Here is a 44,143-nt window from a genome sequence, read left to right as displayed (position 1 = left end):
CACCAACTGCGGCCAGATCAAGACCGGCTCGCTGTCGCGCTCCGACCGTCTGGCCAAGTACAACCAGCTCATCCGCATCGAGGAGATGCTCGGCAGCGCCGCCCGCTTCGCCGGCCGCGGCATCCTCAAGGCGTAACGGCTCCGCGGAAGGCGGCTGCGGCAAAGTGTCCGGTGATGCCGGATTTGCTGCGCCGCACCGCCTTTTCCGCTAATATATCAGTACACAAAAGACGCTCACAGAAGAAGACGGCAAGACGCGCCTCTCCTTTCAGCAAGGCGCGCGCCGGGAGGGATCGGCTGAAACGGGCAGCACCATGCCTTTTTCTCTTATCCGGAGTGTTCTGCAATGACTGCCAATGGTGAACCCAGCGGCGACCTCACGTCGATGCCGACCGAGGCGGCCCCGATCGAGAACGTCACCTTCGACGAGATCGTGATCGGGCAGTCCGCCAGCATCGCGCGGCAACTGACCGTGATGGACGTCGAGCTGTTCGCCACCGTCTCCGGCAACATCGATCCGGTTCATCTGGACGCGAAATTCGCCGCCGACAGCCGCTTTCAAAAGGTGATTGGCCACGGCATGTGGTCCGGCGCGCTGATCTCCGGCGTGCTGGGGACCCGGCTGCCCGGCGCCGGCACCGTCTACGCTGGCCAGGACCTGCGCTTCCGCCGCCCGGTCGGGCTGGGTGACGTGATCACCGCCACCGTCACCGTGCGCGAGAAGCAGGCCGACAAGAACATCGTCGTCTTCGACTGCCTGTGCACCAACCAGGACGGCGAGGTCGTGGTGACCGGTACCGCGGAAGTCGTCGCGCCGACCCGCAAGGTCCGCCGCACGGCCCACGCGCTGCCGCAGATCCAGATGATCCGCCACGACAAGCACGACGCGCTGCTGCGCAAGTGCGACGAGTTGGAGCCGGTCGCCACGGCGGTCGCCCATCCCTGCGACGAAAGCTCGCTGAAGGGCGCGGTGGAGGCGGCGGAAGCCGGCCTGATCGATCCCATCCTGATCGGTCCGGCGGCGAAGATCCGCGCGCTGGCCGCCGCCCATGGGCTGGACATCGCCCGCTACCGTCTGGTCGATGTGGAGCACAGCCACGCCGCTGCCGCTGCCGCCGTCGCGCTGGCCCGCAACGGCGAGGCCGAGGCGGTGATGAAGGGCAGCCTGCACACCGACGAGCTGATGGCCGAGGTCGTCCGCAAGGAGACCGGCCTGCGCACCAGCCGCCGCATCAGCCACGTCTTCGTGATGAACGTGCCGACCTACCCGCGGGCGCTTCTCATCACCGACGCGGCGATCAACATCTACCCGACGCTGGAGGACAAGGTCCACATCGTCCAGAACGCCATCGACCTCGCCAAGGTCCTGGGCGTCGAGACGCCGCGCGTCGCCATCCTGTCGGCGGTGGAAACCCTCAACCCGAAGATCGCCACCACGCTGGAGGCCGCGGCGCTGTGCAAGATGGCCGACCGCGGCCAGATCACAGGCGGCATCCTCGACGGTCCGCTGGCCTTCGACAACGCCATCAGCGCCGAGGCCGCGCGCATCAAGGGCATCAAGTCCCCCGTCTCCGGCCAAGCCGACATCCTGCTGGTCCCCGATCTGGAAGCTGGCAACATGCTGGCCAAGCAGCTCTCCTTCCTCGCCAACGCCGACGCGGCGGGCATCGTTCTGGGCGCGCGTGTTCCGGTCATCCTGACCAGCCGCGCCGACAACGTCCGCACCCGCCTCGCCTCCTGCGCCGTGGCGGCGCTGGTGGCCGCCGCGCGCCGTCCCGCCCTCGCGCTCAACGCCGCTGCCCCCCTGGCTGCGGAGTGAGGATCACACCATGTCGCACCGTGACGCCTGTCTCGTCATCAACGCGGGCTCCTCCAGCCTGAAATTCTCCGTCTTCTGCGGCGCCGGAAAGAGCGATCTGGAGGCGGTCCTGACCGGCCAGATCTCCGGCATCGGCACCGCCCCGCGCTTCGAGGCCAAGGACGCGGCCCGCCACGTCCTGGCCGACGGCATCCTGGACGAGGTCGGCCCCGGCGACCGCGCCGGATTGCTCGGCTTCCTGCTGACCTGGATGCGGCACGAGCTGCGGGACGTGCGGCTGGTCGCCGCCGGCCACCGGGTCGTGCATGGCGGCACCCGCTTCGACGCGCCGGTCCGGCTGACCCCGGCGGTGCTGGCGGAGCTGGAGGCCCTGGTGCCGCTGGCCCCGCTGCACCAGCCGCACAACATCGCGGCGATGACCGCGCTGGCCGAGGTCTATCCGGAGCTGCCGCAGGTCGCCTGCTTCGACACCGCCTTCCACAGCACGCGGCCCTGGCAGGCCCAGATGTTCGCCCTGCCGCGCGAGCTGACCGACGAGGGCGTGCGCCGCTACGGCTTCCACGGCCTGTCCTACGAGTACATCGCCCAGCGCCTGCCGCAGATCGCGCCGGAGCTGGCCGAGGCCCGCGTCGTCGTCTGCCACTTGGGCAGCGGGTCCAGCCTGTGCGGCATGCGCGCGGGCCGCAGCGTCGACACCACCATGGGCTTCACCGCGCTGGACGGCCTGCCGATGGGCACGCGTCCCGGCGTCCTCGATCCCGGCGTGCTGATCTATCTGATGCGCGAGAAGGGCATGGGACCCGACGAGCTGGAGCGGCTGCTCTACCACAAGTCCGGGTTGCTCGGCGTGTCCGGCGTTTCCAACGACATGCGCGCCCTGCTGGACTGCGAGAACCCGCAGGCGGCGGAGGCGGTGGAGCTGTTCTGCTTCCAGGTCGCCAAGCAGGCGGCGGGGTTGGCAGCCTCCATGGGCGGGCTGGACGCGGTGGTCTTCACCGCCGGCGTCGGCGAGAACTCCGCCCCGGTGCGGGCGCGGGTGGCGGAGAAGCTGGGCTGGCTCGGCGTTCACCTCGACGGGGCGGCGAATCGCGCGCGGGCCACGCGCATCTCGGCCGCCGACAGCCGCGTCCCGGTCTTCGTCATCCCCACCGACGAGGAGCGGATGATCGCCAGCCACACGCTGGGCATCCTGGCGCACAGCGCGGTGCTGTCGCCCCTGGCGGCCTGAGCGGACGCCTCAAAGCCCGTTCAGGAAGCTCCGGATCGCGTCGACGACGAGCGTTTCCTGTTCGCGGTGCGGCACATGGCCGGTGTCGGGGAGCAGCCTTGCGGCTCCCCGCCCGGCCGCGATGCGTTCGGGGTGGGCACTGGAACCGTACTCGTCGCGGTCGCCGTGCAGGGCCAGAACCGGGCAGCGCACCGCCGCCAGGGCACGGTCGAGGGTCCAGCCGGCGAAAGCGGGCGACAGCCACGTCTCCGTCCAGGCGTCCAGGACCCAGCGGGCCTTGTCGCCGTGATAGCGCGCCAGACGCGCGACGTTGGCGGGGTCCTGGAAGTCGCGCTTGGCGTCGCGGATGCCGGCGAGGGTCCTCTCTTCCACGAAGGCCTGTGCGGCGATGGTGACGAGGGCGCGGCACCGCTCCGGAAAGCGCGCCGCCGTTTCGACCGCCATGCCGCCCCCGACGCTGTGTCCGCAGGCGACGAACTCGGTCACGTCCAGCCGGTCGCACAGCGGCGGGATGCTGTCCCGCGCCTCCGCGGCGACGAAATCCAGGGCGAGCTGCCCCGGATGGGCGTCCGAACGCCCGAAGCCGAGCCGGTCGTAAGCGATGACGCGGCGGTTCGTCGCGGTGGCCAACCGTTGCGGGAAATTACGCCACACATCCACGCTGCCAAGGGAGTCGTGGAAGAGGATGATCGGCACGGCGCCAGCGGTGTCCGAACTCCAGCTTTTTGCGAAGAGGGTGCCCTCCGCGGTCCGGATCGTCCAGTCAGCTTCGGTCACGGGGGCTTCGTTCGGCGTCGGCATGGCGGGGTCGCTTTGGTCCGGGTGGCATCCGTTATGCCGTGAAGTGCCGAGCAACGCCCGTGGAAACGTATTGGCGTTACCTTTGCCCTCTCCCTAACCCTCCCCCTCTTCGAGGTGGAGGGGACTGCCGCCGCTTCGCAAGAGGCACCCTCTCCCGCGAAGCTCTCGCGCAAACCAAAGGTTTGCGCTGACGCGGCAGGCGGACCTTTGGTCCGCCGAGAGCGGGGGAGGGCCGGGGTGGGGGCAAGGCTGCCCCCGAACCATCACAAAAAAAACCGGGCGCCATCGCTGGCGCCCGGCTTTCGTCACTCAAACGGAACCCTCCGCCTCAGCGGGCGAGCCAGCCGCCGTCGACCGGCAGGATCGTGCCGTGGATGTAGTCCGACGCGTCGGAGGCCAGGAACACCGCCGGGCCGCCCATATCGGCGGGGACGCTCCAGCGGCCCGCCGGGATACGGCCCAGGATCTCCGCGCTGCGCTGCTCGTCGGCGCGGATCGCCGCCGTGTTGTTGGTGGCGACGTAGCCCGGTGCGATGGCGTTCACGTTGATGCCCTTGCCCGCCCATTCGTTGGCGAGCAGGCGGGTGATGCCGGCGACGCCGCTCTTGGAGGCGGTGTAGGAGGGCACCCGGATGCCACCCTGGAAGGACAGCATGGAGGCGATGTTGATGATCTTGCCCTTGCGGCCCTGGCCGATGGCGTAGCGGCCGAAGGCCTGGCAGAGGAAGAAGACCGTCTTGATGTTGATGTTCATCACGAGGTCCCAGTCGGCCTCGGTGAAATCGACGGCGTCGGCGCGGCGGATCATCCCGGCGTTGTTGACGAGGATGTCCAGCCCGCCGAGGGTGCCCACCGCCTCTTCCACCAGACCCTGCACCGGGGCGATGCTGGTCAGGTCGGCCTTCATGGCGTGGAAGCGGCGGCCCTCGGCCTCGATGAGAGCCTTGGTCTCATCCAGGGGAATGACGTCCACCGCGGCGATGTCGGCGCCGGCCTGGGCCAGCGCCAGGGCGATGCCCTGGCCGATGCCGGTGTGGGCGCCGGTCACCAGGGCGACCTTGCCGGTGAGATCGAAAGGATGTGCCTGAGCCATTGTCTTGCTCCTTATTCTTGGCGTCCGGGGATCAGCGCAGGTCTTCCATGGGGATGAAGTCCATGTCGGTGAAGTCCTGGTTGTCGCCGGCCATGGCCCAGATGAAGGTGTAGTTGCGGGTGCCGACGCCGGAGTGGATCGACCAGCTCGGCGAGATCACCGCCTGCTCGTTGGCGACGACGACGTGGCGCGTCTCGGACGGCTCGCCCATGAAGTGGAAGACGCGGGCCGGCTCCGGCAGGTCGAAGTAGAAATAGACCTCGCAGCGCCGGTCGTGCGTGTGGCACGGCATCGTGTTCCACATGTTGTTCGGCTTCAGCACGGTCATGCCGAGCACGAGCTGCGCGGTGCGGCAGACGTCCGGATGGATCATCTGGTAGATGGTGCGCTCGTTCGACTGGGCCGGATCGCCCATGTGAACGGCCTTGGCCTGCGCGATGGAGATCTTCATCGTCTCGAAGCGGGCGTGGGCCGGGGCGCTGTTCAGGTAGAACTTCGCCGGGTTGGCCGGGTCCAGGCTCTCGAAACGGACGTCCAGGCTGCCCATGGTGATGTAGAGGCAGTCGCGCGGGGCCAGCTCGAACACCGCGCCGTCCACCGTGATGCGGCCCGGGCCGCCGACGTTGACGGCGCCAAGCTCGCGCCGGTCGAGGAAGTTGGCCGAGCCGATGGCCTTTGCCGATTCCAGCTTCAGCGGACCGGACACCGGCATGGCGCCGCCGACCACGAAGCGGTCGATGTGGCTGTAGGTGAGGACGATGTCGTCCGCCTCGAAGATGGACGGGACGAGGAAATGGTCGCGCAGCTTGGTGGTGTCGTAGCTGCGGACGTCATCCTGGTGTGACGCGTGGCGGACGGTGATCTTCATGGCGGTATCCTCGTGTGTGTTTTTCGGGGCCGGTGGCGGCCAATTCAGGGGGCCAAATCAGGGACCAGTGAAGAAGAACGGGTTCGCCCCCTGGGCCTGGGGGATCGAGGTCAGCAGGCCGTCGAGGTGGACGGCCATGCGGTCGGCGGCCAGCGCCGGGTCGGCGTCGGCGATGGCGTCCACGATCGCCGCATGCTCGGCCAGCACGTTGGTCAGGCGCCCCGGCTCCGGCAGGGTCAGGCGGCGGTAGCGGTCCACCTGCACCTTCACCTGCTGCGCCATGCTCCACAGGCCGGGATAGCCGGCGATCTCGGCGATCAGGGCGTGGAACCGCTCGTCGGCCTCGTGGAAGGCGTTGAGGTCGCCGTCCTCCACCGTCTCCTGCTGGAGCAGCAGGTTGGCGCGCAGGCCGGCGATCTGGCTGCCGGTGGCGCGCTGCGCCGCGTAGCGGACGGCGGTGCCCTCCAGCGAGGTGCGGATGACGATGGCCTCGGGCAGGGCGTTCACCGGGATGCGGGCGACGAAGGTGCCGACCTGCGGGAAGATCTCGATCAGCCCCTCGTCGGCCAGCCGCTGAAGCGCCTCGCGCACCGGCGTGCGGCTGACGCCGAAGGCTTCGGCGATGTGCTTCTCGACGATGGGCTCGCCCGGATTGCGGCGCATTTCCACGATCTCGGCGCGCAGCGACCGGTGGATCGCCGCCATGGTGGAGGCGCCCCGCGCCGGCCCGCGGGAGGGCTTCACCGCGCTCCGCTGGGGGGCGGGACGGTCGTTGCTGGCGTCTGGTGTCGGGGTGGTCGGCATGTCCATGGCTGCACCTGTTGCGCCGGCTCGGCCGGTCCTAAGGGAGCATATTAGTATATCAGTGCCGGGGTGCAAGCCGGAAATCACGGGGTTCGCAATCTCCGGCTCTTGCCCGGGGTGCCCCTTGGCGGGGCGCCGTCATTCGGCGGGCGCGGGCTGGACCGGAAGGGCCTGCGCTTCGGCGTTCTGTTGGGTAGCGAGGTAGCGCGGGGAGAGGACGCCGAACCGGCGGGCCCACCAAGCGGTCAGGATCGGGGTGAGGAGCGAGGTGACGACGACGCTGGTGGCGACCAGGGCGGTGGCGGCCGGGGCGCTCGGCGCGAAGCTCGGCTCGATGGAGGCGATGATCGGCGGGACCGTGACGGCGGCGCCGGCGGTGGAGGCGGCGCCGATGCCGGCGGTGCCGTTGCCCTTGGCGAGCAGGATGTCGGCGACGACCAGCGTGAAGCCGGTGACGGCGATGACCGAGAGGCCGAGGACGATGCCGAGCAGGCCGGTGTTCAGGATGACCGCGAAGTTCAGGTTGTTGCCGAGCGCGAAGGCGAAGAAGGGCACCATCACCGGCACGGCCTGACCGAAGAACTTGCGGAAGTCCTGGTCGAGGTTGCCGAGCGCGAAGCCGATCAGGAAGGGCAGCAGGGCGCCGACCATGGTCTGCCAGGGGAAGGCGGCCAGTCCGGCCAGACCCAGCGTTGCCATCGTCATGAAGGGGCCGGATTCCAGGCACATCAGGCAGAAGGCGCCGGATTCCTCCTTGGTGCCGTACTGCTGCATCAGCGCCATGTACATGCCGCCGTTGGTGTCGTTCATGGCGGCGATGATCGCCAGCACCGACAGGCCGGTGAAGAAACCCGAACTGACGCCCTCGTGCGGGATGAACCAGGAGGCGATAATGCCCATGGTGGCGGCGGTGAGGATCTTCACGGAGACGAGCACGCCGCTCTTGCGCAGGACCAGCGGGGTGGCCTTCAGGCTGATGCTGGCGCCGATGCAGAAGAACCAGACGGAGAGGATCGGCAGGGTGCCGGTGATCAGGCCGTTGGTGAAGGACCCGAAGAACTTGCCGGTGTTCGGCGCGAAGGTGTTCAGGCAGGCGCCAAGGAACAGGGGCAGGATCATCATGCCGCCGGGAATGCGGTCGATCCGGGATTTGATGTTCATAGTCGGTACTCCTGGGGCGGTCCGACTGGGCCGTCGATGGAAAGTCCGGGGTGGTGGCTGCCGGTTGCGGCGCAGGGAGGGGGAGCGTGCCGCGCATCCCCAGCGGGGGCGGCGCCGGTCCGGTGGCCATGGGGCCTGTCCAAGGATCGCGCCGTCGATGGAGTGGATACTAGTATATCAGCGCTGCGAGGCAAGTCAGGAGAACTGCGTATCCCATCGGATGACACTCTGTCGCACGTCCTGGGGTGGTGGCTCGGCGCTGCCGCTCGCGTGCGTCGGGGCGACCGTTCCCGTGTCGGAAAGCGCAAGCGTGGCAACGGCTTGCAGCGCCTCGTGGACGCGGTGGTAGGCGGCCTCGATGCGCTGGATGGCCTCCTCGGCGGCGGCCAGCCGGGCGGTTTCGCGGAAGAGGGCGAGGGCGGTGCGGCCGAAATCCTCGAAGCGCGCGTGCAAGCCGTGGTCGTCGAGGGCGAAGACCGATGTGGTCAGGAAGGCCCGCCGCAGGGCGTCGGCGTCGCGCTCCAGGGCGGCGATGCGCGCGGTCGGCGGGTCGGAGGTCCGGGGCATGCCGCGGCTCCTTCAAAGGGTGTTTTCAAAAGGCGGGGTTTGAAAACTGGTATTTTAGTTTTTGAGGGGACGGGAGGCGTATTGCCCCCACCCGGGCCCTCCCCCCCGCTAACGCAGGGGAGGGCGATTTCTGCGAAGCGGCGGCAGTCCCCTCCCCTGCGAAGCGGGGGAGGGCTGGGGTGGGGGCGATGCGGCTCCGCCCTTACTTGGCGTTGGCCATGGCGACGGCGGTGTCGCTCATGCGGTTGGAGAAGCCCCACTCGTTGTCGTACCAGGTCATGATGCGGACGAAGGTGCCGTCGATGACCTTGGTCTCGTTCAGCGCGAAGATCGAGCTGTGCGGGTCGTGGTTGAAGTCGGTGGAGACGAGATCCTCGGTGTAGGCGCCCAGGATGCCCTTGAGCGGGCCGTTGGCGGCCTCGCTGATCGCCTTGGTGATCTCCTCCACCGTGGTGGCGCGCTTGGCGGTGAACTTGAAGTCGACGACCGAGACGTTGGGCGTCGGCACGCGCATGGCGGTGCCGTCCAGCTTGCCCTTCAGCTCGGGCAGCACCTTGCCCACCGCCTTGGCGGCGCCGGTCGAGGTCGGGATCATGTTCAGCGCCGCGGCGCGGGCGCGGTGCAGGTCCTTGTGGTTGGTGTCGACGATGCGCTGATCCCCCGTGTAGGAGTGGATCGTCGTCATGAAGCCCTTCTCGATGCCGATCAGCTTGTTCAGCACGAAGGCCACCGGGGCCAGGCAGTTCGTCGTGCACGACGCGTTCGAGACGATGCGGTGATCGGCCTTGAGCTGGTCGTGGTTGACGCCGTAGACCACCGTGATGTCCTCGTCGGTGGCCGGGGCGGAGATCAGCACCTTCTCCGCACCCGCTTCCAGGTGCTTGGCGGCGTCGGCGCGCTTGGTGAAGATGCCCGAGCATTCCATGGCGATCTGGATGCCCAGATCCTTCCACGGCAGCTTGGCCGGATCACGCTCCTGCACGACCTTGATCGAGTGGCCGTTGACGATCAGGGCGCCGTCCTTGACCTCCACGGTGCCGGGGAAACGGCCGTGGACGCTGTCGTACTTCAGCAGGTGGGCGTTGGCCTTGAGGTCGGCCAGGTCGTTAATCGCCACGACCTCCACGTCGTTGCGGCCGCTCTCGTAGATGGCCCGCAGAACCAGACGGCCGATGCGGCCAAAACCGTTGATTGCTACCTTCACGGACATGCTGTTCTCCACTTGGTTCGCGCGGCCCCGGCGGGAATCAGGGGCGGCCCGCCGTGCGACGGCGCGGGAGCATTTGGTGCTCGGTATTTGTATACTAGTATATTAGATGGGCGCGCAAGGGAACCGGCCGATGGGGCCGATCCGCTGGACAAAATGTCGCGTTTTGCTGCGCTGCGGGACAAAACGGGCTGTTTTGCGGTTGCCCATGGGGGGTCAGTCCCCAGATCAAGCCAATCGATTTCGTCGTGAACACAGCTGCCAGAGGACGATGACTTCCGACAAACATGCCCCCCGGCGTGCCCCCCGGATTTCCCCCGCCCGCTGCCGCGCCCCGCGTGGTGTCCTTGCCCTTCTCCTGCTGATCGTCATGCTGGGAAGCGTCGCCGCCCCGGCTTCGGCGCAGATCCCGATGCCCGCGCAGACGGCGCCCGCCGCCGCGGCTCCCAGCCCGGAGGAGATCGCGCGCCTGCGCCAGACGCTGGAGGACCCGGAGCGGCGAGCCACCCTGATCGGCCAGCTTCGCGCGCTGGAACAGGTGGAGACCGCCGCCGAATCCGACGAGCCGGAAGGCATCGGCACCCGCCTGCTCTCCCTCCTGTCGGAGCGGCTGGATGGGCTGGGGCGTGAGGCCGCCCTGGCCGGCGACGTGCTGCTGAACGCGCCGCAGGGGCTGCGCTGGCTGGAGCGGCAGGCCGCCGACCCGGCGCAGCGCGCGGCCTGGGGCTGGCTGGCCGCCGGGCTTGCTCTGGTGGTCGTGGTCGGGCAGGCGGCCCGGCTGGTCGCCATCCGCACGCTGCGGCGCCCGCGCGAGATGCTGGCGGCGCGGCCCGTCCATTCGGCCATCGCCAAGGTGCCGCTGCTCCTGGTGCGGGCCTTGTTCGATCTGGCTCCCATCGTCGCCTTCGCCGCCGCCGGCTTCGGCGTGCTGGCGCTGTTCGACCCGCCGCCGCTGGTGCGGGTTCTCGGCGTGACCTTCCTGAACGCCAGCATCTTCGTCCAGCTCGTCCTGCTGGTCGTGCGAGCGCTGCTGGCTCCGGGCTCGCCCAACCTGCGGCTGCTGCCGATGAGCGACGAGTCGGCCATGCGCCTGCTGCGCTGGTGCCGGGCCATCGCCATCACGACGCTGTACGGCATGTTCCTGGCCGAAGCGGCCCGGCGGCTCGGCCTTCCGGCGCAAAGCCACAGCGCGCTGGTGACCCTGGTCGGGCTTGCCGTCGCGGTCATGCTGGCCGTGCTGGTGCTGCAAAGCCGTGAGGCGGTGGCGGGGTGGCTGCGCGGCGAGATCGCCGCGGCCCAGCCCCTGTCGGAAGCGGTGGCGGAGGGTCCCCCAGGACGGCGGACAGCCGGGGCGGGGCGGATGCTGCGCGCCGCCGGACGCCGCGTGGCCGACGTCTGGCACGCCGTCGCCATCCTCTATATCATCGTCCTGTTCGGCATCTGGGCGCTGGAGATCCGCGGCGGGCTCCTGTTCGTGGTGCGCGCGACGGCGGTGACCCTGGTGGTGGCCGGGGTCGCGCGGCTGGCCGGACGGCTGATCGTCCGGGCGTCGGCGGCGCTGGTCGAGCGGATGAACCGCCGGCATGGCCATGCCGCCTGGGCGGCGGGGCGGGTGCGCCGCTACGTCGTGCCCACCGCCCGGCTGTTGCAGGGCATGGTGGCCCTGGCGGCCGGTCTGGTGGTGCTCGAGGCCTGGGGCCTGGATGTCTGGGGCTGGCTGCAGACCGCCATCGGCCTGCGCATCGTGGCGTCGGGCCTGTCGCTTCTCCTGGTCGGCGCCATGGCGCTCGCCGTATGGGAGGTGACGAACGCGCTGATCGAACGCCATCTGGCGACGACGGACCGCAACGGGCGCGCCATCCAGCGCAGCGCCCGCGTGCGAACGCTCCTGCCGCTGCTGCGCAGCGCGCTGCTGGTGGTGATCCTTACCCTGGTCACCCTCATCACCCTGTCGGAGCTGGGGCTGAACATCGGGCCGCTGCTGGCCGGCGCCGGCGTGGTCGGCCTCGCGGTCGGCTTCGGCGCGCAGACCCTGGTCAAGGACGTCATCACCGGCCTGTTCATCCTGTTCGAGGACACGATCTCGGTCGGTGACGTGGTGAATGTCGGTGGCAAGGGCGGTTTGGTGGAAGGGATGAACATCCGGACCATCCGCCTGCGCGATTTCGACGGAACGGTCCACACCATCCCCTTCAGCGCGGTCACCAGCGTGTCGAACATGACGAAGGACTTCAGCTTCTACGTGTTCGACGTCGCCATCCCCTATCACGAGGACGCCGACCGGGTGGTGTCCGTGCTGCACGAGATCGGGGAGGGGCTGCGCAAGGACCCGCGCTTCGCCCCCCTGATCCTGGCGCCGCTGGAGGTGCTGGGGGTCGATTCCTTCCGGGAGTCCGCGGCGGTCATCAAGGCGCGCATCAAGACCCTGCCCATCCAGCAGTGGACCGTCGGGCGCGAGTTCAACGGGCGCATGAAGGCCCGCTTCATCGAGCTCGGGATCGACTTCCCGCTGCCGCAGCGGACGCTGCACATCGCGCGCGGCGCCATGGAGGCGCTCACCGGAGCCAACACCGACGGAGCGGAGCGCCTGCGCCGCGCCGGGGCGGCCGAATAGGGTGGCATCGGCCATGCGCGGCGCGGCGTTGCCGGGGGCGGCTGATTTGACCTGATGCTCGATCAGGGACCGCCCGCGTCCGCCCTGATTCGCCGCCGCCCCTCCGCCACCCCTCCGCCGGGTCCGGACCGCCTGACGCCTGGAACCAAGCTTTCCGACGCGCTTCACCGGTTCGAGACGGCGGGACGGGCTGCCGGTGTCCGGGGACGATCGGCGGCGGTGGCTAGCGAAACGGCCGCGCCGGAGCCCCGCAAAAAAGTGACGGCCCGATGTCGATTTCGCTTGAGCCCCGTCATCGGCACGGCTATATCAGCGCTCCCGCGTCACCCCAAGAGACGCGGGGTACAAGAGTAGACGACGCGCTTGTGGCGGAATTGGTAGACGCGCTAGGTTCAGGTCCTAGTGGCTGAAAGGCCGTGGGGGTTCGAGTCCCTCCAAGCGCACCAACACTTCTTGTGTTGGTCTGAGGTTATAGTGGGGCCATAGCTCAGCTGGGAGAGCGCTACAATGGCATTGTAGAGGTCAGGAGTTCGATCCTCCTTGGCTCCACCATCATGAAGCCAGCAACCTTGACGGGTTGCTGGCTTTTCCCGTTTTCCGCCCTCATGTTTCCGGGGCGATGGCGATGAGGTTTCTGCGAGCACCGTGGACGATCGGCGGGTCCGAGAGGCTGGCCAGTCCGGAGGCGCTCCCTCACTAGCGACCTGTGGCTCCCATGTGTCGGTGCCCAGGCGCGGCGGCATCATTCGATGAGCGCGGCCATCGTCGTTCGCATCGTCGTCCGGCTGCCGGGCGAAGCGCTGCAACGGCGGAGGCGGTCTCAAAGCCAAGCGTGGGCCAAGCGTGGGCCAAGCGTAGAGGGATCGGGGAATGGGCCACGCCATGCCTCGTGCCTGAGGAGCCGGATTGCTCGGTCGGAGCGCCGTCAGCCCAAAAACGACGCCTGAAACGACGAGAGGCCGCTTGTTGGACAAGCGGCCCCTGAAAGACACTGTCGTGCCCCGAAACTGGAGCGGGCGAAGGGATTCGAACCCTCGACCCCAACCTTGGCAAGGTTGTGCTCTACCCCTGAGCTACGCCCGCAATGTGGCGCGAGTGACGGGACTTGAACCCGCGGCCTCCGGCGTGACAGGCCGGCGCTCTAACCAACTGAGCTACACCCGCAATATGGCTCCGGATGCTGGACTCGAACCAGCGACACGCGGATTAACAGTCCGCTGCTCTACCGACTGAGCTAATCCGGAACGGAGGCCGGCTTATACGGGTCCCGGCGGCGCAGCGCAAGCAGGAACTTCACCGGACGGCGTTTTTTTCCGCTGCCCGGTGACCCGATCAGGCGACCCCGAGCAGGCTCTGCACCGCCCGGACGATGCTGTCCTCGGAGAAGGGCTTATGGACGACGGAAAGCTGGCCCGGCTCCTCCTTGGGCAGGTTGTCGCTGTAGCCGGTGGTGACCAGGATGGGCAGCTCGGGGCGCTGCTCCTGCATGCGGGCGATCAGGCTGGTGCCGTCGAAATGCGGCATGCGCAGGTCGGTGATCAGGATGTCGGCGGGATCGTTCTGGTCGATCTTGAAGGCATCGAACCCGTTGCGCCCGATGGTCACGCGGAAGCCGCGCTCCTCCAGGGTCTCGGCAATGGTGACCGCGACGACCGGGTCGTCCTCGGCGACGATCACATGGAAGGTCTGGGGGAAGGTCTGGGACATGACGGGCGGGCCTCTTGTCTGCACGGTCCCGATTCCTGTAGCCCATCGGGCGGCGGTGGACCAATGCGCAATAGGTCATAAACCGCTGTCTCCGCCATACCGCCCCTGGCCATGCTGCCGGCCGTTCAGCACCGGCCTTTCAGCGAATGATCCGCAGGTTGCTGAGCTGGCCGGCGATGGTGCGGAACACCGCCTGCAGGTCCGCCGGCGTCGGGCTGTCGAAATAGTGGTTCGGGCCGGGCGAGGCGCAGCTTTGGTAGAGGTTGCGGGTGGCGGTGCTGGCGCTGTCGCCGACGGTGATGGTGAACAGGGTGATCCCCGCCGCCTTCATGTTGCTGCACAGCGTCAGCATGCGGTTGTCGATCGCCGTGGTCACCTGGGCGGTGTTGGTGGTGCCCAGCAGCCCGTCGCTGAGGCGCTGGTAGCTGGTGTAGTCGCCCTGCGGCTTGTACTTGTACCATTCGTTGTTGCCGTCGGTCAGCAGGACGACCGCCTTGGACATGTCCGGCGTCCCGTAATCGAGCGGCAGCGTGTTCGGCGTCGTGCCGCCCCACAGGCCACGCCATTTCGGCGACAGGGTGAACCAGCCGGCCTGAAGCCCCTGGTTCGCCATGGTGCCGCCGCGGTTCACCGGCTTCAGCCCGGCGATCTTGGACAAGAGGGCCGCCCGGTCGTTGGTCAGCGGCATGACCGGCGGCGGGCAGCCGAGATTCGGCCCGGCCATGTCGTTGGTCTGCCGGTAGGTACCGTCGTCGGTGATGTTGTTCGGGGTCCAGGGGTTGTCGTTGTTGGTCCCGTTGTACTGGTTGTTCGGGTACCAGAAGGGCTTGAAGGGCGCTGAGGCCGGCGGGGTGTCCGTCTGGTCCTGCGGCTGGGTGCGCGCCAGGACGCAGCCGCGCCAGCCCTGGGAGGCCCATTTGGTGGCGTCGTAGCTGCCCGCCGCCAGCCAGCTCGTCCGGGTCTTGCCGATGTTGACCTCCGCCGCGTAGGGGGCGATGGAGACCCACAGGTTCTTCGGCGGCGTGCTGCCCGGTCCGAACAGGATGTTGACGAGGTCGGTGGCGGCGCTGCGCAGCTCCCCGATGCGATTGTTGGTGGCCATGGAGCCGGTGACGTCGAGCACCAGAGCCAGCTCCAGCCCGGCGTTGGCGCGCTGCACCTGGTTGGTGACGGAGATGGTGAGCTGGTTGACCCGCAGGACACGCAGGAAGGTCGTCGGCAGGGTGGCGGTGACGGAGACGCCGACGCGCTGGTTCGTCTGGTCCAGGGTCACCGCCGGGGTGCCGATGGCCGCGCCGAGGAAGCCCGGCGGCAGGTTGGCCGCGACGAACATGGCGATGTCCTTCTGGGCGTCCGCCGAGGAGTTCAGCATCTTGCCGGCGGCCAGCGCCCCGGCGTCGATGGCGGTCTGGAGCCGCGACTGCACCAGGAAGGCCCGGCCGTAATCCACCGCCAGCCCGACCATGCCCAGAAGCGGCACCGCGGCGGCGGCGAACATCAGCGCGGTGGCCCCCCGGCGGTCGCGCCGCACCCCTCCCAGGGAGGCGAGCAGGCGGGAGGCGGGCAGCAAGGTTGCGGGCAGGAAGGCTGTCCTCATGGCCCGGTCTCCAGCGTGGTGAGCGTGCCGAGCCGGGGCTGGTAGACGGCGCTGGCGTAGAGCGTCGTGGAGGTCCCGGCGTTGCCGAGCCATGGTCCGCTCAGCAGATACGGGGTGAAGCGGTAGAACAGCTCGGTGAAGATGGCGTTGTCGCCGGGCTGCTGGGTGAAGCCGGGCGGCAGTTTGGCGACCCCGCCCGCGGCGCCGAGGTGGCTGGCGGCCGAGCCGATGCCGGCCTGCTGCTGCCACATCACCCGCGACCCCTGGCCCATGTTGGCGACCGAGCTGACGATCACCTGCCCGCCGGCCAACAGGTCCAGCGGCTGGGCGACCTCCGTCGCGGCGAGGAACAGCACACCGACCTCGTTCCCTTTCACAACCGTCATGCCGGCGCGCAGCTTGTCGAACTGGGTGGCGATGTCGCTGACGTTGGCGGCGGTGCGGTTCAGGGTCAAAGTGATGCTGACATAGCGCACCACGTCCACCGTGGCGGTGACCAGAACCAGAAGGACCGGCGCCAGCAGCGCCATTTCCAGGGCCGCGACGCCGCCGCGGTCGCGCAGCGGGTTTCGGCGGCATGGATGATGTCCCGTCATCCCGGTCACTCCCCCACCATGAAAGGCTCGTTGCGCACGGCCAGCCGGGCCTCGTGGATCAGCTCCGCCCGGCCCAGCACGGTGGCGCCGAGCCCGGTCAGCACCGGCTGGGTGTAGCGCAGCGCGTAGACTACGACCTGCCCGCTGCCGCCCAGCGCCGCCCCGGTCTGCTTGGCGTCCCAGTTGGTGGAGCCGCAATTCAGGTCGGTCAGCGTGGTGGCGGGCGGAACCCCGCCGTTGATCTGGCCCAGCGTGGTGAAGGAAGCGTAGCTGTGGCTGCGCACCGACAGGCGGCTCTGGTCGAGCACCCGGCTGGTCAACCGGCGCACCGTGTCGCAGACCTGGGCGCGGCGGTCGGTAAAGCCGCTTGCCAGTTCCCCGGTGAAGCCGCTGCGGGCGGCGGCGCGGGCGGCGTGGTTGAGCAGGCCGTCCACGGTCAGCGAGTAGGACACCTCGGCCAGGGCGATCATCCCCGCGATCAGCGCCGGGGACACGATCGCCAGTTCCAGCGTGGTCAGGCCGCGGCGGTCACGCTGGAGGCGGAGGAAGGGACGGGGGCGGCTGTTGCGGTCGCTGCGCATGGGGCCGCCTCACGGTTTGAAGGCGACGAACTGGCGCGCCGTCTCGTAGAAGGCCAGGTTGGAACGCACGTTGGCGTCGTCGAGGTCGAGCCGGGCCACGCGGGCCGCCGCCTCCAGATCGCCCTTCAGCCCGTAGGCCAGCGCAAGGTTCTGGCGCACGCGGGGGGAATCAACCCCGCCTTGGACGAGGCCCTCCAGGATCGCCACGCCCTCCGCGCTGCCGTTCAGCGCCAGCGACAGGCCGAGGTTGGCCATGGCCGCCGCGTTGTTCGGCTCGGCCTTCAGGACATGGCGGTATTCGCCCTGGGCCTCCGTATGCCGCCCGGCGAGGTCGAGGGCGACGCCGCGGTTCAGACGGGCGCGCAGGTCGTCGTCGTTGCGGCGCAGCAGGGCGTCGAAGCGGTTCAGCGCGTCGGCGGGCCGGTTGGCGCGGACCAGCGCGCGGCCCAGCGCCGTCTGCACCTCCACATTGTCGGGCACCGCGGCGGCCGCCTTCTGGAGCTCGACCACCGCGTCGGCGGCGGACCCGCTCTCCGACAGGGTCTCGCCCAGCCCGAGCAAGGCGCCGACATGGCCCGGCGCCTGATCCAGCACCGCGCGGTAGAAACGCACGGCGGAGCCGGTGTTGCCCGCCTCCTGCGCGGCGCGGGCGAGGCGGAGCTGCACGCGCGCCTTGTCGTCCAGCGTGGCGTTGGCCGTCGGGCCGCTCTTCGACCCCACCGGTCCGCCGCCCGGCGCGGAGGCGCAGGCGCTGACCGACAGCAGCAGGAGGGCAGCGGCCGCGGCGCGGCCCAGACCGGAAAGGCGCTTCTTCGGCCACGATCCCCTCTCCCGCCCCGGGAGAGGGTGGCGCCACAGGCGCCGGGTGAGGGTCGTGCGAGGATCAACGAACCCATCCTCGGCGGTACCCTCACCCTTCCCGCGCGTTGCGCGGGCCCCTTCCCTCTCCCGGGACGGGAGAGGGGATGTCGCATGCGATGACGCTGGAATGGCGATCATGGCTGACCTCCCTTGGTCTGGCTGTGGGGCGGGTTCGAATGGGTTTGGCTGGAATGGGCTTGCTGGCTGGTGCCGGCGCTGTCGAAGCTGCGCGAGACGTCGAGCATGGCGGGGCCGCCGACGACGATGAAGACGCAGGGCAGGATGAAGACCACCATGGGCAGGGTCAGCAGCACCGGCAGGCGGGCCGCCTTTTCCTCGAACCGGGCGAGGCGCTGGGCGCGCATCTCCCCGGCCAGGACGCGCAGCGCCTGGGCCAGCGGCGTGCCGTAGCGCATGGCCTGGATCAGCGTCGTCGCCATGCCGCGCACGCCCTCCATGTCCAGCCGGGCGGCCAGATTGTTGAGCGCGCCGCCGCGGTCGGACAGCACGCGCATCTCCGCCGCGGTGGCTGACAGCTCGGCGCTCAACGCCGGGTAGGCGGTCGCCACCTCACGGGCCACGCGGTCCACCGCCGCTTCCAGGCCGAGGCCAGCCTCGCCGCAGATCACCAAGAGGTCGAGCGCGTCGGGCAGGCCGTTGCGCACCTCCTCCAGCCGGCGGTCGCGCATCCGGCCCAGCGCCAGATCGGGCAGCCGCCAGCCGAGCAGGGCGCCGGCCACCACCTGCGCCGCTGCACCCGGCGCGCCGATCAGCGACGGCAGCAGGTCGCCCGCCGCCGCCGGGACCAGCGCCATTCCGGCGCCGATGCACAGCAGCTTGATGCCGAGCAGGGAATAGAGGTGGCCGGGCTGGTTGTAGCCGGCGGCGATCAGGCTCCGGCGCATCCGCTCGCGGTCGGCGGACCCGATCAGCGGTGTGCGGGCCAGCCAGGCGCCGACCCGGCTCAGCAGGCTCTGGCGCTCCGCCTCCGGCAGGGCGGAGGGCGCGGTCCCGGCGCGCAGCCGCTCCAGCCGGGCCAACAGCCGCTCACGCAGAACGCAGGAGCGCAGCCCGGCCACCCCGGTCAGGATCATCAGCACGCCGAAGCCGAGAAGGACCGGCGGCGGGATCAGGCCGCCCATCACGCCGCCGCTCATGACAGGGTCCTCCGGATGAGGAGCTGCATGGAGCCGACGCCGACCAGCAGCAGCCCGCCGGCCACCGCCAGCATCGTCTGGCCGCTCGGCTCGTCGATCAGCCGCATCGCGTAGTCGGGGTTCAGCATCGCCATGCCGCCGCCGGCCAGGAAGGGCAGGGCGGCCAGCACGGCGGCGGAGCTGCGCGCCTCCGACGTCAGTGCGCGGGTGCGCATCTGCACGCGGCGGCGCTGGCGGATCATGTCGGCCAGATTCTCCAGCGGCTCCGTCAGGTTGCCGCCGGTCTCCCGCTGCAGCAGCAGGGTGACGACGAAGAAGCGGAACTCCGGCAGGCGGACGTTGGCGGCGGCGCGGGACAGCACGGTCTCCAGGTCGATGCCCATGGCCGTCTCGTCGACGATGCGGCGGAACAGCGGGGCGATCGGCTCGGACAGCTCGGTGCCGACCATGCGCAGGCTTTCCGAGACCGGGATGCCGGCGCGGGTGGCGCGCACGACGAGGCTGATCGCGTCGGGAAGCTGGTTCATCAGCGCCTCCAGCGTCTTGCGGCGGCTGGTGGCGAAGACGATGCGCGGGGTGACCAGCAGGGCTGCCGCGGCGGCGGTCGTGGCCCCCGCGTCGCCCATCACCGGCCCGCCCAGCCACCAGCACAGGCCGGCGGCGACCACGGCGGCGAGCAGCGCCCGCCACAGCCGGACGCCCGGCGGCAGATAGACGGTCTGGCGCCGCGCGTAAAAGCGCGACATGCGCCGCTTCACCCGGTCGGCGAAGGTCAGGGACCCGGCGCCGGTGATGTCGGGGCTGCCGTCCTCCACCACCGCCCGCGCCTCGGCCGACAGGGCGGCCAGCCGGCGGCGCAGCGCCGTGTGGCGGCGGAACGCGCGCAGGGTGGAGAGGGCGAACAGCAGCGTCCCGACGCCGAGGAGGAGGGTGGCGAGCTGGAGGGCCTGGATGCGGTCCATCGCGTGTCCCTCCTCCGCTACAGGCCGGTGGTGGCGGCGTTCCAGGCCGCCTCCTGCCCGAAATAGGCCAGCCGCTCGGCGAAGCGCGGGCGCAGGCCGGTGGCGGCGTAGCGCCCCTCCAGGATGCCGTCGCGGTTCTCGCCGCGGAACTCGAAGGTGAAGAGGTCCTGGGTCAGGATCACGTCACCCTCCATGCCGACCAGTTCGGTGACGTGGGTGATGCGGCGCACGCCGTCGCGCATGCGCTGGACCTGGACGATGACGTTGACCGCCCCGGCGATCTGCTGGCGGATGGCCCGGCTGGGCAGGTTCATGCCGGCCATCAGCACCATGTTCTCGACGCGGCTCAGCGCGTCGCGCGGGTTGTTGGCGTGGATGGTCGACATCGACCCGTCATGGCCGGTGTTCATGGCCTGGAGCATGTCGAAGGCCTCCGCCCCGCGCACCTCGCCGATGATGATGCGGTCGGGGCGCATGCGCAGCGCGTTGCGGACGAGGTCGCGCTGCGTCACCTGCCCCTGGCCCTCCAGGTTGGGCGGGCGCGTCTCCAGCCGGACGACGTGGGGCTGCTGGAGCTGGAGTTCGGCCGCGTCCTCGATGGTGATGACGCGCTCGGTCGCCTCGATGGGGCGGGACATGGCGTTGAGCAGGGTCGTCTTGCCCGAGCCGGTGCCGCCGGAGATGATGACGTTCAGCCGGCAGCGCCCGATGATCTCCAGCGCGCGGGCCATCGGCTCGGACATGCTGCGGAACTCCACCAGCTCGCGGAAGCCGATGGTGCGGCGGGCGAATTTGCGGATGGAGATGCAGGCGCCGTCGAGCGCCAGCGGCGGCACCACGATGTTGACGCGGCTGCCGTCGGCCAGCCGGGCGTCGACCATTGGGCTGGATTCGTCCACCCGCCGCCCAACCGCCGAGGCAATGCGCTGCGCGATGTTCAGCAGATGCCCGGCGTCGCGGAAGCGCACCGGCATCTCGACCAGCTTGCCGCGCTGCTCGGCGAAGGTGCGCGACGGACCGTTGACCATGATGTCGGTGATCGCGTCGTCGGCCAGCAGCGGCTCCAGCGGCCCCAGCCCGATCATGTCGTGGACCAGCTCCGTCGCCAGCGTGGCCTGCTCGCGCCCGTTCAGCTGGCTGCGGCTGGTGGTGGCGATGTCGTCGATCAGCCGCTCGACCAGCGGGCGCAGCGTCTCCGCCGGCATGTCGGCGATGGTGGCCGGGTCGATGCGGGCCAGCACCTGCGACCGGATGTCGTTCAGCGAGCGGTTGACCGGGCGTAGCGCGGCCGGCGGCGGCGGGGAGGGGGCCGCCGCCGGTGCTGCAACTGAAGCCGGTGCCGGGGCGGGCTTCGACTCCTCGGCCGGCGGGCTGGCGACCGCAAGGGAGGGGGGTGCCGCCTTGCGGCCGAACAGCGTGCTCATCGCCGCACCCAGCGGCGGAACAAGCCGTCCTGGGCGGCGGGCTGGCCGGCAACGTCGGCGCCCAGCCGCTCCATCGCTTCGCGGAAGCGGCGGCAGTGGCGGAAGGCCGGCTCGCCGACTCCCGCGGCGACGGCCAGCGGCACCGGGCGGTAGGGCAGGGCGTGTTCCGGCGGCTCGCCCAGCGTGCGCATCAGATCCGCCGCCGGAAGCTCGCCGGGGGCGCCGCGCCGGTTCAGGACGGTGACGAGACGCCCGCCGCCGGCCCGCCGCGCGATGGCGGCGCGCAGCCGCACCAGATCGCGCAGCCCCGCGACGCTGGCGTCGCCGACCAGGACCACGATGGACGCCGCCTCCAGCGCGGCGCGGGCGGCCCCGCCCTGGGCGCGGCCGGCGTCCACGACGACGTAGTTGTGGCGGGCCTGCAACCGGTTCAGCACCGACAGGGCGGCGCTCGGCGCGATGTCGATCACGTCCTCCACCGGCTCCTCGGCCGCCAGGACGGAGAGGCGGTCGGTCGCGGCGACCATGGCGCGCTCCATGAACACGTCGTCCACCCGGTCGGGCGCCTCCACCGCCTCGCGCAGCGCCGGCTCGGGGCGCAGGTTGAGGGCCAGCGCCACCGTTCCGTTCTGCAGGTCGAGGTCGACCAGCGCCGTGCGGCCGCGCGCGCCGTCGGCCAGCCAGCAGCCCAGATGCACCGCCACCGTGGTCGTGCCCACGCCGCCGCGCGCGCCGACCACCGCCACCAGCTTGCCCAGCCGGCCCGCCGCCTCGTCCGCCACGGCGCCGGCGCCGGCGGCGCGCAGCGCCCCCTCCAGCAGGTCGCGGGACAGCGGCTTGAACAGGTAGTCGGTGACCCCGATCCGGCGCAGGTCGCGGTAGAGGCCGATGTCGTTGCTGTCGCCGACCGCGATGACCCGGACCGACGGGTCGCAGACCCCGGCCAGCGCCTCCATGGCGGCCAGCGGCTCGGCGACGCCGGACAGATCGACCAGCAGCAGGTCGGGGGAGCGCTGGCGAGCGAGATCGCGGACGGCGCTGCGGATGTCGCCGGTCCGCACTTCGCACGGCAGCAGGGACGGGGCGGTGCGGGTCAGCAGGGCGGCGCTGGCCGCGTCGGCGACGTAGGCGAGCAGGCGGGGACCGGTGCCGCGGGCGGCGTCGGCCGGCGAGGGCGCCTCGCCGAGCAGGGTGGCGAGCAGGCTCATTGGTCCTCCTGGCTTCCGTTCAGGGCGGGGGCCAGCAGGAAGGCGCTGGACGTGTTCCCCTTCACGAAGGGCTTCACCTTGTCGGCGCGGTAGCGCTGGACGGCGCCGGCCATGCGCTGGCCGTCGGCGGGCGCGGTCTCGCGCCCCTGCACCAAGTCTCGCGGGTCGGCCAGCATCAAAGCGAGGTTGCGCTGGTTGCTGCAGCCCAGCGCCGCGGTCGGGCTGTTCTGGTACCAGCCGCTGTAGATGTCGCTCCACGCTTGGCAGTCCGGGGCCAGCGCGACGTAGCTGGTCACCTGGAGTGCCGGGGCGCCGGTCTGGTCGGGGGCGAAGGTGACGTTCTCCACCGGCACGCCGGCCCCGCCCAGCAGGGCGACGGCGGCGGCCTGCGCCGGGGCGGCGAGCAGCGGGCCGGTGACCGTCACGTGGGGGGTGGTGTCGCGGCCGAGACCGGCCACCGTGCGGACCACGCGGGCGCGCTCCTCCGCCGCGATGGCGCCGCTGCGCGGGTCGATGGCGAAGGGGACGGCGGTGCTCAGCGCCTTGACGGCGGGGGTATGGGCGGTGGGCATCGGCGGGGGCGTCTGCGGTACGGCGCAGCCGCCCAGCAGACCCATGAGGAGTGGCAGAAGCAGCATCGGCGTTCGCATGGCTCTGGGCAGCATGGCTCTGGTCATGGCGCTGTGCTCCGCGAAAGGGGTCATTGGAGGCTGAAGCCGGCGTCGCCATGCAGGCGGGCGGCGCCCGGCCCGATCATCATCGGGGCAGCGCCGGAGCCGCTGTTGCCACCTGCCGGGGGATGCAGGCTCTGGGCGCGGTTCAGGAAGATCCGCTCCACGTCGGTCGCCGCGACAAAGCCGTCGGTCGGGGCGGAGAGCGCGTTGGCGGCGGACACCGGACGGACGAGGTAGGGGGTCACGACGATGACCAGCTCCGTCTCGTTGCGGCGGAACTTGCTGGAGTGGAACAGCGCCCCCAGCACCGGCACGTCGCCCAGCCCCGGCACGGCGTCCAGCGTCGCCGAGGTGTTGTTCTGGAGCAGGCCGGCGATGGCAAAGCTCTGCCCGCTGGCCAGCTCGATGGTCGTCTCGGCGCGGCGCACCGACAGGCCGGGGATGCGGATGGAGTCGACCACGACGGCGCCGTTGTTGGTCAGCTCGCTGACCTCCGGGCGGACGCGCATGCTGATCTGGCCGGCGCCCAGCACGGTCGGGGTGAAGTCCAGGCTGACGCCGTACTTCTTGAACTGGATGGTGGTGGTGCGGTCGTACTGGGCGATCGGGATGGGGAACTCGCCGCCGGCCAGGAAGCTGGCCGTCTCGCCGGACAGGGCGGTCAGGTTCGGCTCGGCCAGCACGGTGATCAGCCCATCCTCGGCCAGCGCGTCCACCACCGTGTTGATGTCCACCCGCCCGTTGCTGGAGCGGTAGCTGCCACCGATGGAGTTGGTTGGGGGGATGGCGCGGATCAGGTTGCCGGCGGCGTCGAGGATGGGCCGCCCGGTGGCGATCCCGAAGGCGAAGGAGCCGATGTTGAACATGCTCTCGAAATTGACGCCCAGCTCCTTGGTCACTTGGCGCGACACCTCGGCAACGCGGACCCGCAGGTTGACCTGGGCCGGGGAGGCGACGGTCAGGCGGTTGGTGACGGTCTGCCCCTGCCCGACGTAGCGCTCGGCCAGTTCGACCATCTGCCGCGCCGTGGCGGGGGAGGAGACGGTGCCGGTCAGCGTGATGCCGTTGCCGGTGCTCTGCACGTCGATGGCGGCGTTGGGCACCTGGGCGACCAGCTTCGACCGCAGGTCGCCGACCGGCATGGTGACGACGACGCTGAAGGAGGCCAGCGGCTTGTTGTCCGCCGACAGGGCGTAGACGCTGGCCCGTCCCGGCGTCTTGGCGACGATGAAGAAGGCCTGCGGACCGGACGCCTGCACGTCGGCGATCTCCGGGGCGGAGGTGAAGACGCTGGCCGCCGGGGCCGGCAGGTTGACCGGCTGCCCGCCGCCGACCTCCAGCGTGATTTCGCGGGGGCGCTGCTGCGCCTGGGCGGGCGACATGGCCAGAGCCGCGAAGAGTCCGGCGAGAAGGACCGCCCCCATGAACTTGAAGGCCGTGACCCGGCTTGTGGTGTTGATGGTTGCCATCGTCATGAATTCGTCCCCCCTGGGTCGGCGCGCCGGTCAGCGTTCGAGTGTTTCCGTCTTGGAGCCGCGGATGATGAGCAGCGCCGGACGGCGGGCGGCGGGCGCCTCCGCGCTGTGGGGTGCGGGAAGCTGGCGCAGGGCGGGCGACACGTCCTCGGCCCAGGTGGGGGCGGAGGCGGGCTCCGCCTCCCCGGCGGCGAGGACGGTCTCGTCGGCGAGCAGGCTGCGCAGCGCCAGCGACAGCTTGCCCATGGTGGCGGCGACGGTCACCGTCTCGCTCTGGCGGGCGGTGACCTCCAGCGTCACGGTGCGGGGAACGCGGCCGTCCGGCCCGCTCTTCACCATGCCGGCCTCGCCGAGCTGCTGGTCGATGGCGATGACACGCAGGTTCTGGAGCACGGTTTCGCCGACCGCCCGGCTGCGCAGGTCGCGCCCCGCCTGGGATTCGAAATTCTGGGTCAGGATCAGGTCCACGCGGTCGCCCGGCCAGATCAGCCCGCCGGTCGCGCTGACCGCGTCCACCGCCACCGAGACGGCGCGGCTGCCCGGCGACAGGACGGCGGCGAGGAAGCCGCGCTCCCCCGGCGCGACGATGTGGCCGGCCATGATCGGCTCGCCCGCCGCGAAGGACCTCCGGGTGACGGCGCCGCTGTAGGCGCCTTCCGCGACGCGGCCCCGCACCATGTAGCCGTCCACCAGACGGCCCGGCGGCCAGGGCTCCCAGCGCAGATCCTCGGCGCGCAGCAGCATGCCGGTGGAGATCGGGCGGGCGGCGACCAGAACGGAGTCCATGGGCGCCTGGGGCGCCGGGACCGCGACGGCGGCGGTCGGGGCCGGCAGCATCGAGAAGGAGACGTAGCCCACCAGCGACAGCCCGACGAGCAGCAGGGACAGGAAAAGCACTCTCAGAACCATGCCGCTCCTCCGGTGGGGTTGGAGAGGGTGAGCAGCCCGCCGGCGGCCAGGGCGACGCCGTAGGGCACGGAATGGCGGGTGGCGATGCGGTGCGCCTCGGCGGCCAGGATGCGGGCCGGCAGACGGGCCGGGCCGGAGAGCCCGCCGAAGCGGCGCAGCAGCCGGCGCGCCGGGCGCGCGTTGCGCAGGACCAGCCACCCGGCGAGATAGAGGAGGGACAGGACGCCGCCGGCCAGCGCGGTGGCGGTCGCGAAGGGGGCGGCCCGCTCCACCCCGACCAGCAGCAGGATGGCCGAGGCCAGCTTCACGTCGCCGCCGCCCAGCCAGCCCCGCCCGTGCAGGGCGCACAGGACCAGGAACAGCGCGGCGGCAGCGGCAAGGCTGACCCAGGGAAAGGGGGCGCCTTGCCAGAGCGGAAGCGCGAGGCCGAGGGTGGCGAGGACGACGGACACCGTGTCGGGGATGATGCGCCGGCACAGGTCGTCCGCCGCCGCCCAGCCCAGCGCAAGCCCCGCCATGGGCAGTGCCAGGGAGAGGGGATCGAGGACCGCGATCGTTTCCATGGCGGGAGCTTTGCGTGGGAGGGGAGAGGTGCGGCGCTTACGGGATGGTCGTCGAGGTGCCGCTGACCGTCGTGCCGATACCGGTGAACAGGGTGCTGACGTTGGTGCCGAAGGTGCGGGCGCCGCCGATGATCACCAGCGCGACCAGCGCCGCCGCCAGACCGTATTCGAGGGCAGTGATGCCCTTGCGGTCCTTGGTCGCGGCCTGGACCGGGAAAATGATGGCGCGGACGTTGGCAAACAGGGTCATTGATTGTCTCCGTTGATAATTGTGATGCGAAGGGCTTTCGCTTCAATGCGGTGAAGCGGAGGGGCTTGATTACTGATTTTCGAGGAATGCACGGCGTCTGTGATTTGAAGGATGGCGAAGGCCGGCATTTTAATAAACCTATCGATTGGGGTAGTCCGGCGGGCCGGCGCCGTTGTCTTTGTCATCCGAAACGCAACTTTCCGCGCTGTCTCCAGCAAAGGGCGGGCATTGCGATGCGCAAGGGCGTCGCGTCAAAGAAACGGGGAGAAGAACGCCATGTGGAGAGGCGAAGGACAGGCGGATTGCCTTGAAGGGAATTGTTTAGAATTTAAAGTGATTATCGGATTATGCCGGTGTTGCGCCCGTGTGGGTGATGCCGCTCCCTTCGCGGCGTGCGGAGAATTTGGAGTCCCGACGGTGGTGCCGCCTCACCCCGGAATGGCGGCAAGCCCACCGGTTGGCGAAGCAGAGTCGGTAGCCGGGTCGGGGTACCCTTTTTCGTGAGGCTCAAGCGCCCGGTCCGGATCGTCCGTCCGGGAACGGGACCGGACGAACGGGGCGGGGAGTTAATCCCACCGGTCCTACGACCAGTGGCAATAGGTCGCACGTTCGTGATAATGAGAATAACTATCATCCAGGCCGAAGGGCATGGATACTGACCGGCAAGCCCCGCCATGGATTGCCGCCGTGGGCCACCGCCGTCAAGGAGCGAGAGTCAGGATGTCATTGTTCGGCAAATATGTCGCGCCGGCCGCGGTGCTGTCCTCTGTGTTGATCGCTGGCCTGTTGATCGCCGGTGGCTCCGGCTTGGCGGCCGATCCGGCGGATTTGCAGAAGGCGAAGGCCGAACTGGGCAAGGCGCTGTTCTTCGACAACAACCTGTCCTCAACGCGCAGCCAGTCCTGCGCGACGTGCCACAACCCGGAATTCGGCTTTGCCGACCCGCGCGGCGCGGCGTCGCTGGGGGCGGACGGGAAGTCGCTGGGCGACCGCAACGCGCCGACCGCCGCCTACGCCCACCTCGCCCCGCGATTCGGCTTCAAGGCCAGTGGGGTTCCCTTCGGCGGGCAGTTCCACGACGGCCGGGCCGCCACCCTCCAGGAGCAGGCCGGCGGGCCGCCGCTGAACCCCGCCGAGATGGCCATGGCCTCCAAGGCGGAGGTGCAGGGGCGGCTGAAGGAGAATGCCGATTACGCGCGGAGCTTCGTCGCGCTTTACGGCGCGGGAGTGCTGGACGACGCCGATCGCGCCTACGACGCGATGACCGACAGCATCGCCGCCTTCGAGAAGACCGATGTCTTCTCGCCCTTCGATTCCAAGTACGACCGTTATCTGCGCGGCGAATACAAGATGACCGGCGAGGAGGAACTGGGAATGACCCTGTTCTTCTCGCAGCAGTTCACCAACTGCAACGTCTGCCACAAGCTGAACGCGATGCCGGCAGCGACGAACGAGGTCTTCACGAACTACGAGTACCACAACATCGGCGTTCCGGTGAACGCGGAGCTGCGGGCGGCCAACGGCGTGGCGGCGACTCACATCGACCGCGGGCTGGCCGAGAACCCGGCGCTGAAGGGCCAGAAGGCTTATGAAGGGAAGTTCAAGACGCCGACCCTGCGCAACGTCGCGGTGACCGGCCCCTACATGCACAATGGCGTCTTCAAGGATCTGGAGACCGTCGTCCGCTTCTACAACAAGTACAACAGCCGCAAGCCGGCGGACCAGATCAACCCGGAGACCGGCAAGCCCTGGGGCAATCCGGAGGTCGCCGCCACCGTCTCCATCAAGGAGCTGGAGGAGGGCCCGGCGCTCGACGACCGCCGAATCAAGGCGCTGGTCGCCTTCATGAAGACGCTGACCGACGCCCGCTACGAACCGCTGGTAAAGTGAGCGCAGGCGGGCGGGGCCGTCACCATGGCCCCGCGTTCCGCCGCAAAATCGGCTGCATGCCCCCTGCATCGCGATTGCATCTTGACAATGAGAGTGATTAGCGGCGCATGTTGAGAATGCTTCGCACTTTCATGGCTCTGACGCCAACGATCACCGACGCTTGAGGAGACCTTCATGTTCAAGCACGCCTCCGGCCTTGCCGCCGCGGCTCTCATCGCGCTGGCGCCGCTCGCCGCCGACGCCCAGACGGCCAAGCCCGCCTACAAGGACGTGGTGAAGACCTACGCCGACATCGCCCAGGCCAGCTACGAGGACTCCGCCAGCACCGCCAAGGCGCTGAAGAAGGCCGTCGACGCGCTGGTGGCCAACCCGTCGGAGGCGACGCTGGCCGCCGCCCGCACGGCGTGGCTGAACGCCCGCGTCCCCTACATGCAGACCGAGGCCTTCCGCTTCGGCAACCCGATCGTCGACGAGTGGGAAGGCAAGGTCAACGCCTGGCCGCTCGACGAGGGCTTGATCGACTATGTGGACGACGGCTACGCCGGCGGCGACAGCAACCCGTTCGCCAAGGCCAACGTGATCGCCAACCCGAAGATCAAGGCCGGCGACAAGACCATCGACGCCCGCAAGATCACCAAGGAGCTGCTGGCCGACAAACTGCACGAGGCCGGCAAGGTCGAGGCCAACGTGGCGACCGGTTACCACGCCGTCGAGTTCCTGCTGTGGGGCCAGGACCTGAACGGCACGGGTCCGGGCGCCGGTGACCGCAAGGCGACCGACTACGCCAAGGGCAAGGACTGCACCAACGGCAACTGCGACCGCCGCGCCCAGTTCCTGACCGTCGCCACCCAGATGCTGGTCGAGGATCTGGAGGAGATGGCCAAGGCCTGGGGCGCCAAGGGCAAGGCCCGCGCGTCGGTCGCCAAGGCCAAGGAGTCGGAGGGCGTCGCCCGCATCCTGACCGGCCTCGGCAGCCTCAGCTACGGCGAACTGGCCGGCGAGCGCATGAAGCTCGGCCTCATGCTGCACGATCCGGAGGAGGAGCATGACTGCTTCTCCGACAACACCCACAACTCGCACTATTACGACCAGGTCGGCATGGTCAACGTCTACAACGGGCGCTACACCCGCGTGGACGGCAAGGTCGTGACCGGCCCGTCGCTGTCGCAGTACGTCGCCGCCACCGCGCCGGAGGCCGACGCCAAGGTGAAGGAGGCGATGACCGCCACCACCGCCGCGATGAAGGTCATGAAGGACACCGCCGATAGCGGCAAGATGGCCTACGACCAGATGATCGGCACCGACAACGCCGAGGGCAACGCGATCATCGCGACCGCGGTGGACCGTCTGGTCGACCAGAAGAAGGCCCTGGAAGGCGTCGTCGCCGCCCTGGGCGTCTCGGTCGAGTTGGCCGGTTCGGACAGCCTCGACAACCCGTCCGCTGTCGGAAAGTAAGACGTCGGCAAGCAAGCCGGCGGACCACGGGCCGCGGCCCTTCCTTCCCGCGTGGGGCGGCGTTTCCGCTCCCCGCCGACCGCCCGCGCGGGGGGAAGGGCCGCGGCCCGGCCTTTCTGCTCTTCATGAAATGGGGCCCTCCGCCCGACCGATGCCCGCCCGATCGATGAAAGCCCGCTTCGCCTTCCTGCTCGCTTTTCTGCCGGCCCTGCCGGCGGCGGCGGGCGACCTCGACACCCGGATCGGCGAGAAGCTGTTCCGGCGGATGTGGGTTAGCGCCCCGACGGTGACGCACGCCAACGACGGGCTGGGGCCACTCTACGACGCCCGCTCCTGCGCCGCCTGCCATCCAGCGGCCCGCCAGGGGCGTCCCCCCGACCCGGACACGCCCGACGACCGCGGCGTCGGCTACGCGCTGAAGCTCAGCGGCGACCCGGTTTACGGGCGGCAGATCCAGACCAACGCGGTCCTCGGCTTCGCCATCGAGGGCAAGCCCGCCCTGAGCTACCGCGAGGAGGCGGTGCGTTTCCCCGATGGCGACACGGCGACACTGCGCCGGCCGGTGGTGACCGTCACCGATCTCAACTACGGGCCGCTGGCCGCGGTGACGGCGATCTCCGCCCGCATCGCCCCGTCCGTGCGCGGCATGGGCCTGCTGGAGCGCATCCCCGAGGCCGACATCCTGGCCGGCGCCGATCCGGAGGATCGCGACGGCGACGGCATCGCCGGCCGCCCCAACTGGGTGGCGCCGGAGGGCACGCGGCAGCTCGGCCGCTTCGGCTGGAAGGCCGTCCACCCGACGCTGCACCGCCAGAATTCGGAGGCCTTCAGCCTCGACATCGGCATGTCCACTCCGGCCTATCCCGAGCCCTGGGGCGACTGCACCCCGGCGCAGACCGAATGCCGGAACGCCCCGCACGGCGACTCCCCGCAGTATGAAGGGCTGGAGATACCCTCCACGGTGATCGGGCTGATCGACGGCTATCTGCGCACCCTGCCGCCCGACGGCGGGCTGGAGGCGCCGCGCGATACGGCGGGAAGCGCGCTGTTCGCCGCCACCGGCTGCGCGTCCTGCCACCGCCCCTCCTTCACCACGGCGGAGGACGCCGCGCATCCCGCGCTGTCCCGCCGGACGATCTTCCCCTACAGCGACCTGCTTCTCCACGACCTGGGCGAGGATCTGGCCGACGGCGTGGCGATGGGCGACGCGCGGGGCCGCGACTGGCGCACGACGCCGCTGTGGGGGATGAAGCGGCTGGCGGAGTCCGACGGCACACTGGCCCTGCTCCACGACGGGCGGGCGCGCAGCGTCACCGAGGCCATCCTGTGGCACGGCGGCGAGGCGGACAAGGCGCGCGGCGCCTTCATGGCGCTGCCGCGCGGCGACCGCGAAAAGTTGGTGCGTTTCGTTCTGGGGCTCTAAAGTCCACACGGTTTGAATGGCATAGGTGATTAGGATGCAACGCCGTCGCATGATCGGCCTGATGTCGGCCGCCGCCCTGTCGATCCTTCTGCCGGGCCGCTTCGCCCTGGCGGCGCGGGAGCCGGCGGGGGACGCCCCCGTGCTGGGCGGGCTGGTCCGAACCCACGCCCTGCCGCGCTTCGACGCGCTGGCCGGTGCCGCCGGCATCTACGCGGAGCGGCTGGCCCAGTTCGCCGCGGCGCCGACCGCGGATGGGCTGGATAGCTGCCGCGCCGCCCACCGCGCCGTCTACGACGCCTGGGCCGGCGTCCAGCACCTGCGCGCCGGGCCGCTGTCGATGGAACTGCGCGCCGACCGCATCGCCTTCTGGCCGGAGCGGGCCGGGGTGGTGCAGCGTCAGATCCTCGCCATGCTGAAGAACCGCGATCCGAAGCTGCTGGAGCCGGGCGGGCTGGCCCGCCAGAGCGCCGCGGTGCAGGGGCTGACCGCGCTGGAGCGGCTGCTGTTCGACGAGGGCGTCACCGCCGCGTCGTTCCAGGGGGATGAGGCCGGGCGTTTCCGCGGCGCGCTGGCCGCCGCGGTGGCGCAGAACGTCCTCGCCATCACCCGCGAGGTCCGCGACGGCTGGAAGGCGCTGGAGGCGCCGCTGACCGCCGGGGAGCAGACGGCGCTCGGCCCCGATGCGGGGGCGGCGGTCAACGTGCTGTTCACCGGGTCGCTCACCGCCCTTCAGGTGGTCGCCGACCAGAAGCTGCTGGCGCCGCTCGGCCCCAACGCCGAGGAGGCCAAGCCTGCGGTGGCCGAGGCGCTGCGCAGCGGCCAGTCTGCGCGCAACGTCCGCATCAACCTGGAGGCCCTGCGCGCCCTGCTGCTGGGCGAGGGCGGCGGCCCCGGCCTGACCGCGCTGCTGCCCGCCGGCGATCCCGGCGCGCAGGCCCGCCGCGCGCTGGAGGAGGGCTTCACCGCCGCGGTCCGCGCCGCCGAGGCGATCCCCGCGCCGATCAACGTCGCCGTCGTCGATCCGGCCAAGCGCAAGACCGTGGAGGCGACCCTGCAACGGACCAAGGACCTGCGCAACCTGCTGACCGGCACCGTCGCGCCGCTGCTGGACATCAGCATCGGCTTCAACGAACTGGATGGAGACTGAGCGATGGACGCAACCCGCCGGGGCACCCTGCTCCTGATCGGCGGCGGCCTGCTCGGGGGCGGCCTGCTTGGAGGGGGGCTGCTCGGCGCCCTTTTGGGGCCGGCGCGGGCGGAGACCGCTGGGGGCACGCTGTTCCTCAACGCCTACGCCACCGCGGCGGCTTCGCCGGACTATGGCGTGGCGGCGCTGGATGGGGTCGGCGGCGTGCGCTTCACCACCCCGACGCCGGGCCGCGCCCACGGCATCGTCGTCCACCCGACGCGGGCCGAGGCGGTCGCCTTCGCCCGCCGTCCGGGCCGCTGGTTCATGCCGCTCTCTCTGGCTGATGGGCGTCCGGGGCCGGTGATCCGCGCGCCGGAGGACCGCCGCTTCACCGGTCACGGGGCCTTCTCCACCGACGGGCGGCTGCTCTATGTGGCGGAGGATGACGTGCCGCGCGAGACCGGGTCGATCGGCGTCTACGACGCGATGGACGGCTACCGCCGCGTCGGCGCGATGCCGACCCACGGGCTGGGGCCGCACGAGCTTCTGATGATCGCCGACGGCACGGTTCTGGCGGTCGGCAACGGCGGCGTCATCACCCACCCGGACACCGGGCGGGCCAAGCTGAACCTGGACGAGATGGACTCCTCGATCACCTACGTCGAGGTAGCGAGCGGGAAGCTGCTCGATCAGGTGCGCCTGCCGGAGGAGCACGCGAATCTCGGCATCCGCCACATCGCCGCCCTGGCCGACGGCGGCATCGCCTTCGGCGCCCAGGACGAGCGGCCCGTCGGCATGCTCCAGCCGCTGACCGGCACGCACCGTCCGGGCGGCGGCGCCGTGCGCCTGTTCGAGACTCCGGACGAGGAGCTGTCCCGCTTCGAGGGCTACATCGGCAGCGTCGCCGCCGACCGGGGCAAGGTCGCGGCCAGTTCGCCCAAGGGCGGCATTATCGGGCTGTGGGACGACGCCACCGGCGCGTGGCTGGGGGCGGCGGCGCTGCCCGACGGCTGCGGCATCGCCCCGGACGGCGACGGCTTCCTGGCGAGCAGCGGGCTGGGCACCCTCCGGACGGTCGGTGCGGCGCCGGCCCTGCCGGGCGATGACCTGCGGCTGGCCGACTTCCGCTGGGACAATCATATGACTCGTCTTGCCATATGACGCGCATTGCCACATGACGCGCCGTCCGTAAGCCTCCCTATGAAAAAGCGCCGGGCGGCGGCCTGTACGGTGGCCCGCCGCCCGCGGTGCTGGTAGGCTTGGGATCACTGCCAAGACACTGCCGCCGGACGCCATGATCGTCGATGAATATCTGGGGTTTCGCGCCGGGGACGAGGTTCTGGACCTTGCGGAACTGACCGCGGGAACCGCGCGCATCAAGGAACTTCACCTCGTGCCCAGCGACTGGGCGAACGGGCCGACCGTCATTGCCGTGATGGTCAACGGTGCCGAGCGGTATGTCATCCAGCTCAAGAAGGTGCAGATCCACGCCGCGAAGGAGCCGGAGACCCGGAACCGCCGCGTCATCCCCCTGCGCCGCGACCCGCACTGAACCGTTTCCCGTCCCGGAGGGCGCCCCGTCGTGATGCGTGACTTCTGCCGGCCCGGGCGGTCGGCGCTGGTGGCGACGGAGGCCGCGGTGGCCACCTCGCACCCGCTGGCCAGCGCGGCGGCGCTCGACATCCTGGCGGTGGGCGGCAACGCCGTGGACGCGGCCATCGCCGCCGTCGCGGTGCAATGCGTGGTCGAGCCGCACATGACCGGCATCGGCGGCGATGCCTTCGCCCTCTACGCCCCGGCGAACGGGCCGGTGGTGGCCCTCAACGGCAGCGGGCGGGCGCCCGCAGCCGCGAGCGTGGAGCGTCTGGCCGGGCTGGGCGTCACCGGCGAGATCCCGCGCCACGGCGGCCACGCCGTCACCGTGCCGGGCGCCGTCGCCGGCTGGACGCGGCTGCACGCCGACCACGGACGGCTGCCGCTCGACCGGGTCTTCCTCCGCGCCATCCGCTACGCCGAGGAGGGCTACGGTGTCTCCCCGCGGGTGGCCCAGGACTGGGCGGCGGCGGTCCCCCTGCTGGCGGCGGACGAGGGCTGCCGCGCCGTTTTCCTGCCCGGCGGCCGCGCCCCGCGCGCCGGGGAGCGCCACGCCCAGCCCCTGCTCGGGCAACGGCTGCGGGACATCGCGGCGCGTGGTGGGGCGGCCTTCTACACGGGGGCCACGGCGGAATCGCTGGTCGGTTTCCTGCGCGCCCGCGGCGGGCTGCACACGCTGGACGATTTCGCGGCGGCGCAGGACGGGGCGGAGTATGTGACGCCCATCGCCACCGACTACCGCGGCTACGAGATCCTGGAATGCCCGCCGAGCGGCCAGGGCCTCGCCGCTCTGATGATCCTCAACGCACTGGGCGGCTTCGACCTGTCGCCGTCGGTCGGCGACGCCGACCGCCACCATCTGCACGCCGAGGCGACCAAGCTCGCCTATCACCACCGCGACGTCCTGGTGGGGGAGGGCGGGCCGGAGGCCGCCACGGCGCTGCTGTCGGCGGAGGCAACGGCGGCGCTGCGCCGCCGCATCGACCCGGCGCGGGCCCAGGCCCCCACGCTGTGGACGGAGGCGGAGCACAAGGACACGGTCTGCCTCAGCGTGGTCGACCGCGATGGCAACGCCATCTCCTTCATCAACTCGATCTTCCACAGCTTCGGCAGCGTGCAGCTCGACCCGGCGACCGGCGTCCTCCTGCACAGCCGCGGCACCTCCTTCCGCCTGAGCGAGGGGCACCCCAACGCCCTGGCGCCGCGCCGCCGCCCGCTGCACACCATCATCCCCGGCCTGATCCGCAAGGGCGGGCGCACGGTCTGCCCCTTCGGCGTCATGGGCGGCCATTATCAGGCGGCAGGGCACGGCGCCTTCGTGTCGGCGCTGCTCGACCGCGGGCTGGACGTCCAGACGGCCATCGACCAGCCGCGCAGCTTCGCCTTCAACGGCGTGCTGGAGATCGAGCCCACCGTGGCGGAGGACACCGCGGCGGAGCTGGCGCGCCGCGGCCACGCGGTGGTCCGCCGGGACGAGCCGATGGGCGGCGGGCAGGCGATCTGGATCGACCACGCGGCCGGCCTGCTGATCGCCGGCTCGGACCACCGCAAGGACGGCTGCGCCCTGGGATTCTGAGGGGGCGTCTGACAGGGGCGGGCTTGGTGCGTCGCCCCCTTCGCGTCAGGCGCCCACCACCGGCTCCACCGCGGCGGCGATGGACAGCAGGCGGCGGTCGGCCCCCGCCGCGCCGACCAGCATCAGGCCGCTGGGCAGTTCGCCGGCCCGCTGCATCGGCAGGCTGATGGCGCAGCGGTCCAGGAAGTTGAACAGGGCGCAGTTGCGCAGCAGCAGCAGGTTCAGCCGCGTGAACGCCTCGTCCTCGGCGAAGGCGTCGATGCGCGGCGCCAGCAGCGGCACGGTCGGCATCAGCAGCGCGTCGTAGTCCGCCGTGGTCCGGTCGGTGCGGGCGATCAGGTCGGCGCGGCGCTGTGCCACCTCGATGTAGTCGACGGCGCTCATGGTCCGGCCGCGCTCGATCCGCACGCGGACGCGGGGATCGTAGAGGTCGCCCTTCTCCGCCAGCAACGCGCGGTGCCAGTGGGCCGCCTCCGCCGCGGGCAAGCCGCCCTTGGCGTTGGCCGGGCCGATCTCCGCCAGTTCCGCCATGGGAATCTCGACGATGCGCGCCCCGGCTTCGGACAGGCGGCGGCAGGCGGCGTCGAAGGCGGCGGCCACCGCGTCCTCCATGCCATCGAGGACCACCGTCTGCGGCACGGCGAAGCGCAGCCCGGCCAGCCCGACGGGCGGCGGCACCCACTCCGCCTCGCCGGCGAGGACGGCGTCGGCGATGGCGCAGCACTCCACCGTGCGGGCGAGCGGCCCGATGGAATCAAGCGACCAGGACAGCGGCAGAGCGCCGCGCAGCGACACCCGGCGTTGCGTCGGCTTGAAGCCGACGAGGCCGCACAGCGCCGCCGGGATGCGGACCGAGCCGCCGGTGTCGGTGCCGAGCGCCAGCGGGACATGGCCCGCCGCCACCGACACTCCGGCACCCGACGACGAGCCGCCGGGGATGCGCGCGGGATCGGCGGGGTTGCCGGGGGTGCCGTAATGCGGGTTGATGCCGACGCCGGAGAAGGCGAACTCCGTCATGTTGGTCCGCCCCACCACCACCGCCCCGGCGGCGCGAAGCCGGGCCACCGCGTCGGCGTCGCGGGCGGCGGGGTCGGCGCCCTCCAGTGCCCGCGACCCGGCCCGCGTGACGTGCCCGGCCTCGTCGAACAGGTCCTTGACCGAGATCGGCAGCCCGGCCAGCGGGGAGGGGCGCTGTCCGGCCCGACGCAGCAGGTCCTGGGCGTCCGCCGCCGCGCGGGCTTGGTCGGCGTGCAGGGCGGTGTAGGTCTTGCGCGCCTCCTTGCCGCCGGCCGCGATGGCGGCGAGGGCGGAGTCGATGAGCTGGCGGCTGGTGGTTGCGCCGTCGTCAAGCTGGCGGGACAAGGTGGCGATGGTGGGCGTCGTCATGGCGGGAACCGACCGGGTTTGAAGGAGGGACAGGGTATCAGGCATCACCGGCCAGGGCGCGCAGCTCGGCCAGCCGGGCGGGGGCCAGCGGGATGCCGTCGCGCAGGGTGCGGGCGCGGCGGGCGTAGCGGCGCTCGCCCGGCATGCGGTCCTGCCCCGCCTGTTTCACTTCTCCGATCAGGTCGGCGACGCGGTCGGCGAAGGCCCCCGTCCCGCCGCGCTCCGGGTCGATGACGATGAAGAGCTGGCCGGTGCAGGGCGTCTCGGCGCCGGGATGGGCCGACCAGTCGACCTCGCGCGAGTATTTGCCGCCGGTCAGCGCCGCCGCCAGCACCTCGATCATGAAGGCGATGGAGCCGCCCTTGTGCCCGCCGAAGGGCAGCAGGGCGCCGCCGTCGAGGACGGCCTTGGGGTCGGTGGTCGGCTTGCCGTCTCGGTCCACGCCGGAGCCGGCGGGGATGCTGTGCCCCTCGCGCGCCGCGATGCGCACGTCGCCGTTGGCCATGGAGCTGGCCGCCTGGTCGAAGACCATCGGGTCGCCGCCGGCCACCGGCGTGGCGAAGGCCATCGGGTTGGTGCCGTAGACCGCGGCCTTGCCGCCCGGCGGCACGACGCAGGCGAAGCTGTTGACGAAGGAGAGCGCCACCAGCCCCTCCCGCGCGAAGGGCTCGACGTCCGGCCACAGGGCGCTGAAATGGTGGGAATTGCGGATCGCCATGACGGCGACGCCGCTCTCGCGCACCATCTCCAGGAAACGATCGCGGGCGGCCAGGAAAGCGGGTTGGGCGAAGCCGTTGGCGGCGTCGATGCGCAGGAAGGCGGGACCGGCCTCCTCCACCGTCGGTTCGGCCCGCCCGTCCACCCAGCCGCTCTTCAGCGAGCCGACATAGCCGGGGATGCGGAACACGCCGTGGCTGGTCGATCCGTCGCGCTCGCAGGACGCGCAGTTCTCCGCCAGGATCGCCGCCACCCGCTCCGACGTGCCGTGGCGCAGGAAGATGCGCTCCAGCAGCGCCACCAGATCGGCGAAGGCGACCGGCGTTCCGGTTTCCGCGGTCTGGGCGAAGGCCGCGGCGGCGCGGCGGCTGGGGGTCTCGTCACTCATGCTCGTCCCTTCCGGTTCTCGTGCTCTTTGTCTTAGTTCTCTTCTTGCGAGCGTCCCGGATTCTTGCCGATCCGGTGACCGCCGGGCGCACCATAGCGCGCCGCGGCGGCGCGGGCGAAAAGGAATGGCGTCCGGGTGTCCGCAATCGACCCGGCGGGCGTGGGATTGAAGAGCGGGCTTCGTTTGTAATCCTGAATGTGCGTAAGTTTAACCAACTGACTTTGTTGGCGAATCGGACGACGACGGGGAACCATGTCGCCGCCGGGACCGTTGTCTGGGAGCCTTCCGGCTGACGGCGTATCCGCCGGTCGTCACGGTGCTCCGGCACGGAGGAGCGGCAAATTGCCGCGTTCATCGCCACGTGGGCGTGAAAGCGCGCGGAATCAGCCCTGCCATGCTTCCGGTGGGTGTTGACGGGCAGATGTTGCGGTGCACAATAAGCAATGAACCGGACGAGCTTATAAAGTGCTTGTTCTGGATCAAGGTCACGGGCCTGCGTTCCTGTCAAACAGACGGGGACATTGCAGACGCCGGTTGCCGCGGTTGAGTGTTTTATCAGAGAGGCCACGATGCGCGATCATTCCAGCCGTCACGGTGATTCCGGTTTCGACGCCGGGGTTCTCTGGGGAACCTCCATCGCTGGCATCGCTCTGTCCGGCCTCATGGCGTTCACCTGGAATCCCGCGGACGCGTCCTCGTCCGGACCGGCCACGGCGATCATCGACCGCGGCGCCCACCAGCTCGAACACGCCGCCTGCACCGAAGCACTGTCGACGCTGCTGGCCCGCTTCCGCGACAACCCGGACGTCCTATGGGTCTGGGTGGAGCAGAGCGTTCCGACGGGCCACGGGCTGGTTGTGCGGACCAAGGCCACCTCGGTGTCGCCCGACGCGCCGCGGCCCTACGCCTTCCGTCCCAACGCCGCCGTGAACCCGGAGCAGGCCTGCGGCTTCACCAGCAATTCGGTCCACGCGCTGTCGATGGGCGGCATCGCCCAGCCCTACGAGGTGACCGCTCCCGATCCCTGGAGCGTGGCCGGCGGCCCGTAAGGCATAATCCTCCGCCTACGGCGTCAGGCCTGGGCGGCCCGCCGGATCTTCTTCTGAACATACATGGCGGCGTCGGCGGCGCGCAGAGCGTCGTCGGGTGTCGTGGTGCCGGGGTCGGCGCTGACCACCCCGACGCTCGCCCCGGGATAGTCGAAGGCGCAACCGCCCAGGCGGTAGGCGCCGCGGATCAGCGGTGTCACCCGCTCGCGCAGAGCGTCGGCGGCGTCATCCCCCTCGGCGCCGGGCGTGGCGCCCATGCCGACGATGATGAACTCGTCGCCCCCCAGCCGGCCCAGCGTGTCGCCCGCCCGCAGGCCCGCGCCGATGCGCCGCCCCACCTCGGTCAGGAATTCGTCGCCGGCCTCGTGCCCGTGGGTATCGTTGATGGCCTTGAAGCCGTCCAGGTCGATGAAGCCGATCAGCACGCTCTGACCGGTGCGTCCAGCCATGGCGAACAGCCGGTGCAGTTCCGCGACCACGGCGCGCCGGTTCGGCAGGCCGGTCAGCGCGTCGGTGTAGGAATAGGACTCCAGGGCCGCGTTCAATTCCCGGAACTGGGTCAGGAGCTGTTCGCGCTGGATGTGGAGGGCGATCAGCGAGGCGAACAGGCGCAGCACCTGCTCTCCCTTGGGGGTCAGCGGCTTGCGTTCCGAACTGGCGGCGCAGAGCGTGCCGAACAGGCTGCCGTCGTCGAGATGGACGGGCGTGCTGACATAGGTGCGGATGCCCAGCGCCGCCGCCGCCTCGGAGTCGCCCCAGCAGCCGGGCACGTCGTCGGTGTAGAGCTTCCCCTCGTCGAGCGCCCGCTTGCACAGCGTGCCCTCCCACGGAACGGCCAGCCCTTCGGGAATGGTCAGGGTCTTGGTGTTGCAGGAGAAGAGGATGCGCTGGATGCCGTGCTCCAACTCAATCCGGGTGAGGTAGGTGGCCTCCAGCTCCGTCACCAGTTCCAGAAGCGACAGCAGGGGCCGGGTCAGCTCCTCCACCGTCTTCGCCGACGAAAGGGTGTCTGTAAGTTGCGCAAACAGTTCGTCGGCCATGCGTTCAACCACTCTAAAGCAAGCGCTCAAACCCGCACCGCGTGCAGGAACGCAGTTTCATGTCCAATAACGGGAAATTTTATCAAACTTCATACTAACGAATGGCCTATGGTGAGGCAACGAAGGAATGGGTTCACGCCTATGTCGGTGCCGGCGGACCCTGCGAGGACCCTTGTGCCGAAAAATTCCGCATGGTGGCGTTTGACCGGGCAGGCCGTCGCGGAGTAACCCTTGCCGCGCAACCACCGATACGGGAACCGCAGTTCATGACAGCCCCGCGCGACCGGGTGCTGGACGTCCACGACCGTCCGCCCCCGGCCACCTTCCTCCTGCTCAGCCTCCAGCACCTGTTCGCCATGTTCGGCGCCAACGTGCTGGTGCCGATCCTCACCGGCCTCGACCCGTCGGTGGCGCTCGTCACCAGCGGGCTGGGCACCTTGATTTATCTGGCCTTCACCAAGTGGCGGCTGCCCGCCTATCTGGGCTCCTCCTTCGCCTTCATCGGCCCGATCGTGGCGGCCACGCAGATCGGCGGCACCGGCGGCGCGCTGGTCGGGGCCTGCGCGGCGGGCGCCGTCTATGTGGCCGTCGCCCTGCTGATCCGCGCCTTCGGCGTGCGCTGGCTGCTGGCCATCCTGCCGCCCATCGTCGTCGGGCCGGTGATCGTGGTGATCGGCCTCGGCCTTGCCTCGGTCGCCGTGGGCATGGCGCAGAACACCGCGGGCGGCGGCGAGTACAGCCTGCCGCACTTCCTGCTGGCGCTGGCGACGCTGGGCAGCATCTTCCTCTATTCCATCGTGCTGCGCGGCTTCTTCACGGTGGTGCCGATCCTGCTGGGCATCCTGACCGGCTATGCGCTGGGCGTGGTCTTCGGCATGGTGGATTTCGGACCGGTCGCCGCCGCGCCCTTCCTGCGCATGCCCGACTTCCACCTGCTGTTCTCCGGCATGAAGGAGGGCGTGTCGGCCTGGGCGATGATCCTGCTGGTGGCGCCGGTGGCGCTGGTCACCATCGCCGAGCACATCGGTGGGCAGATCGTGCTGAGCCGCGTCGTCGGCCGCAACTTCATCGCCGACCCCGGCCTGCACCGCTCGGTGTTCGGCGACGGCGTGGCGACCATGGTGGCGGGCGCGCTGGGCGGTCCCCCGGCGACGACCTACGGCGAGAACATCGGCGTGCTGGCGGTGACCCGCGTGTTCAGCGTGTGGGTGATCGGCGGCGCGGCGACGCTCGCCATCATCCTGGGCTTCGTGGGCAAGCTCTCCGCCTTCCTGTCGAGCATTCCCACGGCGGTGATGGGCGGCGTGTCCATCGCCCTGTTCGGCGTCATCGCCTCTTCGGGCATCCGCACGCTGATCGAGGGCAAGGTGGATCTGGGCGACAAGCGCAACCTGCTGATCTCCTCGACCATCCTGGTGATCGGCATCGGCGGGGCGTCGCTGAAGTTCGGCGACGGCGGCTTCGTCGTCTCCTCGATGGCGCTGTCGGCGGTGATGGGGGTCGTCCTGAACGCGGTCCTGCCGGGCCGCGGCACCGGCGGCGACGCCGAGGCCATCCTGTCCTCCGACCACATCTGAGCAACCGGATCGCGGCCGGCCAAGGCGGAACTCCCCGGAGCACCCCGGGGGGCTCCGCCTTCTTTATTTCCCGGCTTTTTTATTCTCCAACCTGGCCCATCAGGATCGCGTCGATCCGCCCGACCAGATCGTCGATCCGGTAGGGCTTCGCCAGCACCGGGATGCCGGTGGCGCGGGCGATGTCCTCGCTGTAGCCGGTCGCCAGGATGACCGGCAGGCCGGGGCGCCGCTCGCGGGCTTCGCGGGCCAGGTCAATGCCGCTCATCCCGCCCGGCATCACGACGTCGCTCAGCAGCACGTCGACCCCATCGTCCGACAGGTGGGGCAGCGCCTCCTCGGCGGTGGCGGCGGACAGCACGGCGAACCCTGCGTCTTCCAGCGCCGTGCTGACGGTCATGGCGACGATGGGGTCGTCCTCCACCACGAGGACGAGGCCGTGACGCCGCCCGCCGCTCGCCGAAGGCGTAAAGGCCGCCGGAGGGGCGGGCTCCTGCACCGGGGCCACGCCGGAGCGGCGGAGCAGCAGATGCACCGTCGTGCCGCGCTCCGGCGCGCTGTCGATCCAGGCGGTGCCGCCGGCCTGCCGGGCGAGGCCATAGACCTGGGCCAGCCCCAGCCCGGTCCCCTTTCCGAGGTCCTTGGTCGTGAAGAACGGCTCGAAGGCGCGGGCGGCCACCGCGGCGGGCATGCCGCAGCCGGTATCCGACACCGACAGGCGCAGGAACTCGCCCTCCACACCCCGCGGATTGCCCGGAGGAAGCACTGTGTTGACCGCCTCCACCGTCAGCCGCCCGCCGGACGGCATGGCGTCGCGCGCGTTGACGGCAAGGTTGATGACCGACAGTTCGAATTGGGTCGGGTCCACCTCGACGGGCCACAAATCGTCGCCGAGGCGAAGGTCCAACGCGATGTCGGCGCGCAACGCCCGTTCCAGCAGGGCCGACATGGCGAGCACCCGGTCGCGCACGCCGATGGATTCCGGGCGCAGGCTGTCGCGCCGGGCGAAGGCCATGAGCTGCTGCACCAGCTTGGCCCCGCGTCCCACCGCCTGCTGCCCGGCGTCGATCAGGGCGTGGACCTGCGGCTCCTCCGTGCGGCGCCCGATCATCGACAGGCAGCCTTCCAGAGCCTGGAGCAGGTTGTTGAAGTCGTGCGCCACGCCGCCGGTCAATTGGCCAACCGCCTCCATCTTCTGGGCTTGGCGAAGCTGTTCCTCGGTCTGCCGCAGGGCGACGTCGGCCTCCTTCTGGGCGGTGATGTCGCGGCCCACGGCGTGGATGAAGCGTTCGTCCGGGACGGCGACCCAGGACAGCCAGAGATAACGCCCATCCTTGTGGCGGTAGCGGTTCTCGAAGCGCGGTGTGGTATGACCGGCGCCCAGCCGCGCCGCCTCGGCCCGCGTGCGCTCCAGATCGTCGGGATGCACGAAGTCGAGGAAGCTGCGCGCCGCCAGCTCCTCCTCGGTCCAGCCCAGCAGGCTGGTCCAGGCCGGATTGACGGCGTTGATGGTGCCGTCAAAGCGCGCCACCAGCATGACGTCGGTGGACAGGCGCCACATGCGGTCGCGGTCGGCGGTGCGTTCGGCGACGCGCTGCTCCAGCGTGGCGTTCAGATCGCGCAGCGCGTCCTCGGCATGCTTGGCCTCGGTGACGTCGCTGCCTTCGCAGAAGATCCCGGTCACCCGCCCGACGGCGTCCTTGATCGGCTGGTAGATGAAGGTGATGAAGCGTTCCTCCACCGGCGCGCCGGGGTGGCGGGCGACGCGCACCGGCAGGGCGTGCCCGACGAAGGGCTTCCCGCCGTCGTACACGCGGCCCAGCAGCTCGAAGAAGCCCTGCCCGGCGACCTCCGGCATGGCCTCATGCACCGGCTTGCCGATCAGGGGGCGGTCGCCGACCAGTTGCCGGTAGGAATCGTTGGCCAGTTCGAACACGTGGTCCGGGCCGCGCAGCACGCACATGAAGTTGGGCGATTGCCGGAAGAGGTTGCGCATCTGCTCCCCCTCCGCGGCAAGCCGGGCGTTGGCACGGTGCAGCGATTCCTCCGCCTGGGCGCGCTCCAGCGCCGACCATGTGCGTTCCGCCACTTCCTCGACCAGCCGGACCTCGTCCGGGTGCCAGTGCCGGGGCTTCCGGTCGTGGACGTAGAGCGCGGCGACCATCCGCCCGTTCTTCACCAAGCTGGTGGTGATGGCGGAGGCGATGTTCAGCCCAGCAAAGGCGGCCTGCCGGTCCGGCGCGGCGAAGCGCGGGTCCGCAGTGGCGTCGTGGATGGTCAATGTCCCGCCGCTGCGCAGCGTGTCCAGAAGCTCCGGTCCGAAGCTCAGCAGGTCATGGGTGCCGGCCTGATGGTCGACGCTGCCGTCGGTCCAGTTCCGCTCCGTCGTGAAGAAGCGGGCGGTTTCGTCGACCACGCCGTAACCGACGCGGCTGACCCCCAGGTGACGGCCCAGAGCCTCCTCCGCCGCCGCGGCCACGGCGAACGGGTTGGAGAGCTGGCGCAGCCGGGTCTCCAGCTTCAGGTGGAAGTCGGTGCGGCGGGCGGCGAGCACTTGCGAGGTCGTCTCGATGGCGGCGCAGAACATCCCCGGGATGCGCCCGTCCTCGCCCCGCACCGGGGTGTAGGAGAAGGTGAACCAGGCATCCTCGCGGAAGCCCCGGCGCTCCATCGGGATCAGCAGATCCTCGTACCAGGACGCCTCTCCGGACAGCGTGCGGTCGACCAGCGGCTTGATCTGCGGCCAGATGTCCCACCACACCTCGGCGAAGGGACGGCCGAGTGCCTCCGGGTGCTT

General features: G+C 70.4%; 37 protein-coding genes, 5 tRNA genes and 1 pseudogene (1 of these 43 running past the window's edge). 15 read left to right on the top strand and 28 right to left on the bottom strand.

Going from position 1 to position 44,143, the window contains the following annotated elements; translation table 11 throughout:
* From eno to FHW79_RS27430, 3 genes and pseudogenes are all read left to right on the top strand, one after another.
* A pseudogene (gene eno, locus FHW79_RS27440) lies at nucleotides 1-136 on the top strand (phosphopyruvate hydratase); the annotation flags it as partial.
* A gap of 210 nt (nucleotides 137-346) precedes the next feature.
* Nucleotides 347-1,819, top strand: a complete 1,473-nt coding sequence (locus FHW79_RS27435) for a bifunctional enoyl-CoA hydratase/phosphate acetyltransferase (RefSeq protein WP_183181838.1) — start codon at nucleotides 347-349, stop codon at nucleotides 1,817-1,819.
* Nucleotides 1,820-1,829: 10 nt separating this feature from the next.
* Nucleotides 1,830-3,047, top strand: a complete 1,218-nt coding sequence (locus tag FHW79_RS27430) for an acetate/propionate family kinase (protein WP_183181837.1) — start codon at nucleotides 1,830-1,832, stop codon at nucleotides 3,045-3,047.
* 9 nt (nucleotides 3,048-3,056) lie between these two features.
* On the opposite strand, the gene FHW79_RS27425 is transcribed toward FHW79_RS27430, so the two are convergent.
* The 7 genes from FHW79_RS27425 to gap form a co-directional block, all read right to left on the bottom strand.
* A complete protein-coding gene (locus FHW79_RS27425; RefSeq protein ID WP_348984289.1) occupies nucleotides 3,057-3,824 on the bottom strand; it encodes an alpha/beta fold hydrolase in 768 nt (255 codons plus the stop codon).
* Nucleotides 3,825-4,176: 352 nt separating this feature from the next.
* A complete protein-coding gene (kduD, locus tag FHW79_RS27420) occupies nucleotides 4,177-4,941 on the bottom strand; it encodes a 2-dehydro-3-deoxy-D-gluconate 5-dehydrogenase KduD (protein WP_183181835.1) in 765 nt (254 codons plus the stop codon).
* A 31-nt stretch (nucleotides 4,942-4,972) separates the two neighbouring features.
* A complete protein-coding gene (kduI, locus tag FHW79_RS27415; RefSeq protein ID WP_183181834.1) occupies nucleotides 4,973-5,809 on the bottom strand; it encodes a 5-dehydro-4-deoxy-D-glucuronate isomerase in 837 nt (278 codons plus the stop codon).
* Between the two features lie 57 nt (nucleotides 5,810-5,866).
* Nucleotides 5,867-6,619 (bottom strand): GntR family transcriptional regulator, encoded by a 753-nt coding sequence (locus FHW79_RS27410; protein WP_174444172.1) that lies wholly within the window; start codon nucleotides 6,617-6,619, stop codon nucleotides 5,867-5,869.
* 132 nt (nucleotides 6,620-6,751) lie between these two features.
* The gene (gene kdgT / locus FHW79_RS27405; RefSeq protein ID WP_183181833.1) at nucleotides 6,752-7,774 is read right to left on the bottom strand and encodes a 2-keto-3-deoxygluconate transporter; all 1,023 of its coding nucleotides are present in this window, start codon (nucleotides 7,772-7,774) and stop codon (nucleotides 6,752-6,754) included.
* Nucleotides 7,775-7,969: 195 nt separating this feature from the next.
* Nucleotides 7,970-8,341 (bottom strand): hypothetical protein, encoded by a 372-nt coding sequence (locus FHW79_RS27400; RefSeq protein ID WP_183181832.1) that lies wholly within the window; start codon nucleotides 8,339-8,341, stop codon nucleotides 7,970-7,972.
* Between the two features lie 202 nt (nucleotides 8,342-8,543).
* Entirely contained in the window at nucleotides 8,544-9,551 is a 1,008-nt protein-coding gene (gap, locus tag FHW79_RS27395) for a type I glyceraldehyde-3-phosphate dehydrogenase (protein WP_183181831.1), read from the bottom strand.
* Between the two features lie 268 nt (nucleotides 9,552-9,819).
* On the opposite strand from gap, the gene FHW79_RS27390 reads away from it, so the two are divergent.
* The 3 genes from FHW79_RS27390 to FHW79_RS27380 all read left to right on the top strand — a co-directional run bounded on the left by FHW79_RS27390 (nucleotide 9,820) and on the right by FHW79_RS27380 (nucleotide 12,714).
* A complete protein-coding gene (locus tag FHW79_RS27390) occupies nucleotides 9,820-12,162 on the top strand; it encodes a mechanosensitive ion channel domain-containing protein (RefSeq protein WP_183181830.1) in 2,343 nt (780 codons plus the stop codon).
* Between the two features lie 359 nt (nucleotides 12,163-12,521).
* Nucleotides 12,522-12,608: transfer RNA gene (locus FHW79_RS27385), tRNA-Leu, on the top strand.
* 30 nt (nucleotides 12,609-12,638) lie between these two features.
* Nucleotides 12,639-12,714: transfer RNA gene (locus tag FHW79_RS27380), tRNA-Ala, on the top strand.
* A gap of 456 nt (nucleotides 12,715-13,170) precedes the next feature.
* On the opposite strand, the gene FHW79_RS27375 is transcribed toward FHW79_RS27380, so the two are convergent.
* The 17 genes from FHW79_RS27375 to FHW79_RS27295 form a co-directional block, all read right to left on the bottom strand.
* Nucleotides 13,171-13,245: transfer RNA gene (locus FHW79_RS27375), tRNA-Gly, on the bottom strand.
* A gap of 4 nt (nucleotides 13,246-13,249) precedes the next feature.
* A tRNA-Asp gene (locus FHW79_RS27370) sits at nucleotides 13,250-13,326 on the bottom strand.
* A gap of 4 nt (nucleotides 13,327-13,330) precedes the next feature.
* A tRNA-Asn gene (locus FHW79_RS27365) sits at nucleotides 13,331-13,406 on the bottom strand.
* Between the two features lie 88 nt (nucleotides 13,407-13,494).
* On the bottom strand, nucleotides 13,495-13,869 hold the full coding sequence (locus FHW79_RS27360) for a response regulator (protein WP_183181829.1): 375 nt from the start codon (nucleotides 13,867-13,869) through the stop codon (nucleotides 13,495-13,497).
* A 139-nt stretch (nucleotides 13,870-14,008) separates the two neighbouring features.
* A complete protein-coding gene (locus FHW79_RS27355; RefSeq protein WP_183181828.1) occupies nucleotides 14,009-15,466 on the bottom strand; it encodes a TadE/TadG family type IV pilus assembly protein in 1,458 nt (485 codons plus the stop codon).
* Nucleotides 15,463-16,062: a TadE/TadG family type IV pilus assembly protein gene (locus tag FHW79_RS27350; protein ID WP_183181827.1), complete on the bottom strand. Its 600-nt coding sequence runs from the start codon at nucleotides 16,060-16,062 to the stop codon at nucleotides 15,463-15,465. The genes FHW79_RS27355 and FHW79_RS27350 overlap by 4 nt, the downstream gene beginning before the upstream one ends.
* A 5-nt stretch (nucleotides 16,063-16,067) precedes the next feature.
* Complete coding sequence (locus FHW79_RS27345) at nucleotides 16,068-16,643, bottom strand: TadE family protein (protein WP_183181826.1); 576 nt, start codon at nucleotides 16,641-16,643, stop codon at nucleotides 16,068-16,070.
* A gap of 9 nt (nucleotides 16,644-16,652) precedes the next feature.
* Nucleotides 16,653-17,363, bottom strand: a complete 711-nt coding sequence (locus FHW79_RS27340; protein ID WP_348984288.1) for a tetratricopeptide repeat protein — start codon at nucleotides 17,361-17,363, stop codon at nucleotides 16,653-16,655.
* Between the two features lie 275 nt (nucleotides 17,364-17,638).
* Entirely contained in the window at nucleotides 17,639-18,661 is a 1,023-nt protein-coding gene (locus FHW79_RS27335) for a type II secretion system F family protein (RefSeq protein WP_183181824.1), read from the bottom strand.
* Nucleotides 18,658-19,623 (bottom strand): type II secretion system F family protein, encoded by a 966-nt coding sequence (locus FHW79_RS27330; protein WP_183181823.1) that lies wholly within the window; start codon nucleotides 19,621-19,623, stop codon nucleotides 18,658-18,660. Before FHW79_RS27330 ends, FHW79_RS27335 begins: the two co-directional genes overlap by 4 nt.
* 17 nt (nucleotides 19,624-19,640) lie before the next feature.
* Nucleotides 19,641-21,047, bottom strand: coding sequence for a CpaF family protein (locus tag FHW79_RS27325; RefSeq protein WP_183181822.1), 1,407 nt, complete (start codon nucleotides 21,045-21,047; stop codon nucleotides 19,641-19,643).
* Entirely contained in the window at nucleotides 21,044-22,255 is a 1,212-nt protein-coding gene (locus FHW79_RS27320; protein ID WP_183181821.1) for an AAA family ATPase, read from the bottom strand. Before FHW79_RS27320 ends, FHW79_RS27325 begins: the two co-directional genes overlap by 4 nt.
* Nucleotides 22,252-22,932, bottom strand: a complete 681-nt coding sequence (locus FHW79_RS27315) for a CpaD family pilus assembly lipoprotein (RefSeq protein WP_247884629.1) — start codon at nucleotides 22,930-22,932, stop codon at nucleotides 22,252-22,254. The genes FHW79_RS27320 and FHW79_RS27315 overlap by 4 nt, the downstream gene beginning before the upstream one ends.
* A 23-nt stretch (nucleotides 22,933-22,955) precedes the next feature.
* Nucleotides 22,956-24,404, bottom strand: a complete 1,449-nt coding sequence (locus FHW79_RS27310; RefSeq protein WP_183181819.1) for a type II and III secretion system protein family protein — start codon at nucleotides 24,402-24,404, stop codon at nucleotides 22,956-22,958.
* Between the two features lie 30 nt (nucleotides 24,405-24,434).
* Nucleotides 24,435-25,313, bottom strand: a complete 879-nt coding sequence (cpaB, locus tag FHW79_RS27305; RefSeq protein WP_211108507.1) for a Flp pilus assembly protein CpaB — start codon at nucleotides 25,311-25,313, stop codon at nucleotides 24,435-24,437.
* Nucleotides 25,304-25,876, bottom strand: coding sequence for a prepilin peptidase (locus tag FHW79_RS27300; protein WP_183181818.1), 573 nt, complete (start codon nucleotides 25,874-25,876; stop codon nucleotides 25,304-25,306). Before FHW79_RS27300 ends, cpaB begins: the two co-directional genes overlap by 10 nt.
* A 37-nt stretch (nucleotides 25,877-25,913) precedes the next feature.
* Entirely contained in the window at nucleotides 25,914-26,126 is a 213-nt protein-coding gene (locus tag FHW79_RS27295; RefSeq protein WP_183181817.1) for a Flp family type IVb pilin, read from the bottom strand.
* Between the two features lie 720 nt (nucleotides 26,127-26,846).
* On the opposite strand from FHW79_RS27295, the gene FHW79_RS27290 reads away from it, so the two are divergent.
* From FHW79_RS27290 to FHW79_RS27260, 7 genes are all read left to right on the top strand, one after another.
* Complete coding sequence (locus tag FHW79_RS27290) at nucleotides 26,847-28,016, top strand: cytochrome c peroxidase (protein ID WP_183181816.1); 1,170 nt, start codon at nucleotides 26,847-26,849, stop codon at nucleotides 28,014-28,016.
* Between the two features lie 174 nt (nucleotides 28,017-28,190).
* Nucleotides 28,191-29,471 carry an imelysin family protein gene (locus FHW79_RS27285; protein WP_183181815.1) on the top strand — a complete coding sequence of 427 codons (1,281 nt, stop codon included), beginning with the start codon at nucleotides 28,191-28,193 and terminating at the stop codon, nucleotides 29,469-29,471.
* Nucleotides 29,472-29,637: 166 nt separating this feature from the next.
* Nucleotides 29,638-30,894 (top strand): di-heme oxidoredictase family protein, encoded by a 1,257-nt coding sequence (locus FHW79_RS27280; RefSeq protein ID WP_183181814.1) that lies wholly within the window; start codon nucleotides 29,638-29,640, stop codon nucleotides 30,892-30,894.
* A gap of 34 nt (nucleotides 30,895-30,928) precedes the next feature.
* On the top strand, nucleotides 30,929-32,041 hold the full coding sequence (locus FHW79_RS27275) for an imelysin family protein (protein WP_247884628.1): 1,113 nt from the start codon (nucleotides 30,929-30,931) through the stop codon (nucleotides 32,039-32,041).
* 3 nt (nucleotides 32,042-32,044) lie between these two features.
* The gene (locus FHW79_RS27270) at nucleotides 32,045-33,184 is read left to right on the top strand and encodes a DUF1513 domain-containing protein (RefSeq protein ID WP_183181813.1); all 1,140 of its coding nucleotides are present in this window, start codon (nucleotides 32,045-32,047) and stop codon (nucleotides 33,182-33,184) included.
* A 133-nt stretch (nucleotides 33,185-33,317) separates the two neighbouring features.
* Complete coding sequence (locus tag FHW79_RS27265) at nucleotides 33,318-33,575, top strand: hypothetical protein (RefSeq protein WP_094306058.1); 258 nt, start codon at nucleotides 33,318-33,320, stop codon at nucleotides 33,573-33,575.
* A 33-nt stretch (nucleotides 33,576-33,608) separates the two neighbouring features.
* Nucleotides 33,609-35,192 (top strand): gamma-glutamyltransferase family protein, encoded by a 1,584-nt coding sequence (locus tag FHW79_RS27260; RefSeq protein WP_183181846.1) that lies wholly within the window; start codon nucleotides 33,609-33,611, stop codon nucleotides 35,190-35,192.
* A gap of 45 nt (nucleotides 35,193-35,237) precedes the next feature.
* Here FHW79_RS27260 and FHW79_RS27255 read toward each other — a convergent pair whose 3' ends face one another.
* The gene (locus FHW79_RS27255) at nucleotides 35,238-36,578 is read right to left on the bottom strand and encodes an amidase (protein WP_183181812.1); all 1,341 of its coding nucleotides are present in this window, start codon (nucleotides 36,576-36,578) and stop codon (nucleotides 35,238-35,240) included.
* Nucleotides 36,579-36,615: 37 nt separating this feature from the next.
* Nucleotides 36,616-37,683, bottom strand: coding sequence for an Ldh family oxidoreductase (locus FHW79_RS27250; RefSeq protein WP_211108506.1), 1,068 nt, complete (start codon nucleotides 37,681-37,683; stop codon nucleotides 36,616-36,618).
* 569 nt (nucleotides 37,684-38,252) lie between these two features.
* On the opposite strand from FHW79_RS27250, the gene FHW79_RS27245 reads away from it, so the two are divergent.
* A complete protein-coding gene (locus FHW79_RS27245; protein ID WP_183181811.1) occupies nucleotides 38,253-38,732 on the top strand; it encodes a hypothetical protein in 480 nt (159 codons plus the stop codon).
* Nucleotides 38,733-38,755: 23 nt separating this feature from the next.
* Here FHW79_RS27245 and FHW79_RS27240 read toward each other — a convergent pair whose 3' ends face one another.
* Nucleotides 38,756-39,772, bottom strand: coding sequence for a sensor domain-containing diguanylate cyclase (locus FHW79_RS27240; protein ID WP_183181810.1), 1,017 nt, complete (start codon nucleotides 39,770-39,772; stop codon nucleotides 38,756-38,758).
* Nucleotides 39,773-40,038: 266 nt separating this feature from the next.
* Between FHW79_RS27240 and FHW79_RS27235 the strand changes: the two genes are divergently transcribed.
* Nucleotides 40,039-41,349 (top strand): solute carrier family 23 protein, encoded by a 1,311-nt coding sequence (locus FHW79_RS27235; protein WP_183181809.1) that lies wholly within the window; start codon nucleotides 40,039-40,041, stop codon nucleotides 41,347-41,349.
* A 79-nt stretch (nucleotides 41,350-41,428) separates the two neighbouring features.
* Here FHW79_RS27235 and FHW79_RS27230 read toward each other — a convergent pair whose 3' ends face one another.
* Nucleotides 41,429-44,143, bottom strand: partial view of a PAS domain-containing protein gene (locus FHW79_RS27230; protein WP_183181808.1) — the 3' portion only. It continues 255 nt past the right edge of the window; 2,715 of the gene's 2,970 nt are visible here — the last part of the coding sequence; the start codon falls outside the window, past its right edge; its stop codon occupies nucleotides 41,429-41,431.

Source organism: Azospirillum sp. OGB3 (assembly GCF_014192915.1).
Taxonomy (GTDB): domain Bacteria; phylum Pseudomonadota; class Alphaproteobacteria; order Azospirillales; family Azospirillaceae; genus Azospirillum.
This window is presented reverse-complemented; position numbering and strand designations above follow the sequence as displayed.

Excerpts from the sequence above, each read along its gene's own strand:
- gap (WP_183181831.1), bottom strand. The coding sequence starts at position 9,551 with ATGTCCGTGAAGGTAGCAATCAACGGTTTTGGCCGCATCGGCCGTCTG.
- FHW79_RS27275 (WP_247884628.1), top strand. The coding sequence starts at position 30,929 with ATGCAACGCCGTCGCATGATCGGCCTGATGTCGGCCGCCGCCCTGTCG.
- FHW79_RS27315 (WP_247884629.1), bottom strand. The coding sequence starts at position 22,932 with ATGACCAGAGCCATGCTGCCCAGAGCCATGCGAACGCCGATGCTGCTT.
- kduD (WP_183181835.1), bottom strand. The coding sequence starts at position 4,941 with ATGGCTCAGGCACATCCTTTCGATCTCACCGGCAAGGTCGCCCTGGTG.
- FHW79_RS27355 (WP_183181828.1), bottom strand. The coding sequence starts at position 15,466 with ATGAGGACAGCCTTCCTGCCCGCAACCTTGCTGCCCGCCTCCCGCCTG.
- FHW79_RS27325 (WP_183181822.1), bottom strand. The coding sequence starts at position 21,047 with ATGAGCACGCTGTTCGGCCGCAAGGCGGCACCCCCCTCCCTTGCGGTC.
- FHW79_RS27290 (WP_183181816.1), top strand. The coding sequence starts at position 26,847 with ATGTCATTGTTCGGCAAATATGTCGCGCCGGCCGCGGTGCTGTCCTCT.
- cpaB (WP_211108507.1), bottom strand. The coding sequence starts at position 25,313 with ATGGTTCTGAGAGTGCTTTTCCTGTCCCTGCTGCTCGTCGGGCTGTCG.
- FHW79_RS27335 (WP_183181824.1), bottom strand. The coding sequence starts at position 18,661 with ATGAGCGGCGGCGTGATGGGCGGCCTGATCCCGCCGCCGGTCCTTCTC.
- FHW79_RS27400 (WP_183181832.1), bottom strand. The coding sequence starts at position 8,341 with ATGCCCCGGACCTCCGACCCGCCGACCGCGCGCATCGCCGCCCTGGAG.
- FHW79_RS27295 (WP_183181817.1), bottom strand. The coding sequence starts at position 26,126 with ATGACCCTGTTTGCCAACGTCCGCGCCATCATTTTCCCGGTCCAGGCC.
- FHW79_RS27350 (WP_183181827.1), bottom strand. The coding sequence starts at position 16,062 with ATGACGGGACATCATCCATGCCGCCGAAACCCGCTGCGCGACCGCGGC.
- FHW79_RS27240 (WP_183181810.1), bottom strand. The coding sequence starts at position 39,772 with ATGGCCGACGAACTGTTTGCGCAACTTACAGACACCCTTTCGTCGGCG.
- FHW79_RS27235 (WP_183181809.1), top strand. The coding sequence starts at position 40,039 with ATGACAGCCCCGCGCGACCGGGTGCTGGACGTCCACGACCGTCCGCCC.
- FHW79_RS27245 (WP_183181811.1), top strand. The coding sequence starts at position 38,253 with ATGCGCGATCATTCCAGCCGTCACGGTGATTCCGGTTTCGACGCCGGG.
- FHW79_RS27430 (WP_183181837.1), top strand. The coding sequence starts at position 1,830 with ATGTCGCACCGTGACGCCTGTCTCGTCATCAACGCGGGCTCCTCCAGC.
- kduI (WP_183181834.1), bottom strand. The coding sequence starts at position 5,809 with ATGAAGATCACCGTCCGCCACGCGTCACACCAGGATGACGTCCGCAGC.
- FHW79_RS27390 (WP_183181830.1), top strand. The coding sequence starts at position 9,820 with ATGACTTCCGACAAACATGCCCCCCGGCGTGCCCCCCGGATTTCCCCC.
- FHW79_RS27250 (WP_211108506.1), bottom strand. The coding sequence starts at position 37,683 with ATGAGTGACGAGACCCCCAGCCGCCGCGCCGCCGCGGCCTTCGCCCAG.
- FHW79_RS27270 (WP_183181813.1), top strand. The coding sequence starts at position 32,045 with ATGGACGCAACCCGCCGGGGCACCCTGCTCCTGATCGGCGGCGGCCTG.
- FHW79_RS27280 (WP_183181814.1), top strand. The coding sequence starts at position 29,638 with ATGAAAGCCCGCTTCGCCTTCCTGCTCGCTTTTCTGCCGGCCCTGCCG.
- FHW79_RS27330 (WP_183181823.1), bottom strand. The coding sequence starts at position 19,623 with ATGGACCGCATCCAGGCCCTCCAGCTCGCCACCCTCCTCCTCGGCGTC.
- FHW79_RS27300 (WP_183181818.1), bottom strand. The coding sequence starts at position 25,876 with ATGGAAACGATCGCGGTCCTCGATCCCCTCTCCCTGGCACTGCCCATG.
- FHW79_RS27360 (WP_183181829.1), bottom strand. The coding sequence starts at position 13,869 with ATGTCCCAGACCTTCCCCCAGACCTTCCATGTGATCGTCGCCGAGGAC.
- FHW79_RS27345 (WP_183181826.1), bottom strand. The coding sequence starts at position 16,643 with ATGCGCAGCGACCGCAACAGCCGCCCCCGTCCCTTCCTCCGCCTCCAG.
- kdgT (WP_183181833.1), bottom strand. The coding sequence starts at position 7,774 with ATGAACATCAAATCCCGGATCGACCGCATTCCCGGCGGCATGATGATC.
- FHW79_RS27310 (WP_183181819.1), bottom strand. The coding sequence starts at position 24,404 with ATGACGATGGCAACCATCAACACCACAAGCCGGGTCACGGCCTTCAAG.
- FHW79_RS27255 (WP_183181812.1), bottom strand. The coding sequence starts at position 36,578 with ATGACGACGCCCACCATCGCCACCTTGTCCCGCCAGCTTGACGACGGC.
- FHW79_RS27285 (WP_183181815.1), top strand. The coding sequence starts at position 28,191 with ATGTTCAAGCACGCCTCCGGCCTTGCCGCCGCGGCTCTCATCGCGCTG.
- FHW79_RS27410 (WP_174444172.1), bottom strand. The coding sequence starts at position 6,619 with ATGGACATGCCGACCACCCCGACACCAGACGCCAGCAACGACCGTCCC.
- FHW79_RS27260 (WP_183181846.1), top strand. The coding sequence starts at position 33,609 with ATGCGTGACTTCTGCCGGCCCGGGCGGTCGGCGCTGGTGGCGACGGAG.
- FHW79_RS27265 (WP_094306058.1), top strand. The coding sequence starts at position 33,318 with ATGATCGTCGATGAATATCTGGGGTTTCGCGCCGGGGACGAGGTTCTG.
- FHW79_RS27435 (WP_183181838.1), top strand. The coding sequence starts at position 347 with ATGACTGCCAATGGTGAACCCAGCGGCGACCTCACGTCGATGCCGACC.
- FHW79_RS27320 (WP_183181821.1), bottom strand. The coding sequence starts at position 22,255 with ATGAGCCTGCTCGCCACCCTGCTCGGCGAGGCGCCCTCGCCGGCCGAC.